Here is a 57671-nt window from a genome sequence, read left to right on the forward strand (position 1 = left end):
CGTTGTTCTGCTTCGGCGTCGTTTCGGGCGTCCTGCTCCTGTTGTCCTTCCCGGTCGCCCCCTTTTGCCGGGCCCGCTCCTGTTCGGCAGCCTTCTCCAGGGCGGCCAGCACGTCCGGGTCAAGGTGCATCCCGGCGGCGTCGTGGTGCGCCCGAGCGGTGGTGGAGTCCACGCTGACCAGGGATAAGTCCACCTCGCCGCGTTTGGCGGCTTCCGCGATCGCCCCGTCCAGTAGGGCTTCGAAGACGCCGGCATCCCTCCACTGCCGGAAGCGGTTGTGAACGGTCTGCCAGGCTCCGAACTCCTGCGGGATCTCCCGCCACTGCCCACCCGTCCGGAACCGCCAGATCACCCCCTCGAACTGCTGCCGCAGCCGCTCAGGGTACGGGCCGAACCTGCCGATCGGGAGATATGGCTTGATGAACTCCCATTCCTCATCCGTCAGCTGCGCACGCGTCACACACGCCGATCTACCGGATCAGGCCACGACGGACAGGCGAATCCCACAAATTGATCACAACCCGATACGCGCCCTAGGCGAACCCGAAGCCGGGTGGCGGCGGCTCCCACCGGAACAGGCCGGCGGGCACGGAGTCGGCGAGGGCCTGGTATCCAGCCGGGTTCAGGTGCAGGTGGTCGCCCACGTCGTACGCCGCGAGCAGGCGGCGGGGATCGGCCGGGTCGCGGACGGCGTGGTCGAAGTCGATCACCGCGTCGAACCGGCCGCCGGTGCGGATCCACTCGTTGACCACCCGCCGGGCCCGCTCACGCCGGCCCTGCGCGTCGTCGTAGCCGTCGTGGCCGCCGAACGGCGTCAGCGTCGCGCCGTACACGCGGATGCCCCGTGCGTGCGCCCGCGTGACGATCTGGTCGTAGGCGAAGACGAGGTCGTCGGCCACCTGCTTCTGCGCGGCCGGGCTCGCCTCGGCGGTGCCGATGTCGTTGACCCCCTCGAACAGGACCAGCCACGCCACGCCGCTCTGGGCGAGCACGTCACGGTCCAGCCGGGCCAGCGCGTTGGGGCCGAGGCCGTCGTTGAGCACCCGGTTGCCGCCAGCCGCCTGGTTGAGCACCGCGACGCCGTCCATGCCGTGCCGGGTCAGCAGGCGGTCGAGCAGCCGGTCGGGCCAGCGGTCGTTGCCGTTGGTGGTCGAGCCCCGGCCGTCGGACAGGGAGTCGCCCACCACCGCCACCGCGGCGACCGAGGGCTCGGCCCACACCTCCACGCCGCCGAGGAAGTACCAGTGGTCCACCGGGGTCGCGCCGGGCAGGTCGGCGGCGTCGGCGTGGTCTCCGGCCAGCAGGTGGGAGGTGGTCCGCGAGCCCGGATGCGAGGTGATGTGCGCCGAGCGCTGGCCCTCGGCCAGATAGACGGTCACGGCGAGGTTCGACCGGGGTGCCACCTCGATCTCCAGCGGGTCGGAGACCGCCTGCGCCCCTGCGGGGATCGTCACCGGCGCGCGCCCGCGGAAGGTCACCGGCCGCACCGTCCCCGGCTCGACCGCGCTCACCCCGGCCCGTCCCCCGGCCGGCAGCGCCACGGTGACCTTCGTGAGAGGCAGCGCCGAGCCGCCGAAGGCGTTCGACACCCGCAGGCGGATCCACCGCCCGCCCACCGAGACCCGTACGGTCTGCCGGAGCGTGGCATCGGCGAGGACACAGTCGTTGCGGGTGAACGGCGGAGGCGGCATGTTGTCGGGCTCGGTCAGCTGCGGCATCGCCGTCCAGGTGGGCACCCAGTGTCCGCCCGGAACAGCCCGGTGTCCGCCCGGAACAGCCCGATGTCCGCCCGGAACAGCACAGTGTCCGCCCGGAACAGCCCAATGTCCGCCCGGAACAGCACAGTGTCCGCCCGGAACAGCCCGATGTCCGCCCGGAACAGCCCGATGTCCGCCCGGAACAGAGTGCCCGTCCGCGGCAGGCGCCGTCATGGGATGCGCCGCCCGTGCGCGTCGGGGACGCCCGACTTGCGGAAGAAGTAGGCGTTGATCTGGTCGCGCCACTCCTCCGCGCAGCGGACCTGCTCGTCCAGGAGGTCCTTCACCCGGGTGTGCAGGGCCGGGTCGAACAACCCCACGGCCTCCTCCCATCGCCGTCCGGCCTCGGCCGCCTGCTCGGCGCCCGCGAAATGGGTGTCGTAGATGTGCTGGATGACCGTCGACCCGCTGCGCAGCACGTGCCCGTACGGGACGTGGTGGAAGAACAGCAGCAGCTCGTCGGGACAGTCGGCGAGCGACTCGTAGACCTCCGACCACGGCGGCGGATACTGGCCGGTGAAGCCGGTGCCGGTGGCGCGGGTGCGGTCGACGCCGACGCCGTCGCGGTCGGCGAAGTGGTAGGTGCCCCACGGCGTGTACTCGTATCCGTCCACGTCGGGCCCGTAGTGGTGGCCGGGACGGACCATGAACCCGACGCCCAGCGGGGCGGTGTAGCGCTCGTAGGTGCGCCAGGAGTCGTCCATGATCTCGTGCAGCGTGCGCCGCAGCCGCTCGGTGTCCCCCGTCGCCGCCGGGACGAAGGTGAGGTCGATCCACTCGTCGAGGATCGCCACCGGGTCCAGGCGCGGCTCCCAGGCCAGGCGTCCGAAGGCGTACAGGTTGGCCTGGGCGAGCGGGTGGCCGGTCCAGTAGGGGTCGTCGCCGACGTTGGAGACCGCCACCAGGTCGCCGCCGCCGACGAGATCGGCCACGTCGGAGCCGTCGGCGCCCCAGGGGCGGAAGCCGAGCACCTCGCGCCACATCGGCGCGAGATAGCAGACGTGCCGCTGCTGACCGGTGTACTCCTGCGTCACCTGGAGCTCCACCGCCACGCGGGTGGCGGGCATGGCCGCGATGACCGGCGACACCGGTTCGCGCGGCTGGAAGTCGATCGGGCCGTGCTTCACCTGGAGGATCACGTTGTCGCGGAACCGCCCGTCGAGCGGCGCGAAGTGGTCGTACGCGGCGCGGGCCCGGTCGGTGGAGCGGTCGCGCCAGTCCTGCCGGTGGTTGTACACGAAGGCCCGCCAGTGCACGACCCCGCCGTACGGCGCCAGCGCCTCGGCCAGCAGGTTCGCGCCGTCGGCGTGGTCGCGCCCGTACGCGAACGGGCCGGGCTGCCCCTCCGAATCTGCTTTCACGACATATCCGCCGAAGTCGGGGATCGTGTCGTAGACCCGGCCGGTGACGTCCGCCCACCACTTGCGCACGTCCTCGTCCAGCGGGTCGGAGGTCGGCAACCCTCCGACGACGACCGGCGAGGCGAAGCTCACCGACAGGTGCACCCTGATCCCGTACGGCCGGAACACGTCCGCGAGCGCGGCGACGTCGCCGAGCCGGTCCGTCAGCAGGTGGGCCTCGGTGGCGTGCACGTTCACGTTGTTCACGGAGATCGCGTTGATGCCGCACGCGGCCAGCAGCCGGGCGTAGGCGCGCACCCGCGCCAGGTCGCCGCGCGGGGCGCCGTCGCGCCAGAAGACGGACCCGCCCGCGTAGCCGCGTTCGACCTGGCCCATCACGGGATGCACGTCGACGTTGTCCCAGTGGTCGAGCATGCGCCGCCGCACCGCCGGCCGGTGATGCTCGGCCGGCCGCTCCCCCGCGAACGCCCGCTCCCCGAGCCGTACGACGTGGAACAGGCCGTAGAGCAGCCCGGCGGGCTCGTCGGCGAGCACCACGGTGACGCCGTCCCTGCGGGCGAGCACATAGCCCTCGTCGCCGATCGCGGAATCGGGGCGGACCACGCCCGCGACGCCCGGCAGGGCCTCGGCGGTCGTGAGCGCGAGCACGAGGTCGTACGGCCCGTCACCGGCCCGGCGGACGCTTCCGCCGTACCGGGCGGACGCCTGGGCCACCTCGTCGTGCACGGTCTCGGCGAGGAGCCCGTCGCCGAGCACGAGCGTGCGGCGCGAGCCGATCGCCCGGAACGCCTCCGGCGGCAGCCAGGCGGGATGGACGCGATCAGGAGTCGTCACGTGGCCCCTCCGGGGAATCGCCCTGAGCGGTCGCGCCTTGAACGGTGAACTTCTCCGTGACCTCGGCGATCAGCGGCCTGCTGTTCAGCAGCAGCGCCGCCGCGAACACCGAGCCGAGCAGCGTCAGCGCGGCCTCGGTGGCGACCAGCGTGACCCCGGCCGCGACGACGGCGAGGCAGGCGTTGCCGAGCGCGACGCGGGGCGTGGAGAACAGGAAGTAGACGGCCAGGCGGGCGACGTCCCTCGCGCGGAACGCGAACAGCGACGTGATCACGAGCGCGTTCGCGCCCCACAGGGCCGTCGCGAGCGCCACGACGGCGAGCAGGACCGCCCACCAGCCCGGCACGCCCGCCGCGCCGAAGTTGGCGAACGTCGTCCCGAGGACGGTCAGCCCCGCCAGCCACGGAACGTACAGCTTCAGCACGCCGCCGATGTTCATCCGGTAGCCGCGCCAGAACGCGGACGCCGGGTGGAGGTCGGCCAGGTCCAGCCTCCGCCGGTGCAGCGCGTACAGTGCGGCGGACAGCGCCGGACCGGCCGGAAGCGCGCACGCCACGGCCAGCGGGACGTTGGCGGCGTCGCGGTCGAGCAGGACGAGCCCGGCCAGGCCGGGCAGGGTGGTGGCCACGATCAGGAACTCGACCGTGAGCAGCGTGTAGACCAGCGCGGAGACACGGGAGAGCGGTCCCTGGCCGAACCGCCGGATCGTCGTCTCGGTCATCGGGGGTCTCCCTGGTCGTCCAGGCCCAGCAGGCGGCGGTGGTCCTGCCCTGCCGCCCAGGGCGGGGTCTCGTCGATCACCGGGGTGATCTCCAGCAGGGTGACCTCGTGGCGGTCGAGGATGACGTCCAGGTGGACGTGCCCGTCCTCGATGGGCAGCCCGCGGTGAGTGCGGACCGGCTCGGCCGCCTCCCTGAGCGCGTCGAGCTGCCGGGGCCGGGGCGAGGCCGGGCGGCCCATCTCGCACCACGCCCGCCAGGCGTTGCCCTTCTCCTCGCTCACCGACGAGCGCAGCAGGAAGGCCGAGCCCGCCGGGGAGCCGGACGGGGAGCCGATCGGAACCGACAGCCGCAGGCGGTGGCCGTCGACGGGCGGGCCTCCGGTGACGTCCACCGGCGCCCAGGCCAGCACGGTGACCCGGCCGGTGTCGTCGCGGGTGACCAGGTGGTCCTCGCCACGGGCCAGGATCTCCTCGCCCATGCGGGCCATGAAGGCGTACAGGTGATAGGTCGGCTTCTTGATCTGGCGGTGGGTCAGCAGGCCGAAGCCGCCGTGGAACAGCGACGCCGGCACGCCCACCTCCTCGAACACGTCGCTGAAGGTCCAGTAGGAGAAGGAGTCGGCCAGGTCTCCCCCGGTGGCCAGCACCGGCGCGAGGTACGCGGCGTTGAAGGCCGTGTCGTGGATCGGGTTGTCGGGCCGGTAGGAGGAGTTGAACTCGGTGATGTGCACGGGCAGGTCCGCCAGCGGGCCGCCCTTGAGCTGCTGCCGGGGCAGGGCGAACTGCTCCAGCAGCCGCGACGGCGGGCCCAGCGTCTGGTGCACGCCGAACGGCACATGCCGCGCCGGGCCGGAAGTGTAGGCGTGCCTGCTGACGAAGTCGATCGGCAGCGACCGTTCGACGACGAAGTCGGCGAAGCGCACCAGCCAGTCGTCGGAGCCGGGCGAGATGGCCGGCCCGCCCACCTGGAGCGAGGCGTCGACGTCCTTGATCGTGTTGACGGTCACCTCGTAGAGCCGCTGGTAGGCCGCCTCGTCGGCGTCGAGCCAGAACTCCTTGAGGTTGGGCTCGTTCCACACCTCGATCGGCCAGGTGCGCACCTGGTCGAGCCCGTACCGGTCGATGAGGTGCGTCACCGTGGCCCGCACCAGCGCGGCCCACTCGTGCCAGTCGCGGGGCGGGGTGATGTTGCCGTGCCACCAGAACACGGTCTGCTCTCCGGACGCGAGCCCGGAGGGCATGAAGCCCAGTTCGAGGAAGGGCGCGATCCCGAGGCCGAGGTAGGCGTCGATCACCTGGTCGACGTAGGTGAACACGTGCCGCACGTGCCGCCGGCCGCCGTGCTCGTACGGCCGATGGACGCCCACCCCGTCGCTCAGCAACCCGTGCCCCCGGATGTGCCGGAAGCCGATCTCCCGCTGCACCAGCGCCAGAGATTCCTGGTAGTCCCGGCGCAGGGCCAGGTCGAAGCGTCCGGTGCCGACGCAGAACCGCCAGGCGTCCGGCAGCCTGCTCGGGATCTCGTGGACATCAGGGACATCGGGGGCAGGGTCGCGCATCATCGTCCTTCGCTCGCCGTTCCGGAAAACACGTGCCGGCCGTGGGTCAGGCACGGCCGGCACGGGCCGGTCAGCCGTGCTCCTTCTTGTAGCGCTCGTACGCGCTGTTGACGAGGTTGACGTAGGACGTCATGTTCTTCGCCTCGAGTTCCTTGACGTAGGCGTCCCACTCGTCGAAGCTCCGCTTGCCGAGGATGAACTCGAGCGTGTTCTGGGTGGCGTGGTCCTTCAGCGGGGTCTGCCACAGCGCGGCCTGCTCGCGCTCCTCGTCGTTGAGCGGGCTCGGCGGCTTCGGCGGCAGCGCCTGCCTGGCGTTCATCGTCTTCTGCCATTCGATCTCCTCCTCGGAGAAGGTCGACTGGAGCAGTTCGGTGCTGCCGCCGTAGGCGAACACGCCGTTGGAGAAGCCGAAGTCCTTCTGCAGGTGCTTGGGCGCGCCGGGGTTGAGGCCGACGAAGTCGACGTCCTTCGCCAGCTGGTACTTGCCGGAGGCGTCCTTGGTGTAGGTGGTCCCCTCGATGCCCCACTTGGCGAACACCTGGCCCTCGTCGGAGTACCAGAGCCAGTCGATGAACTGCATCATCGCGACGAAGTTCTTGCTGTCGCGGGCCTTCTTGGAGATCATGATGCCGTTCTCCAGCCGGCTGTCGTTGGCGTCGGCCTTGACCGGCCCCTGCGGCCCGATGGGCACCGGGATCTTGATGAGCTTCGCCTTCGGGTTGGCCTTCTTCAGGGGCGGGCGATACTCGTTCACCAGCGTCTGGGCGTTGCCGCTGATCACGAAGGACTTGCCGGACGCCAGCTTCTGGATCGCCTGGTCGTCCTGCTGCGTGAAGCTCTCCGGGTCGAGCAGCTTCTCCTCCACCAGCGTGTGGAGGAACTGCAGCATCTGCTTGTACTGCTCCATGGCGCCGGTGAAGGCGAACTTCTGCGCGTTGGGGTCCCACGTGATGCCGGTCGTGAAGCCCCAGCCGCCGCGTGCGCCGCTGCCCAGACCGAAGACCTGGTTCAGCATGGCGCCGCCCGGCTTGGGGATGCCCCAACGGTCCGAGTAGGGATAGGAGTCGGGATACTCCGCCTTCATCGCCTTCAGCATGTTGTGCACGTCGTCCCAGGTCTGCGGGATCTCCAGCCCGAGCTTGTCGAGGATGTCGCTGCGCACCACGAGCGTGTAGTCCGTCCAGTAGTCCTCGTGGAGACCGGGGAGCAGGTAGAAACGGCCGTCCGCCTGCCGGAGCGTGTCAAGGTCGGCCTGCAGGTTCCACTTGGCGACCTTCTCCTTGAAGTTCGGCATCAGGTCGAGATAGTCGCTGACCGGCAGGACGCTGCCCGAGGCGACGAAGGGGGTCTCCTGGCCCGGGTAGGTCTTCGGGATGATCAGGGGAGCGTCGCCCGCGCCGATCATCAGGCTGCGCTTGTTCTCGTAGTCGCTCAGCGGCACCACGTTCGGCTCCAGCGTCACGTTGGTGCGCTTGGTCAGCTCCGACCAGAACAGCCAGTCGTTCTTGATCGGATAGAACGGGTGATTGTTGTAGAGGATGCTGAACGTGAGCGGGGCAGCGGCCTTGAACGTCTTGCCGACGCCGTAGTCGGCCATCGCGCCGTCCCGGTTCGCCGCGAAGTCGTCACCGCTCCGCTTGGCGCCGCCGGAGTCGCCGCCGTCGCCGTCGGTGCTGCAGGCGGCGAGAGCGAGGAAGGCTCCCACGGCGACCATCGCCTGACGCCGGTTGATCTCGTACATGAAAGGGGGGTCCTCTCCCTGGTGAAATGAGCTGGGGAAACGGGCTGAGTGAATGCGGAATGAGAGGTCCGGCGTGTTATCCCTTCACCGCGCCGAGCATGACGCCCTTGACGAAGTAGCGCTGGACGAACGGGTAGACCACCAGGATCGGGATGACCGTGAGCACCATCGTCACGGACTTGATGTTGGTGGCCACGGTCATGTCGGTGGCGTCGGCGCCGACGGACGTGCCCGTGGTGGCGCCGGCGATGAGGTTGCGCAGGTAGACGGTCACTGGGAACAGGTCGTTCTGGCTCATGTAGAGGAAGGCCGCGAACCACGAGTTCCAGAACGACACGGCGTAGAACAGCACCATCGTCGCGAGGACCGCCTTCGACAGCGGCAGCACGATCCGGAACAGGATGCCGTAGGTGCTCATGCCGTCGATCGCGGCGGCCTCCTCCAGCTCGACCGGCAGGCCCTCGAAGAACGCCTTCATCACCAGGAGGTTGAAGACGCTGATCGCGTTCGGCAGGACGATGGCCCAGATGCTGTCCTTCAGCCCGAGGCTGGAGATGAGGATGTAGTTGGGGATGAGCCCGCCGGTGAAGAACATCGTGAAGACCGCGATCCCGATGAGGACCGTGCGGCCCTTCAGGTGCTTCTTCGACAGCACGTACGCGTAGCACGTGGTCATCACCATCGCGATGGCCGTGGCGACGACCGTGTAGACCACCGTGTTGCGGTAGTTGGTCCAGAACGTGGGGTCGGAGGCCACGAACTCGTACGTACGGAAGGTGAACCCGACGGGAACGAGGTTGACCTTGCCGGCCCGGATGGCGAACTCGTCGCTGAACGACCGGGCGACGATGTTGACGAACGGATACAGGGTGACGAGCACGACCACGGTCAGGATGATCGTGTTCACGACCCGGAACACCCGGTAGCCCCGGGTCCTGTCGACGGTTACCACAGGCTCGTCCCCACCGTGCGCCGGGAGATCAGGTTCGCCGACATGACCAGGGCCAGCCCGATCACGGCCTCGAACAGGCCGATCGCCGCGGCGTAGCTGAAGCTGTTGGAGACGATGCCCATCCGGTAGAGGTACGTGGAGATCACATCGGCGGTGGGATACGTCAGCGGGTTGTAGAGCAGCAGGATCTTCTCGAAGCCCACGGCCATGAACGTGCCGATGTTGAGGATCAGCAGGGTCATCGCGGTCGGCCGGATGCCGGGGAGGGTCACGTGCCAGACCTGCCGCCAGCGGCTCGCGCCGTCGATCCTGGCGGCCTCGTACAACTGCTCGTCGATGGTCGTGAGCGCGGCGAGGTAGATGATCGTCCCCCAGCCGACCGTCTGCCACATCTCGGAGGAGACGTAGATCGTCCGGAACCACCCCGCCTCCTGCAGGAAAGCGATGGGCTCGCTGCCGGCCGCGCGCAGGAGCTGGTTGACCGGGCCGTCCACCGACAGCATCTCCATGACCAGCCCGGCCACGATCACCATCGACAGGAAGTGCGGCAGGTAGGACACCGACTGGACGAAGCGCTTGATCTTGCGGCCGCGCAGCTCGTTGATCAGCAGGGCGAGCACGATCGGCGTGGGGAAGCAGAACAGCAGGGTCAGCGCGCCGATGACCACGGTGTTGGTGAACACCTGCCAGAACGACGGGTCGTTCAGGAACATCTTCACGTAGCGAAGGCCGACCCATTCCTCGCCGAGCACGCTGCCGCCGGGCTGGAACTTCCGGAAGGCGATGACGTTCCCGATCATCGGCAGATACCGGAAGATCACGAAGAACAGCAGCGGAAGGATCGCCAGCGAGTAGAGCTGCCAATCACGGCGTAACGCCTGGCGCCAGGTGCGGCGCGGCGGGCGCCGCGCACGGGCGGGATCGGGCCTCGCCCGCCGGCGATCCCCGGTGTCCGGCGACGCGTCGATCGCCCTGGTGGTACTCATCCCGTGCCTCCGATGCCATCGGAACGGATCCACGGCGGCGCGTGCGGCCGCCGATTGGGGCGGCTTCGCGCACCCCGCCCCGAAAAGCGGCATGGCAGCGCGAACCGAAAGTTTCGAAAGTTGCCATTAATATTGCGGAAATATAGGACCCGGGCATGGGTGCGTCAAGAGGGCAGTCAATCCTCGGGATTCTGCCCATACCACCCCCAATGCCGCCTGGATCTCGGTGTATCCCAGCGCCTTCCGGTGGTAGAGTTTCGCGAAACTTTCGGATAAACGACGAGCGGACAGATGACCAGCGCCTCCCCCGCCCGCGATCCACGCCCTGCCACGATCGCGTCCATCGCCGAAGAGCTCGGCGTCTCGGTGACCACGGTCTCCAAGGTCCTCAACGGCCGGCCCGACGTCGCGCCCGACACCCGGGAACGCGTCGAGGCCGGCCTCGCGCGGCACCAGTACCGCCGCCGTTCGAAGCGGCGCACGCTCAAGGGGCAGATCGACCTCGTCTTCCACGAGTTGAACTCCATGTGGTCGATGGAGATCATCCAAGGCGTCGACGCCGTCGCCGCCGCCACGCGGATCGAGGTCGTCCTGTCCCAGCTCAACGGGGCGCACCTGCCACCGGATGAGTGGCTGGACGGCGTGCTCGACCATCGGCCTCTCGGCGTGCTGTTCGTCATGTCCCGGCCGTCCCAGTCGCAGCAGCGGAAGCTGCGGCGGGCGCAGGGCCCGTTCGTCGTCGTCGACACCGACGGTGAGATCGCCGAGTCCGTGCCCGTGGTCGGCTCGAACAACTGGGACGGCGGCCTGCTCGCCACCCGTCATCTGCTGGAGCTGGGCCACCGCCGCATCGCGGTCATCTCCGGCCCGAAGGACGTGATGTGCAGCAGGGCCCGGGTCGCCGGCTTCCGGGTCGCCCACGACGAGGCGGGGCTCACCATCGACCCCGACCTCGTCAGGTATGGCAACTTCTACGTCGACGCCGGATATGAGCACGCGATGGACCTGCTGTCGCGCCCCGACCGGCCGACCGCGATCTTCGCCGGGTCGGACCTGCAGGCCCTCGGCGTCCTGCGCGCGGCCCGGCGGCTCGGCCTCGACGTCCCCGGGGACCTGTCGGTGGTCGGCTACGACAACGTGCCCGTCGCCGGCTGGGTCGAGCCCGCCCTGACCACCGTGGGCCAGCCGCTGCGCGACATGGCGACGGTCGCCACCCAGATGCTGCTCGACCTGGCCCGCGGCGTGGAGCCGGCCACGAGCCGGATCGACCTCGCGAACGAGCTCGTGGTCCGCGAGAGCACCGCGCCGCCGGGGAGCCGGGCCGGGGTCAGGGCCGCCGCGCCCGGCGCATGACCACCGCTCCGAGGGGAGGCACGGTGACCTCCCCCGACGCCGGGAGGCCGGTGAGCAGGTCGGTGCCGTCGCCGTCCACCGGGACGGCGACGGACGCCTGCGCGTCGTGGTTGAGCAGGAAGAGGTATTCGTGCCGGTCGTCCTCGCGGACCGCGCACTCCAGGTGGGCGGGCAGGCCGTCGAAGCGGTTCTCCACGCCCGCCGCCCTCAGCTCGCCGAGCAGCACCCGGTCGAAGGCGTCCTGCTCCAGGAGGGTGGCGAAGTAGACGACCCGGCCGGCGCCGAAGTCGTTGGCGACGACCGCGGCGCGTCCCCTGAGCAGCCCGTCGGCGTACGTCGCCAGCGCCGTGCCGCCCTCCAGGTGGATGTCCTCGCGCCACCAGTCGGCCGTCGCCGTACGTCCGTCGGCGAAGTCGACGGTGAACCGTTCGCCGGGGCGCGCGGGCCAGTATTCGTCGATCTTCGCGCCGATGAGGCGGCGGAACGCGCCCGGGTAGCCGTCCGGGCGGACGCGGTTGCACGCGTCCACCACGCCCGAGAAGAACGACATGACGACGGTGCCGCCGCTCCGGGCGAACTCGGTGACGGCCGCGACGCCCTCGTCGTCCATCAGGTACGCGTTGGGCACGACCAGCACCTTGTATGACGACAGGTCGCTCCGGGTGGACACGACGTCGACCGCGTAGTGGTGCTCCCACAGCGGCCGGTAGTGCCGCATGACGGTGTCCACGTAGCTGAAGTCGTTGCGGGGCAGGCCCCACACCTCCTCCAGCCCCCACCAGCCGTTCCAGTCGAACAGCACGGCGACCTCGGCCCGCGTGGTCGTCCCCGCCACGGGCGCGAGCCGCCCGACCTCCCGGCCGAGCGCGGTGACCTCGCGGAACGTGCGCGAGTCCGGTCCGGAGTGCGGCAGCATCGCGGAGTGGAAGCGCTCGTGCCCGCCGCGACTGGCGCGCCACTGGAAGAACATGACCGAGTCGGCCCCGCGCGAGACCGCCTGGAGCGAGCCGAGCCGCATCCGGCCGGGCTCCTTGACCACGTTGAGCCTCCACTGGCTGACCGCGCTCGCCGCCTGCTCCATCAGCAGCCACGGCCGCCCGCCCTTGAGCGACCGGAACAGGTCGAACTGGAAGGCCGCCGACACGTGCGCATCCGGGTCGGCGGGGTCGGGGTAGATGTCCAGGGCCGCCGCGTCCTCCTCCGGGGCCCAGCGCCAGTAGTCGGCGTGCCGGTAGAAGCGCATGAAGTTGGTGACGACCGGGATGTCGTCGCGGAAGGAGCGGACGATGTCGCGCTCGGCGACGAAGCATTCGAGCAGGGCGTCGGAGGTGAAGCGCTTGAAGTCCAGGATGCGGCTGGGGTTCATCCAGGTGCGCGGGACGCCCGGCGCATCGACCTGCTCCCAGTCGGTGTAGACCTGCCCCCAGAAGCGGGTGGTCCACGCCTCGTTGAGGGTCGCCAGGTCGCCGTACCTGCGCTGGAGCCAGCGGCGGAACCCGGCCGAGGCGGCCTCGTTGTACGCCGTGGGGCCGTACTCGTTGCTGATGTGCCACATCGCCAAGGCCGGGTGGAAGGAGTAGCGCTCGGCCAGACGAGTGGTGATGTTCGCCGCGTACTCCCGGTAGACCGGCGACGAGGGGTCGTAGTGCAGACGGTTGCCGAAGCCGAACCGCTCGCCGTCGGCCATGACCGGGAGCACCTCGGGATGCCGCTGCGACAGCCAGGCCGGCGGCGCGGCGGTGGGGGTGGCCAGGTTGACCGCGATGCCGTTGTCGTGCAGCAGGTCCATGACCTCGTCGAGCCAGCCGAATTCGTACTTGCCCGGCTCGGGTTCGAGCGAGGCCCACGCGAAGACGCCGAGCGAGACGATGTTGACCCCCGCCTCGCGCATGAGCCGGACGTCCTCCCGCCACACACTCGGGTCCCACTGCTCGGGGTTGTAGTCCCCGCCGTACGCCAGTCCGCCGACACGGTCACGGAAGGCGCGCATGCGAGGGTCTGTCATCGAGGAGCTCCCGGGGGTGTGGCGGAGGGTGTGGCGGAGTGCGCGGGTCTCGCCGGCGGGATCAGGAGGCTGGATCAGGGGTTGGATCAGCTTACGCCGCCGGGTGTGGCCGCGCCGTCCCCGTTGGCGACGCACCCGGACGTCGTCGTGCCGCCGGCCGCGACGGTGCCGTCGCAGGGGGCGTTGCCGTCGCAGGGGGCGTTGCCGTCGCAGGGGGCGTTGCCGTCGCAGGGGGCGTTGCCGTCGCAGGGGGCGTTGCCGTCGCAGGGGGCGTTGCCGTCGCAGGGGGCGTTGCCGACGCTGACGGCGCCGCCGGTGCCGGTCAGTGCGCCACCGGGGCGGGGGCGCTCTCGTCGCGCGGGCGGACACCCGAGCGCAGCGGATAGAGGAGGAAGCAGCCGAAGGCCAGCGCCAGCACCACCAGGGGCACCGCGCCCATCATCAGCCGGACGCCGGTCTCGACGGAGGGCGGCTGCACCGCGGCCCCGTTGTGGTAGTTCGACCGTGCCAGCACGACGGTGATGACCACGGCCTGGAGGGACACCGCCCAGCGGACGATGAACCCGTTCATGCCGAAGTACATCCCCTCGCGACGGGTGCCCGTCCTGCGCTCGTCGTCGTCGATCACCTCGGCGAGCAGGATCTCAAGGAGCACCAGCATGCCCGCGATCCCGACGCCGATCGCGGCCCCGGTCACCGCCGTCAGGGCGAGGTTCCCGACGAGCAGGAACGGCACCTGTGCCGCGCCGTACACGACGATCGCGACGAGGACGGCGCGGCGCGGCCCGATCCGCGTGGTGACGCGGCTCCACACGTAGACCATCGGGATCGCGACGACGAACACCGCGCCCAGGATGACGCTGTTGGCGGAGTCGGCCTCGCCGAGGGCGTACTTGGTGAAGAACGGGATCCCCGCCTGCAGCAGGGCGAAGGTGAGCTGCAGCAGGAAGCTGCCCGTGACGTACGTGACGAACGCGCGGTTGGCGAGCGTGTAGCGGAGCGCGGCGAGGAACCCGAAGCGCTCGCGCTCCGCGTGCACCCGCTCGGCCGATCCGCGCAGCGACACCGCGAAGAAGGCCAGCGCCACGACGCCGAAGGACACGCCCATGGCCGCCCACCCGATCGCGCCGTACAGCAGGGGCGCGGCGGCGACGCCGACGATCATGCCGACGATGGCGAACATCTGCCGCCACGACGCGGCGGCGGCACGCTCGGCGATGGTCGTGAACATCTCGGGGAACAGCGACACGTAGTTCAGCACCACGACGACGAACAGCACGTCGTAGACGAGGACGACGACCAGGAAGTACCAGAACCGCGCGGTCCCGCCGTCCACGAGCGGGATCCAGATCATGGTGAAGGCCGCGGCCAGCGGCACCATGCCGATCGCGATGTACGGCACCCGCCTGCCCCAGCGCGTGCGGGTCCGGTCGGACAGGTGCCCCACGAGCGGGTTGAGCACCGCGTTGACGATGCCGTGGATCACCATGGCGACGCCGATGAGCGACGGGTCGACGCCCAGGTGGTCGACGTAGTAGAAGGTGGCGAAGGTCGCGAACGCCTGGCTGAGCAGGTTGACGGACAGGTTTCCCGAACCATAGGCCAGCATCTGCCCGCGCCGCACCGGGCTCACCGAGCCGGGCTCCCCCGGACCGTGCGTCACCGCGCTTGCCGGGCCGGGCTCCACCGGGCCCGCGGAGCCGGGGCCCTCCTGACGGCGCTTCATCCGGCCCTCCGGGCGGCGCTTCATCGGGCCCTCTGGGCCGTGCGCAGGTCCGACCAGCCGATGAGGCGGACGCCCTCTTCCGCGATGGCGCGGCGGACCTCCGGATCGGTGAACAGCCGCAGCTCCATGCCGCGTTTGGCGTGCTGCGGCATGATCTGCCGGAGCTCGCCGTCATCAACGAACGGATGGATGTAGATCTCGGTCACGCCGGGCCGCAGCGCCCGGATCAGCCCGATCATGTCGCTTCTGACGCTCTCGTACGTCTCCCCTTCGGCCAGCTCGAAGGGCAGCGTCCACAGCCGGTCGAGGATCACCACGCCCGCCGCGTCCGCGGCCTCCGCCCTCGCCTGCGCGAACGGCTCCAGCTCCGCCGGCAGGCCCATGCCGTCGAGCGTCCTGGGCAGCCGGAACGGCAGGCCGTGCTCCGCGCACGCCTTGAAGACGACGTCGAGGAAGTCACGGCCGGTCTCCAGGCCGTACAGGCTGCCCATGTGGTTGTCGGCGTGCGACGGGTCGAGACCGAGGGCGACGGCCCTGCGGATCTGCGCGTCGATCTCCGCGCCGACCTCCTCGGGGTCGGCCCGCTCCTCCACCGTGCGCGAGTCGGCGGGGAAATAACCGGCCTCGTCCACGAGCGAGGACACCGCGCGGTCGCGGGTCACCGGCCCCCAGCGGTATCCCTCCCACTCGCTGGTGAACGTCAGATGGACGCCCACGTCGTAGCCGCCCGCGACGGCCGTACGGACCGCGTCGGGGGCCCACGGGCACGGCGTCATGACGGTCGCCGAGCTGATCGCGCCCGCCGCGAGCAGTGAGGTGATTCCGGTGTTGGCCGCCCGGCACATGCCGTAGTCGTCGGCGTTCACGATCAGCAGCCGGTCGTCCGGCCCGGCGCCGAGCCGTCTCGCGAGGTTCACGTGATGTTCCCTTTCCCTGACCCGGCGGGGTCCGTGCCGTACGGCCCTCCGGTGGTCATGTCGTGCGGCCGCCCACGACGGCGGCGAAGGCGCGTTCGCGCGCGCGATGGCGGGCGAGCCAGGACGCGCCGCGCAGCACCGCGTCCCCTTGGACGCCGCTCGCGATGATCCTGATCGGGAGCGGCGCGGCGTCCCTCGCCAGATGGCGGCGGATGCGGCCGAGCAGCAGGTCGGCGCTGGCGCCGAACGCGCCGCCGAGCACGAACAGCTCCGGCTCGATCACGAGGGCGACGGACGCCGCGACGTGGGCGATCCTGCGGGCGGTCGCATCGACCACGGCGAGCGCCCTCTCGTCGCCGCCCCTGGCGCTCTCGAAGATCTCGCGCGGGGACGGGCTGCCCTCGATGCCGGCCTGCCTGGCCTGTTCGGCGATGCGGCGCGCGCCGAGCACCTCGGTGCCGGGCTCGGTCGCGGGGTGGGGCAGGAACGCGACCTCGCCCGCTCCCCCGGCGAAGCCCCGGTGCAGCCGGCCGCCCAGCACGATCCCCGCGCCGATGCCGACACCGACGCCGAGCAGGACGAAGTCGGCGACGTCGGCGCACGCGCCGAACCGCTGCTCGGCGACGGCGGCGAGGTTGACGTCGTTCTCCAGCAGCAGGGGCACGGGCAGGTGGCTCTCGATCGCCTCGGCCAGGCCGCGGCCCCCCTGCGGCAGCCCGTCCGCCCGCCTGACGGTGTGGCCGTCGCCCGCCACGATCGCGGGGACGCCGACGACGGCCTGGCCGATGGCGCCCGGCTCGGTCCCGGCATGTCCGGCGCACTCGGCGGCGAGCGCGGCCACCGCCGCCGCCGTGTCGGCCACCCTGCGGCGTGGCGCCCGGGTCTCCGCCTGGGCGAGCGTCTCCCCCATCGCGTCCACGAGGACGGCGCGGATGCGCAGGTGACCGATGTCGACGCCGAGCGCGAGCGCGCAGCGGGGCGCGATCCGATAGAGGGTCGCGGCGGGCCCGCGACGCGTGGTGTCGGCGCCCGCCTCCTCCACGGCCCCGCGGGCGATGAGCTCGCGCAGCGCCTGGGCGACGGTGGTCTTGGACAGGCCGGTGGCCCTGGTGATCTCCGGCCGGCCCAGCGGCCCCTCACGGTCGATGACGTCGAGCACCGCGCGGGCGTTGATCGACCAGAGCAGGCCCTGCGGCCCGGCCAGATAGTCGCCGCTCACGCTTCACCTCGCGTCCCGGCCCGAGTAGGTCGGAAACTTTCCTACTCGAGGTGAGCCGTTTCTATCCGAGCGGCGGGCCCCGCCACAAGACCGCTACGGTTCATTGGAAGCAGGAAAGGGGATCATCGTGAGCAATGCCGAAACGGGTGACGTCCCGTTCGGGGCACGGGTGCGCGGCTGCCTGCTCGGCGGGGCCGTCGGCGACGCCCTCGGCGCGCCCGTGGAGTTCGACTCGATCGCCGCCATCCGCCGCGACCACGGCGAGGCGGGGCTGACCGACCCCGCGCCCGACTGGAGCGGCAGGACCGGCCTGGTCACCGACGACACGCAGATGACGCTGTTCACGGTCGAAGGGCTGATCCGCGCCGACGTACGCGTCAGGGAGAAGGGCATCGGCGGCGGTGAGGTGCACGTGGTGCGCCACGCCTACCTGCGCTGGCTCGACACCCAGGAGCACCGCCAGCCGCCGCCCGCCGACGGCCTCGTCCGCACCGGCCGGCTCCGCGAGCAGACCTGGCTCTACTCCCGCCGCGCCCCCGGCAACGCCTGCGTGTCCGGGCTGCGCGCCGGCCTCGGTTCACTCGCCGCCCCCGGCATGCCCGGTCCGGTCAACCCCGGCTCGAAGGGCTGCGGCACCGTCATGCGCTCCGCCCCCTTCGGGCTGGCCGTACGCGATCCCCGGGCCGCCTTCACGCTCGCGGCCGGCTGCGCCCAGATCACGCACGGGCACCCCACCGGTTATCTCGCGGCCGGCGCCTTCGCCGCGCTGATCCGCCTCCTGGCCCAGGGCGCGCCGCTGCCTGCGGCCGTACGGGACACGCTCGGCCTGCTCGCCGAGCAGCCCGCGCACGAGGAGACCACCGCCGCGATCGAGGCGGCGGTCGCCCTGGCCGATGCGGCGGAGCCGGCGCCCGAGGCGGTGGAGACGCTCGGCGGCGGGTGGGTGGCCGAGGAGGCCCTCGCCATCGCGGTCTACTGCGCGCTGGTGAGCGGCGACGACATCGAGCGGGCCCTGCTGCTGGCGGTCAACCACTCCGGCGACAGCGACTCCACCGGCTCCCTCTGCGGCAACATCCTCGGCACCGTGTACGGCGACACCGCCCTTCCCGAGCGCTGGGTGTCGCGGCTGGAGGGCAGGGACACCATCGTCGAGCTCGCCGACGACTTCACCACCCAGTTCACCGGCGGCCGCCTCGACCACGCCGAATACCCCGGCTGCTGAGCCCTGCTTGCCACCCGATCCGCCCCGAACGGCATCAGACGCACGCATCACCTGATCTTGTCGCATGGAACGGTGTAATCTTCCGCGCGTACTGGTGATGCGGCCCGACGGGCTTCCGTTCTCTCACCCGGGAACGGACATGCCCCCATACCGCACGAGTCTTTCGTGCTGCCTGGGGGTAAGTCCGTGGCCGTCGTCCGGCATTCCGCGGAAGGTCTGCTTCAGCTCGCGTCGGTGCCGGAAAGGCTGCTCAGCGAGGTGATCGCCGAACAGCTTCGCATCACCCAGGGCCTCAATCCCGGCCGGGGCGAGCGGAGGTCGTGGGACCGCAGCCTGCCCGTCCTCGCCCGCGACCTCGTCGACGCCGGGCTCGGCGGCGTCGAGATGCTGCTGGAGTACCAGTTACCGCTCACCAGCAAGCGGGCCGACGTGATCCTCGCCGGCGTCGACCGGCACACCGGCGACGACGCGTACGTCGTCGTGGAGCTCAAGCAGTGGAGCCGCGCCGAGCTGTACGAGGACGACGCCGACCTCGTACTCGTCCCCGGCATGGGCGACCGCCCCAAGCTTCACCCGGTCGTGCAGGTGCACGGCTACTGCGACTACCTCGCCGACTTCGTCGGCGCCCTGGAGCACCGCCGTCACGCCGTGCGCGGCGTCGCCTATCTGCACAACGCGAACGACCTGGACATCCACGACCTCTACGACCGCGTGGAGGACGAGCGGACCCGCCTGTTCAGCCAGAGCCGTCGTGGCCGGTTCCTCGACTACCTGCGGGCGCAGTTCGCACCCGCGCCCGGTGCGCGCGCCGCAGACCGGCTGCTGGCGTCGGCGATCCGGCCGTCCAAGCAACTGCTGAAGGTGGCCGCGGCCGAGATCAAGCACCGGGACCAGTTCGTCCTGCTCGACCAGCAGCGCCTGGCGTACGAGATCGTGCTGCACGCGGTGGAGAAGGCCAGGGCGTCCGACTCCAAGGAAGTCGTCATCGTCACCGGCGGGCCCGGGTCGGGCAAGAGCGTCATCGCCCTGTCCCTGCTCGGCGAGCTCGCCGAACGCGGCTATGCCGCACACCACGCCACCGGATCGCGGTCCTTCACCGAGACCATGCGCCGCCACGTCGCCCGGGGATCCACGCGCACGAAGGCGATGTTCAAATACTTCAACAACTTCATGACCGCCACGCCCAACGACCTCGACGTGCTGATCTGCGACGAGGCGCACCGGATCCGCGAGACGTCGGCCAACCGCTTCACCAGGGCCGACCAGCGGACCGGCCGGTCCCAGCTCGACGAGCTGATAAGCGCCGCCCGCGTCCCCGTCTTCCTCCTCGACGAACACCAGGTGGTGCGGCCGGGCGAGACCGGGACCGTCGCCGACATCAGGGCGCACGCGCAGGCCCGCGGCCTGTCCGTGCAGCAGGTGGATCTCGACGCCCAGTTCCGCTGCGGCGGCAGCCGCGCGTACGAGGAGTGGGTGCTGCGGCTGCTCGGCCTCAACGGCGAGGATCCCGAGCCGTGGACCGGCGACCCGAACTTCGAGGTCACCCTCGCCGACTCGCCGTACGATCTGGAGGGGCTGCTGCGGGGAAAGCTGAACGACGGTTACTCGGCCCGGATGACGGCGGGTTACTGCTGGCGGTGGAGCGACCCCGACGGCGACCGCCTGGTGCCCGACGTGCGGGTCGACGGCTGGTCCAAGCCGTGGAACGTCAAGGGCGACCGCGCCGTCGGCGACGCTCCTCCGAGCGCGCTGTGGGCCACCCTGCCGGGTGGCTTCGAGCAGGTCGGCTGCGTCTACACCGCCCAGGGCTTCGAGTACGACTGGAACGGCGTCATCTTCGGCCCCGACCTCGTCTACCGGGACGGCCGCCTGGTCACCGTACGCACGGCCAGCGAGGACCCGGCGCTGAAGAAGAAGACCGTGACGGACGAGCAGGCCGACCGGCTGATCCGCAACACCTACAAGGTGCTGCTCACCCGCGGCATGATCGGCACGGTCGTCTGCTCCGTCGACGCCCGGACGCAGGACTTCCTCACCACCCTGCTCGACCGATAGGGTGTCGCGGCGCGCATCCCCCTGCGCGGTTCGACGGTCCGGAAGCCGCCTGCCGAGAACGAGCTCATGACCCTCTGCACCCGCATCGACGTCGCCAAGCCTGACGTACCTGCCCTGCCCCGGCAGGCGTCGGACGCATGAGCGAGGAGCGGCGTCTTCCCGGCGGGAACACGAATGGCGCGGTCCGGGTCGGTGACACGGTACGCCGTGTCCCCGGTCCGTGGACGCCTGCCGTACACGCGCTGCTCCGGCATCTGGAGGAGGCCGGCTTCGACAGGGCCCCGCGTGCCCTGGGGTTCGACGAGCAGGGCCGGGAGGTCCTCTCGTACCTGCCGGGAGAGGTGGTCGGGACCGCGCGGCCGTGGCCCGCGTGGGTGCACGGTGACGACGCGCTCCGTCAGGTGGCCGGCTGGCTGCGTGACTTCCACGCCGCGGTGGCGGACTTCGTCCCCCCGCCGGACGCGGTCTGGCGCGAGGGAGGGACCTGGCGGCCCGGCCTGGTCGTCGGCCACAACGACGCGGCGCCGTACAACGCCGCGTGGGCCGGCGGGCGCCTCACCGGCTTCTTCGACTGGGACTTCGCCGGTCCGGTCACCCGGGAGTGGGACCTCGCCTTCACCGCCTTCTCCTGGGTGCCGCTCCACGCCCGCCACGTCGTGGCCGCGGATGGGTTCACCGCGTTCGCCGACCGGCCCCGGCGGCTGCGGCTGTTCCTCAGCGCGTACGGCTGGGACGGCCCGGCCGGCCGGTTCGTCGAAACCGTCCGCCGGCGCGTCGGCGCCTCCGCGGACGGCATCCGGCGTCTCGCGGCGGCCGGCGACCCGGCGTACCGGAAGTTGGTCGACCAGGGGGTCGACAGGTCATTGGACACGGCGGTCGAGGAACTCGCCGGCTTCGACGCCGAGTGAGGCAGGCGCCTGCGATTCCACTGCATGGGTAATCGCCGATGGGGACGGGGCCAAGCCGTCGACACGGCGTTCCACCTGGAGACGGCTCGTCTCCGACGTACAGGTCCCCCGCTCGTCCAGGCCGTCGAACATGCTGCCAAGACAACGAGGTGGTGCCGCCTCGCCTAGCGGTCTCTGGACGACGCGTCATGTCCTCCCGGGGTGCGCACGTCGCGTTAGCGCCCTGCACCGCACCTTCACGGGGTCATTCGAGAATCCGGTCGGCTGTCGTCCAGCCGGGGGCTCGATCACAGCGCACCACGATGTGCTCCTTGAGCTCGATGCGTTCCCCGTTCTGTCGGATGACCCGGTTGTCCGCCAGCTCATGCAGCAGACCGCGGACCCGGATCGGCGGCAACGGTTCCAGTCCGGAACGCCGTCTTTCCTTGTTCACCACTTTGATCACCGTCGCGGCATCTGTCGTGCTGCCCGCGGCCAAGGCGACGAGTAGCCCCCAGAGCACGGTGGCCTGGTCCTCTCCGAGTTCGCGCCGCACCGATCCGTACAGCAGATGCACGACCGACCACACGGCGAAGGCGACTGTGAGCGGATTGGGGCCGGTGACTGCGGTCATGACCGCGCCCATCACCACGTTGACAAGCCTGTCGGGCACGATCCGGAAGTTGGCCAGTTTCCTGCTTGTCCCGCCGCCCAGGCCGCCAGGCCGCAGGGTGACGGTCCTCTCGTCGCTGCCGCCGTCCAACGGGTCGAGCACGAAGGCGTCACCAAGGACCTGCGCCAGCCAGTCGTGCCGCCGCTGAGAAGAGTCCGGCCGGTCCTCCTCCGACTGCCGGATCTCCTCCAGTACGGCATCGACAAGGAGATGCGGGGGGCCCGGGTCGGCCATGCGCTCACGCTGACGTAGCAACTCGGCGCGCAGCAGTCCCCGCAATCGGGGATGTCCTTCGACGATGTCGAGTATTCGCCAGGCTGCCGCCGCGCGTTCCTCAGGGTTCTTCGCAGCGCGTGCGGCGATCAACTCGCTCTGCAATTCGGCCGACTCGGTCTGGTCCAGTTCCTCGCTCATCTGACCGAACAGGAGCTGGACGGCCTGCATGACGGCCTCAGGGCGGGTTAGTTGTTCATTCACAGGCGTGCTCCCGAGTTCCGTGGATTCCGGTGAAGGTGAAAGCGGCCCAGTGCCGCAGACCGTTGTACGGCCGGTTGTCGCTCCAGTTCCAACGGACCTCTCGCGCGGCCTCTCGAAACGCAGCAGCCTCGGCCGTCGGCAGGCGGGCGCCGATTTCGTCGAGAAGCGTGGCGAGGTCGTCGCAGGACGCGTCGCGTAGCCATATCTGCGCGCGGCGAAGTGCTCGCGCCATGGGCAGTTCCGCCACGGTGAACAGTTCGTACAGCTTCGCCATGAGAAGCAGCGCCGCCGAGTCCGAGACGGCCCACTGCGAGGACACGACACCCGACACGCCGATGTGCAGCAGGCCTACCGCGAGGCTGACCGCCTCGTCCGGGAGTCTCTCCCCCGGCACCCCCGTCTCACAGGCCGACAGGACCGCGAGTTCGCAGCGTGTGGAGCCGTCGACCTCCAGGATCTCCTTGAGGGACAGCGGGCCTGTGGCAAGGAGAAGGTGGCTGTCGACAGGGCGGTACGGATCGCTCCGCCCGTGGACGGCGAGATGGACGACGCGATCCGACCGCAGGCGCGTGAGCACCTCTGTCCTGCCGGGGTCGGCCGCCACCGTGCAGTGCTCCGGCAGTCGCTGTGCGACAAGGTGCGCTTCGGCCGGGGAGAACGTGAGTCCGTCGCAGGTGTTGTACGCCGCGAGGGCCGTCGCCGAGGGCGGCTCCGACCACTCCGCGCGGCGTAGGGACCTGGCGTTGGGGGCATAGCTGAAGCCGCTGACGTGGTCCAGCACGTGGCCGGTGTGCCCGCCTCCCACGCCCTGCGCGGGGCCTTCCCGGTCTTCCACGAGCGCGGCGTGAAGCGGCAGCGAACTCAGGAGGCCCTGCGGCACGAGCATCACCTCGGGTGCCCGTTCCCAGTGACTCGCCACGGTCGTCAGCGCCTTCACCACTGGTCCCATGACCATCGCTCCCAATCGGCTCGTGACGGTTTCCAAGGTGTGGTCCCAGCCTGCCCTGTCGACCAGCCGCCTGCCGTTGGCCCGGGAGAAGTCGCGGTAGACGCCCTCCACCTGTTCTTCCGTGAGGGAGTCCAGCCAGATCACGAACGGCTCGCCGTCGGCGGCGATGATCACCGCTAGACCTCCCACGTGAGTGGCGCCCAGGTAGACGAGCACCCTGCCGGGATCGGCGCGGGCGATCGGGGCGATGGTGCCCTCGAAGGTGGGCGGCTGGAGGAAGTCCTGGAAGCCGTCCACGTCGGCGATCTGGGCGGCCACGTCCATGAGTTCGTCACGCAGTTCGCGCAGGTGTCCGGCGTCGGAGCCGGCGGCGCCGAACAGGCGGTTGCGAGCGATCAGGAAGCGGTGTCGGAGTTCGCCGTGTCCCAGCGTTTCGAGCCGGTCCAGCTCCACCTCGACCAGGGCCATCTTCTCCGAGAGGGCGAAGGCGCGTCCGTGCTCCAACCGAGCGGCGGCTTTCCGGAGGTCACCGGCACGGGCGGCGGCGTACGCGGAGCGGGCGTGCAGACCGACGGCCCTGGCCAGCCAGGATTCCCGGTAGGACGGGCTGATTTGCGCGCGCCACAGTGCGTCGACCGCCTTTACCGCATAGTCGTACGCGACGTCGGCCTCGGCCCAGCGCTCCTTCGCCAAAGCGGCGTCACCCCAGCCCCGGCCCGCCTGCAGAGCCATCGCGGGGTCGGCGATCAAACCGGTCCGGCAGGAGTTCCCGAACGCGCGTACCGCTTCCAACCAGTCGCCCTCGTCTGCGGTGACGAGGTGGCGCTCGTAATGGATCCGGCCGAGATCGGCGCACCTCCCCGAGTACTTCGGATGCTCCTCCCCGGTCCCCGCCACGACCTCTTTCATGAGGAAGAGGGCGTCCTGGAGCTGCCCGGCATCGCCGGTGAGGTGATACGTGGCCATGAGACAGGTAGCCAGGTTGCGCTCGACGCCCAGCCGTTTCCCGGGATTGCCGGCGAACCACTCGATCACCTCGCGATAGTGGGCGAGCGCCCTCTCCAGCAGGGCACGGTCGCCGGTCACCGATGCGAGCGTCTCCAGCCGCCCTGCTAAGACGTTCAAGGTGTCGACGTACTCGGGATCATTTCGCTCCGTGTCCCGCAGCGCCTGCTCGATCAGGTCGTACGACCGCTCCAGATCCAACGGATCCTCACTGTGCCGGAAGCGGTCCATCAGACACATCGACAGGTTGTGCCGTATCTTGGCGCTGCCCTCGCGTTTCCTCTCCTGACGCAGCGCGCTCTCCAGCAGCTTCACGGACTCCTCGATATCCGCAAGATCGCCCGTGAGCCGATATCGGGTCTGGTACCGAAGAGCAAGAGTGGATGCATGGCGTGGCATATCCGGAGAACCGGGCGAGGTGATCTCCACAGCACGCTCGGCATGGCGGACGGACTCCTCGAAGAACCTCCGTTCCCCGGTGACTCCGAAAAGAGTGTCGAGCGCCAGACCGAGATTGTTGTGGAAGTTCGCCTGATAGTCCGTCCTCCGCAGTTTCGTGGAGATGTCGAGAGCCTCGCGCCACAAAGTGATGGCCTTGTCGAGGTCATCCGCTCTGCCGTGCACGACGAAGAGAATCCGCCGAGACTCCGCGATCACGTTCAGGCCGCCGATGAGCTGCCGCACCGGCATCGCCTTGAACCCCGGATCACGGATCAACTCCTCCAGTCCTGCGGCACTACTCTCAAACTCCTTCCAGTCGTTTCGCCCCAGGGCGGCGACACGCTGAACCTCGAGATTCTGCAGGCGTTTCTGCATGCGGAACAGGTGCCGGAAGCCGACCATGTTCACCCGGCTCCCGGAGTTCTCCGTGGCAAGGCTTCACCTCATCCCTTGGGGCGATCCAAATGCTGTTGCATCCGCTTCTCGATCTTCTGGATGTAGGACCGAACAGATTTCCCGTTGAAGCGGGGGTACGGAACGTGTTTGCCCGGGCCCACCAGGACAGAGCGGCTGCCGTAAACGAGGACCAGTTCCTCGATCCGATACCTGGAGGCACCGGGCAGCCGCGATTCCGAGCCGATGACCGTCAGGTCGAGCCGGCCGGTTCGTTCGGGAGCATCCTCAGCCCACAGGCAGGCGTGCAGCCTTGACGATCCCCCATCCGGGAAGAGGTGCCATTCGGCCCTCAGCCGGATGGTGTCGCGGTCGGCGAACTCCACCGTGACGTCCGCGTCGAGTGCGCTCAGTCGTCGGCAGGCGCGCCCGTTCTTATCAGCCGATAGATCACCCATGCCAGCAGACCTGCGGCAATCACGACAGCGGCCACCCTGACCACCTGCTGCCTGATCGTCCCCGACAGATCTTTTGGGTCGTCCGTTCGCCGCTCCCCTCCCGGGTCGCGGAACGTGAGGGACCGGATGGGGGCGGTCGCGTCGCCTATGCCGGAGCCCTCTATGAGGACGGCGAGCCGCGGGGACTGCAACCCGACGACGTCCTCCCCCTCCGCGACCATGTTGAGCACGTGCGCCTCGCCCGGCTCGCCGTCGAGGATGCGGCGGATTCGGTCGAGGTAGCCTTCCGCCGCCCCAGGACACCGCACGCCGCCGATCCAGCGAGCGGGAAGACCCTCAGGGAGCCGCGCGATCATTGACGCTTCCGGTAATTTCCCGCTGACCTCAAGTACCCGGCCTGCGACCTCCCGCTCCACGTCCTGGGCCGCCTCCCCCTTCTCCGTCAGCCATTTCTCCACGTCCTCGCGGGGGAACGCCTCATCCAGGGCCGCCGTGAGCGCTTCGGCTCCGGGCCTGCCGGCGATGGCGGAAACCCAGGTGGCGACCAACCGAAGGACCGAGTCCCGATCCTCCGACGCGGAACGGGCATCGCCTTCGACCACCAAACTGTAAACGATCATGGTGCCCACGCTGTCGACGCGGCCGGAGGGGATCCCGCCCAGGTAGAGCCGCCAGTCGGCGCCATCGCCGACGGCGAGCACGCAGGGGCGCTCAAAGGCGTTGACGTCGCCGAACTCACGCCACCAGGCACGAGACGGCGCCGCTCCCAGGAAGTGGTAGTCGAGATGACGCAGTTCGCCGCGGGTCCGCAGATAGATCCTCATCATTGTCCTCACGAGTCAGGTCAGGTAGGTCAGGCGAGGCCCCTCCGGACGCGCAGAAAGGGCGGACAGCACCTCGAACAGGCTCGCGCTCTGCGCCACGCTCATGCGGTACTCCTCCTCACTCGCATCGGCTCGCCGGACGCGCTCGGCACGCCGACCGCTCCAGCTGAGCCAGAGGTCTCGGAAGAAGCCCTCTCGGAGCTCGGCGTACTGCCGGAGGTGCTCTGACCTGACGCGGTTCATCTGGGCTGTCAACTCGCTGTGCGACTGAGCGGCGGTGACGAGCTGCCTGCACAGCAGCATCATCAGGTCGTCCAGTCCCATCCGGCTGATGATCCCGTCGCCGCGGACGCGATACCGGGGCAGGCACTTGTAGCCACCGAGGGCACCGGCGTCCTCTGCCCACTTGACGGACTTGAGTTCCACGCAACCGAACGTGTCGATGGGCAGGTAACGCAGGACGGCGTGCTGTGCCTCCTCCCGGACGACCTGGGCGACGCCCGCGTACTCGCGGCTGACGCGCCGTCGCAACTCGGCGCCCAGGTCCTGGGTGCCGCCGTTGTCGCACAGGTAGCTCTCGCACTTGACCGGACAGAACACCACGAGCGCCGGCTCGTGGGAGTTGTGACGACGGTCCTTGGCCCAGATGCGCACGAGCTGTTCCATCTGGGGGATGGCGAGCTGGCTCGGCAGGACCCGTTCATACCGGTCCTCCGCCTCCATAAGAAGCACCGAGTCAATGGGAATCAGGAGCACGGTGCTGTCGGACAGGAACGTCTGGCAGGCTTCCCAAGCGGCGGCGTTGCGCTCGCCGCCGCTGTCCTCGAGCCACCCGCCGGGGTAGTCGAGGATCTCGAAGAGAATCGGCGTCTCCGTGGTGCGCGGCTTGAGCCTGAGCCTGAAGTAGCTGGGGTCGCTGGTGCTCGGCACGCGCTCCGGTTCGAAGTCCTTGCTGCGGAGCGCGCCGCGGATCACGCCCTCGGTGAGGGTGATCCGCTTGGCGGTCGGAGAGTCGGCCGCGCTCATGCTCACCTGCGAGTTGACCAGCAGCCGCTGCCCCTCGTGCAGCAGGCTCGCGATCAGCGTCGTCTTCCCCACCCGGCTCGGCGCCAGTAATCCGATCTTGTAAGTGAATTCCGACTCGCTCACGCTGCTCCCTGGAGTTCCTTGTCGATCGCGGCGATCGCCCGGGTGACCCGGGCATACCGGGCGTTGGCCTCATCGATTCCGCGGAACTCGTCGGGCCACAACTCGTTCCGGTACGACCGCACGAAGCGCCGGAATTCCTGGACCGACGCCCCGGATCTGATCAGCGCATCCTCGAACTGCTCCACCACCGCCTGGATGACGACGGACGGGGTGACGCGCTCCCCGAGCAGCGACTTCCGCGTCCGGTAGGCCGCCTGCTCGGCCAGTCCGCTGATGATGCGATACAGGTCCTCCGCGCCCTCCTCCGTCAACTCGACGGCGATCTGCTGGATCTGCTCCCCCGCCTGCGGATGCCGCACCTGCAGGTTCAGCCCGCCGAGGTCGGCTCGCACCCTTGGGTAGAGCAGGGTCCGATACTCCAGCCGCACGTCGAGAAGTGCGTCGACGCTCCGTGCGAGCGTCGGGCAAGGCTGGGCCGACTCCGAGAAGGCCTTCGTCAGATGTTCCAGCGACTCCTTGCCGTCACCGTCGCCGAGAAGTGCCCCACAATGCTCCCGGAAAATCGCCGCCACCCTGTCCCACATGTCGCTGAGCTTTGCGCTGAAGAAGTCGTCCAGCGCGCCGAACCGCTTGCTTATCTCCAGCCGGATGCGGTTGAGCTCCGGGCCGGCGAACGCGGCGGCGTTCCGCTCGGTGATCAACACGTCGAGGGCGCGGTGCCGCCACTCGTCCGTGCCGAGGCCGAAACCGTCGGCGGCCCACTTGAGCACGTCCTCGTAGGCGGTCTCGACCGCCGTGATGAAACTCTCGTCCGGCGCGTCGTCGTAGAGCCCGGCCGTCAGTTCCCCGACCAGCCTGCTCAGCCTGCGGGCCAGCGCGCTGCGCAGGTGATCGGCCTTGGCCTCAAGCACCTCCTCGGGAACGCCGTTGGGATCACGCACGGTCTTGAGCAGTCCGCTGAGGTCACGCAGCGCCGCGCTGATCCCGCTGCTGACGGCGCGTGCCTGCTCGCCGGCCCATGCCAGTCCCTCGGCGTCCATCTTCGGCAGGCCGGTCGCCAGGCGCCGCAGCAACGGGCCGAGGACCTCCGCCCGCACCCGCAGTCGGTCACGGACATCGGTTTCGAAGACGGTGACGTGACGGCCGTCCCGCCCTCCGTTGACGTTGCGCAGTATGTCGCCGCGCAGGTCCTCATCCAGCTTCGGGCGCAGGTCGTTGCGGTTGACCACGATGAAGGCGAACTCGCCTTCGCTCCGGATGAAGCCGCGCACTGTGTCGAGCAGCTTCATCGCCTTGACGTCCGCTTTCCCCCAGAACGAGGAGGTCTCCGCAGCGCGTTTCACCAGCAGCACGGCATCGACCTCGTTCCGCAGGCCGTCGACGTGCCGGCCTTCCGCGTCCGGAGACAGGTCGCCGAGGCCGGGCAGGTCGATCACCGCGAGGTTGGCGACATCCTCGTGGGGGAACGGGCAATCGATGCGCGCCTCGCGGACCGCGAGATAGGGGCGGGCGACACGCCCACCGTGTCGCTCCTGCTCCTCCGACGTCGGGTAGGCGACGTACTGCCGCAGCTCGCTGAACTCGACGTCGCGGGTGCCGCCGGTCAGCAGATCCTCATAGGACGGCAGGGAAGTCTGGCATTCGCGCAGCCGGACGAGCACCGACCGGATCTCGCTGTCGCTCTCCTCGTCGGCGGGCGGGTAGCGCCACGAACGGAACTCCTCGATGGTCCGGGGCACCTGCGGGATCGCGGCCTCTGCGTGATGGGGCGCGATCACCTCGGACAGGAACGAGTCAGGCGTGTGCATCCGCAGTTCCGCTCGCCGCACCGTGGAGTGGAAAATCCTGCTCCGCACCGCGGTTACGGGAATCCCGTCTCCGGCGGGAATCTGGTCGTCGCCGAGACCGGAGATCGCCTGCAGCAGCGTGCTCTTGCCCATGCGTGCTGCACCGCTCACGCCGATGTTGATCGTGCCACGCGCGAAGCGGGCGCCGAGCACCCGGTATGTCTCGATGATCTGCGCGATTCGGAGGCGGAGCTCGGCCAGCCGGGGTACGGCCAGCTCGTGTGCCGCCTCGCTCTCCAGGTAGGCATACGCCTTGAGCTCGGTTACAGCGTTCTGCAGCTCGTCCAAATGGTCGTCGATCGCCTGCCAGCGAGCAACTTCCTGTTGCACGAGGGGCAGGTTCCTGCCACGGATCTCGATAAGCCGCTCGAGAGCAGCCGCCGTCTCAGACATGAGACCTCCCGGACCGGTCCAACGGACGCATTCAGGGAGTATAGGAAGGCCAACGATAATGCACCATCATTTGGCCGGAAACTGCATCAGAAACATCGGCAATCGCGACAGAAGGCCGCAAGCTTGACACGGAAATATGACAACAGTCGGCACGGCACCCTATTCCGTGACGCGAGAGTGGCGATTTCGTTACTTCCACAGAGAGAACGTTTTCGATGACCGCGAAGGCGATGTCACTCCCACTCCCCCACCTGGCCGAACAGGCCGATAAGGCCTCTTATCGGCCGATGGACAGAATTCGGACCAGGCGTAATCAGGTTTACTGCCGAAGCACCCATTCCGCCATATCAAGGCAGCAGAGGGAGGCTCGGTGGACAATATGATCACCTGGACCCATTGACCGAAGCCCGCGCCACTTCGAGGCGCACATCAGCCAATTGAGTCCAGGCAGGTCACGACCTTGGGCATCGACGCAAGGAATCTGCGGACCCCGCCGCCACCCCGCACGAGAGAGGGGACACCAGGCCGACGGCAAGGTCGGCCCGCCGCTCAGGGACGGGGCCAGGGCCGTCCGGCGAGGTGCTCGATGTCGGTGTTGAAGCGTCTCAGGTAGGCGGCGAAAGTCACGACTTCCTCGGCGGTCCAGTCGGCCAGCACCTTCTCCAGGCCGCGGACGTTCTTCTCGCGCTCCTCACCGAGCCACCGCTCGCCCGCCTCGGTCAGGCGGAACTTGCGGGCGATGCCGCCCTCGGGGTCGGGGATGCGTTCCACCAGCCCGGCGCGCAGCAGGGCCGAGGTGTGCCGGTTGAGGGTGGACACGTCCAGCCCGAAGGCGTCGTTGAGCTGGCCGATGGACATGGGGCCGGTGACGTGGATGCGGCTGAGCAGCAGGTAGGCGCTGCGGTCGACATGCCGGTGCCGCCCGAGGAGCATGGTCTCGAACTCGATGAGATGCGTGGGCTTGTCCATGCCGGTTTCCTTCGCGTACAGATATGTGCACACTACACGAATTGTGTATATAACACATGATGTGTATGGTGCACATCGTTTTGACCGTTTAATTTGAGGGAGAACCCACGTGGGAGGCTCCGCGCCCGCCGCTCGCCCCGGCGGCATCGTCAGCGTGATGGCGGTGGCCGGCATCGTCGCCTCGCTGATGCAGACCCTGGTGGTGCCGCTGATCGGCGAGCTGCCGAACCTGCTGCACACCAGCGCGTCGAACGCCTCATGGGTGATCACCGTCACGTTGCTCGCGGGAGCGGTGACGACCCCGGTCACCGGGCGGCTCGGCGACCTGTACGGCAAGCGCCGCATGATGCTGGTCTGCTCGGTGCCGTTGATCGCGGGGTGTGCCGTCTGCGCGATGGCCGGCTCCCTGACCCCGATGATCGTCGGAAGAGGCCTGCAGGGCATGGGCATGGGCATGATCCCGCTGGGCATCAGCGCCCTGCGCGACCTGCTGCCGCCCGAGCGGCTCGGACCCTCCATCGCGCTGCTGAGCTCGTCGATGGGGATCGGCGGCGCGCTCGGCCTGCCGGTCGCGGCGGCGGTCGCCGAGTATGCGAGCTGGCGGATGCTGTTCTGGGGCTCGGCGGTGCTGAGCGTGCTGGTCGCGGTGCTGATCTGGCTCCTGGTGCCGGCCGCGGCCACGCGGACGTCCGGCAGGATCGACGTCGCCGGCGTGCTCGGTCTGGGCACCGGGCTGACGTGCCTGCTGCTGGGCGTCTCCAAGGGCGCCGACTGGGGCTGGGCGAGCGGCACCACGCTCGGCCTGCTCGCCGCCGCGCTGGTCGTGTTGCTGCTGTGGGGCTGGTGGGAGCTGCGCGTCAGCGCCCCGCTGGTCGATCTGCGCGTCACCGCGCGGCGGCAGGTGCTGCTGACCAACCTGGCCTCGATCGTGGTCGGGTTCTCGATGTACGCCCAGGCGCTGATCGTCATGCAGATCCTGCAGCTCCCCGAGGCCACCGGCTACGGCCTGGGCCAGTCGATGCTGGCGGCCGGCCTGTGGAGCGCCCCGTCCGGACTGGTGATGATGGCCGTCTCGCCGCTGGGCGCGCGCCTGTCGGCCGCCCGCGGCCCCAAGGTCACCCTGATCGCCGGCAGCCTGGTCATGGCGCTCGGGTACGGCTCGTCGACGGTCCTGCTGGGCTCCACCTGGGGCCTGCTGGTCGTCACCTGCGTGTGCAGCATGGGCGTCGGCCTGGCCTACGGGGCGATGCCCGCCCTCATCATGGGCGCGGTCCCCCGTTCCGAGACCGCCGCCGCCAACAGCTTCAACACGCTGATGCGCTCCATCGGCACCACGGTCTGCGCCGCGGTGGTCGGCGTCGTCCTGTCGCAGATGACCATCCGGCTGGGCGGGCACGTCCTGCCGTCGGAGGGCGGTTTCCGCGCCGGAATGCTGATCGGCTGCGCCGCCGCCCTCGTCGCCGCCGCCGTGACCATGGCGCTCCCCGCACGAGCGGCGGGCCGTACGGCCGGGCAGGACGCCCCCGCCGAGCCCGTCACCGTCACGAAGCCCTGACCCGTCACCGACCGGCCGCGCCGGGCGTGTCGCCGAAACGGCGCGTGGCCACGAGCGCGGCCAGGTCCGGCGCGAGGCGGAGCTCGGCCGCGTCCAGCCCCGGGTGGCCGAGCCAGTGCATCCGCGCCTGGTCGACGGCGCCGCCGAACCGCGGCGGCCAGTGCCGGGCCGGGGTCAGGTCGTCGATGACCAGCGTGCCTCCCGGCGTCAGCAGCCGGTGCGGGTCGGCCGGCCGCTCGCCGCTCTTGCCCTGGCCGCCGCCGTCGAGCACGAGCAGGTCGTACGGCCCGTCGCGACAGATCTCCCGCCAGTCACCGTGGATCACCGAGACCTGCGGGTGATCGGCGAAGACCTGGGCGGCCAGGGACGCCAGGCGTTCGTCCCGTTCGACGCTGACCAGCCGGGCCCCGGGCCCGGCGCCCGAGGCCAGCCATGCCAGGCCCACTCCGCATCCGGTGCCGGTCTCCCCGATCGTCTCGGCGCCGCCCGCCAGGGCGTACAGCAGCCGCCCCTGCTCCGGGCGGCAGGAAGGCGCGAAGCCCGCCTGCCGGGCCACCCGGACCGCGCGCTCCACCAGCGGAGGCAACCCCGTGAGGCCGGCGTACGCCGCCGTACCGTCGATCGACATCTCCCAAGCCTAGTGACGCGCCTGCCAGGTCTCGACGGCATCGACTATGCTCATCGTGTTCGCAAAATGAACCGATGTTCGCATAGCGAACAAGAAGGGAACGTCATGGGTTCGGCCTTCCTCTATGCCGCGGCGCGCACGCCGTTCGGCAGGTTCAACGGCGCGCTCGCGGACGTCCGCCCGGACGACCTGGCGGCCACCGCGTTGCGCGGCGTCCTGGCGAAGCTCCCCCGGCTGGATCCGGCGGAGATCGGTGACGTGGTGTGGGGCAACGCCAACGGCGCGGGTGAGGACAACCGCAACGTGGGCCGGATGGCCGTGTTGCTGGCCGGGCTGCCGGTGACCGTCCCGGCCACCACGGTGAACCGGCTGTGCGGATCGAGCCTGGACGCCGCCATGATCGGCTCGCGGACCGTCGAGAGCGGCGACGCCGACGTCGTCGTCATCGGCGGCGTGGAGTCGATGACCCGGGCGCCGTGGGTGCTCCCCAAGCCCTCCCGGGCCTTCCCCGCCGGGGACGTGACCGCGGTCTCCACCACGCTCGGCTGGCGGCTGGTGAACCCGCGCATGCCCAAGGAGTGGACGGTCTCCCTCGGCGAGGCCAACGAGCAGCTCGGCGAGAGGTTCGGCGTCTCCCGCGAGCGGCAGGACGCCTTCGCCGCGCGATCCCACGCACTGGCCGACGCGGCCTGGAACGACGGCTTCTACGACGACCTGGTCATCCCGGTCGAGGGCGCGGACCTCACCCGCGACGAGGGCATCCGGCCCGGCACGACGCCGGAGATCCTCGCCGGGCTGAAGCCGGCCTTCCGCCCCGGCGGCGCCATCACGGCCGGCAACGCCTCGCCGCTGAACGACGGCGCCTCCGCGGTCGTGCTCGGCTCGCAGGCCGCCGCCGACCGGATCGGCGCCGACCCGATCGCCCGCGTCGCCGGTCGCGGAGCCTGCGCGCTCGAACCCCAGATGTTCGGGTACGCGCCGGTCGAGGCGGCCAACCAGGCGCTGCGCCGGGCCGGCATCGGCTGGGACGACGTCGGCGCCGTCGAACTGAACGAGGCCTTCGCCGTGCAGTCGCTCGTCTGCCTCGACGCGTGGAAGGTCGATCCCGCCATCGTCAACACCAGGGGCGGCGCCATCGCCATCGGCCACCCGCTGGGCGCCTCGGGCGGGCGCGTCCTCGGCACGCTCGCCCACGTGCTGCGCGAACGGCGGCAGCGGTGGGGTGTGGCCGCGATCTGCATCGGCGTCGGCCAGGGCCTGGCCGTCGTGCTCGAGAACGTGAGCGCGGCATGACCGCCGTCTTCACCGACCCCGAAGAGGCGGTCGCCGGCATCGCGGACGGCTCCACCGTCCTGATCGGCGGCTTCGGGATGGCCGGCATGCCCGTACAGCTCATCGACGCGCTGATCCGGCAGGGCGCGACCGATCTGACCGTGGTCAGCAACAACGCGGGCAACGGCGACACCGGCCTGGCGGCGCTGCTCGCCGCCGGGCGGGTACGCAAGATGATCTGCTCGTTCCCGCGCCAGAGCGACTCGTGGGTCTTCGACGGCCTCTACCGTGCGGGGAAGATCGAGCTGGAGGTCGTCCCGCAGGGCACCCTCGCCGAGCGCATGCGCGCGGCCGGGGCCGGCATCGGCGCGTTCTACTGCCCCACCGGGGTCGGCACGCCGCTGGCCGAGGGCAAGGAGACGCGCACCATCGACGGCCGCGACCACGTGCTGGAATACCCGATCAAGGGTGATGTCGCCCTCATCGGCGCACACGTCGGCGACCGGATGGGCAACCTCGTCTACCGCAAGACCGCGCGCAACTTCGGGCCCGTCATGGCGACCGCCGCGAAGCTGACGATCGCGCAGGTGCACCATGTCGTCGAGACCGGCGAGCTGGACCCCGAGACCGTGGTCACCCCCTGCATCTACGTCGACCGCATCCTGGACCTGAGTGCGGCGGAGGGAAGCCTGTGACCAGCACCGTGGAGCATCTCGACCGGGGCCCGCTCGGCCGCGACGAACTCGCCGCCCTCGTCGCCCGGGACATCCCGCCCGGGTCCTTCGTCAACCTCGGCATCGGCCAGCCGACGACGGTCGCCGACCATCTCCCGGCCGGCTCCGGGGTCGTCCTGCACACCGAGAACGGCATGCTCGGCATGGGGCCCGCCGCGCACGGCGACGAGATCGACCCCGACCTGATCAACGCCGGCAAGATCCCCGTCACCGAGCTGCCGGGCGCCTCCTACTTCCACCACGCCGACTCCTTCGCGATGATGCGCGGCGGTCACCTCGACGTGTGCGTGCTCGGCGCCTTCCAGGTCTCCGAACGCGGCGACCTGGCCAACTGGCACACCGGCGCCCCCGACGCCATCCCCGCCGTCGGCGGCGCGATGGACCTGGCCACCGGCGCCAAGCAGGTGTTCGTCATGATGACGCTGTTCACCAAGGACGGCACGCCCAAGCTCGTCCCCGAATGCACCTACCCCCTCACCGGGCTGGCCTGTGTGAGCCGCGTCTACACCGACCTCGCCGTCTTCCACATCGGCCCCGGAGGCGTCACCGTGGCCGAGACGTACGGCACCAGCGTGGCCGACCTCGCCTCCCGCCTGGAGGTCGCCGTACGCCCCCTGGGCCAGGAGCCATGACGGGACGTACGCTCCTGGGCCGGGAGCCATGATGGGACGAAAGGGACGATAGTCTCACCCCGTGAGTAAGCGAGCAGTCCTTGTCACCGGCGCCTCGCGCGGGATCGGACGGGCGATCGCGATGGCCTTCGCCGCCGCCGGCGACCGCGTCGCGATCCACCACCGCGGCTCTCCCGACCTGGCAGAACGGCTCCGGGCCGAGCTGCCGGGAGAGGGTCACGCCGTCGTCCAGGCCGACGTCTCCGATCCCGCCGAGGCGCGGCGCATGGTCGAGGAGGCCGCCGACTCCCTCGGGACCATCGACGTGCTGGTCAACAACGCGGGGGTCTTCCTGCACCACCCGGTCACGGAGACCTCCTACGAGGAGTGGCAGGCGGCATGGCGCGAGACGCTGGCCGTCAACCTCGTCGGACCGGCCAACGTCATCTGGAACGCCGTACGGCACATGGGTCAGGGCGGCAGGATCGTCAACGTCTCGTCGCGCGGCGCCTTCCGCGGGGAGCCGAACAGCCCCGCCTACGGCGCCAGCAAGGCGGGCCTGAACGCCCTGGGCCAGTCGCTCGCCATCGCCCTCGCGCCGCTCGGCATCGCCGTGGCGACGGTGGCGCCCGGCTTCGTCGAGACCGACATGACCAACGAGCATCTCAAGCCGCCGCGAGGCGACGAGATCCGCGCCCAGAGCCCGTTCGGGAGAGTGGCGCGGACCGAGGAGATCGCGGCCGCCGTCCTCTATCTGGCGTCGCCGGACGCCGAGTGGGCCAGCGGCGCGATCGTCGACCTGAACGGCGCCTCCTACCTGCGCAGCTGAGCCGCGATGCTCAGTTGGGCGTCCCGTGCTTGACCAGGACCTTCTCCAGCCTGCTCACGACCGGTCGCCAGGTCTGAGGCAGGCTGTAGCGGGTCGCCCGGTGACCCTTGTAGGCCAGCCGGTAGGCGATGAAGTCGGCCCCCGGCGGCCGGGCCTGCGAGCGCCCGAGCCGCAGGTGCTTCAGCGAGCCGCGCAGGCCGCGCCATTCCGCCGCGGTCAGGCACTTGCGGACCGTGGGGCCGGTGCGGCGGCTCAGCACCGCGCAACCGTCCGTGTAGACGGCGACCCGGTTGCGCAGCCCGGCGAATCCGCCCTCCTCCCGCAACTCCACGAGCAGCTTCCTGTGCGCCGTGTCTGTGTGCGCCGTGTCTCTGTGCGCCGTGGCCGCCTCGGCGGGAGCGGTGACGGCCAGCACGGACAGGGCCGCCAGCGGCAGCAGCACGGTACGCGACATCCTCATGCCCTCTATGACGGATCACGGCGCCCTCCGGCTCACCGAACACGCCGGCGTGCAGCGCGGCCGATGCCGGGCGGACGGAATGGTGGACAGCGCACTACACGCGCTGGAGGCGGCGGACTCCCTGGCCGGGGCGCCAGAGGTCCATGACCATGACGGACCCCTCTATCCGCGTCAGCACGACCTCCCGGATGTCGGCGATGAAGAAATGCGACTCGCTGAAGGCGTCGGGACCGAGGCCGCGCGCGGCCAGCATGGGCGCGATCCGGTCTCGATCGGCGACCTCGACCGCATAGCCGGACAGCTTCGTGTCCCCGCCCGGCGAACCGGCGGAACCGGCGGAACCGGCGGAACCGGCGGAACCGGTGGCATCGGCGGCATCGGCGGCATCGGTGGCATCGGTGGCATCGGCGCCGTCGAGGAGCACCGGAGGGCCGTGCAGTGCGAAGCGCGGATCACGCCGCAGGTCGCGCGCCTTCAGCGCACCGGGCATCGACCCGAACCACAGCTCGTCGCCGACGACGTACGCCTCGATGCCGCTGACCCGTGGCGAGCCGTCCTTGCGCAGTGTCGCGATGGTCTTGTGCTTGTGCGACTCGAACGACTCCCGGACCCGGGCGGCGAACTCCGGCGCGGATTCGGCGACTTCACGCCATCTGGCCATGTGGTGCGGCACCTCCATGCGATCGCGGATCAGCGATCAGCCTGCCAGGCGGCACCGACAAAACCGCCAGGGGAGTTTGCGTACAAACGGGCTTCGGCGCGACCGGCCTTCACACTTGCCGGGGCATACGTGATGAACGCCGTCCTTCCGTTCCGGAGAGTGCACGACGGCGACCATCGCTAAGAGGAGATGCCGGATGAGTGTGAACGAGCAGGTCCTGAGCTACCCGATCCCCAGCGACGCGGCGCTGGATCCGCCCGCGGAGTGGGCCGAGCTGCGCGGCAAGTGCCCGGTGGCCCATGTCACGCCGCCCAGCGGCGACCGGGCGACGCTGCTGACCCGCTACGAGGACGTCAAGCGGGTGCTGGCCGACCCGCGCTTCACCCGTCAGCTCAACGCGCCCGACGCGGCCCGGCTGTCGGCGGACGGCGGCGGGGTGTTCAGCAGCGAGATGGCGGCGATCATCCCCGACAGCGGCGAGGAGCACCAGCGCTGGCGGCGCCTGGTCGGCAGGTGGTTCACCGCCAAGCGCATGAACGCCATGCGGCCCGCCATGGTCCAGATCGCCGAGGATCTCATCGACGACATGGTCAAGCGCGGCTCGCCGGGCGACCTCAGGGCGGGCCTCGGCTTCCCGCTGCCGGTCTACGTGATCTGCGACATGCTCGGCGTGCCGGCCGCCGACCGCGACCGGTTCTCCTACTGGTCCGACACGCTGCTCAACCTGACCCGGTATGGCAAGGCCGAGACCGATGCCGCCCAGGGCGAGTTCTTCCAGTACATGTCCGGCCTCGTCGCCGCCAAGCGCGCCGCCCTCGGCGACGACATGCTGAGCGAGCTCATCACGGCCGGCGGCCCCGAGGACGGCGGGCTGTCCGACATCCAGATCCTGGTCACCGGAATGGCGCTGCTGGTCGCAGGGCACGAGACCACCGCCAACATGATCGGCAAGATGATCGCCATGCTGCTGACCGACCGCTCCCGGTGGGAGCGGCTGCTGGCCGATCCGTCGCTGGTCCGCACCGCGGTGGAGGAGTCGCTGCGCTTCGACGCCAACGCCGGGGTCGGCCTGCCCCGCTATCTCAACGCGGAGACCGAGGTCGGCGGCACGATCCTGCCGCGCGGCACGACCGTGGTGTGCAGCATGGCCGCCGCCAACCGCGACGAGACCGCGTTCGAGAACGCCGGCGAGATGGACCTGACCCGCAGCCCGAACCCCCACCTGGCCTTCGGCTCCGGCGCGCACTCCTGCCTGGGGCAGGCGCTGGCCCGCACCGAGCTGCAGGTCGCCCTGGAGGTGCTGCTGCGCAGGCTGCCGACGCTGGAGCCGGCCGTACGGGTGGAGGAGCTGGAACGCGTGGAGGGGCTGGCCGTCGGCGGCCTGCGCGAGGTCCCGGTCCGCTGGTGACCCCGGTCACGGCACTCGATCGCCATGGAGGAATGGACATGAAGGTCATCGTCGACGAGACGAAGTGCTGCGGCGCCGGGCAGTGCGCGCTGATCGCCCCGGAGGTGTTCGACCAGCGCGACGAGGACGGCATCGTCGTCCTGCTGGAGCCCGAGCCCGCCGAGGACCGGCACCCCGCGGTCCGCGAGGCCGCCGCCGTCTGCCCCGCCGGGGCCGTTCACGTGGACGAGGACGCCTGAGCCGTACGTCACGGGGCGTGCCCGCCGGGAGACGGGCACGCTCCCCTGTGGTGGCCGGCCGGGAAGTCCGCACGCCGCCGGCGCAAGAACCGCATATATCCGAACATTTCGATATTCAGACTTGTTACTTCGTAGTAGGCACGTACGGCGTCCGCCATGAGGCCAAAATGCATGCATCACGGATGCGGAGGACATGGTGGCGGGCAGGATCACCCCGGCGGCGGGCCGGTATGGCGGAAGGTCGGCGGCCGAACGGCAGGCCGAACGCCGCGGGCGTTTCTTGAAAGCGGGCCTGGACCTGTTCGGCGCCGGCCCCGGCTACCGCGCCACGAGGATCGCCGACGTGTGCCGCGCCGCGGGCCTGTCCAGCCGCCAGTTCTACGAGGAGTTCCGCAGCCTGGAGGACCTGCTGGCCGAGCTGCACCTGTACATCAACGACGTCGCGCAGCGGGCCGTCCTCGACGCCCTCCCCCAGGTGCGCCACCTGGAGCCCATCGACCGCTGCACCCGGCTGTTCCGCGCGTACGCCACGGGGGCCACCGCCGACCCCCGCCACACCCGCATCGCCTTCGTGGAGGTCATCGGGGTCAGCCCCCGGCTCGACCGCCAGCGCCTGGACCGCCGCGCCCGCTGGATCGACTTCATGTGCGAGCAGCTCGACGACGCCGCCGCCCGCGGCGAGATTCCCCCGCGCGACTTCCGCGTCACTGCCGCCGCGTTCGTCGGGGCGGTCAACGGGCTCATGCACGACTGGGCCGTCGGCTGGGTCGACGCCACCCGCGACCAGATCGTGGACGAGCTCCTGCTCATGCTCCTGGGCCGCCTCCAAGCCCCCGACGAGCACATCTGAAAAGGGCCGGCCTCGGGATAAACGGTGGCGGCCACTCCCCCGTGGCGTGAGATCCTGCATCACCCACCGCACCCCCCGGACGACCACGCGGACGACCACGCGGACGACCACGCGGCGGGAGTCTGAGGAGAGACCGGCATGAGCGACAGGACCGCGCTCGGCGACCGCATGAAGGCGTACGAGCGGGCCACCAGGAGTGTGCTGCCGCGCCGGGCGTACACGATCCTGCGGGTGGACGGGCGGGCGTTCCACACCTTCCTCCGGGACGCCCGGCGGCCGTTCGACCCCGCGGTCATGGACGCCATGAACGAGGTGGGCAGGGCGCTGTGCGAGGAGATCACCGGCAGTGTGTTCGCCTACGTGCAGTCCGACGAGTGCAGCGTCCTCGCGACCCCGGACGGGAAAGGCGGAGACCGTCCTCGCCGAGCGGTCGTGGTGGGAGGCGCGGGCGGCGCCCCACTTCACCGCGGACCCCGCCGGATGGCTCGCCGCCGTCATCCCCGTCATGCCGTCGCCGACCGCGGGAAGGACCTCATGACCGCGGGGAGGCGCTCATGAGCGCCGGAAGGACCTCATGACGCGGCGTCCCGTCCGCCGGCGCGCGGCGGCGCCGTGCTCTCGCGGACGACCAGCCGGGTGGGGACCAGCTCGGTGCCGGGCCGGGACGTGCCGCCCTCGCGGATCTGCCGCAGGACCCCCTGGACGCACCGCCGCCCCACCTCGGCGAAGTCCTGGTGGACGGTCGTCAGCGGAGGCACGAAGCAGGAGGCGTCGGGGATGTCGTCGAAGCCGACCACGCTGACGTCGGCGGGCACCGCCAGCCCCCGCTCGTGGAAGGCGCGCAGCAGGCCGAGGGCCATCTGGTCGTTGGAGGCGAACACCGCCGTGCAGCTCGGCTCGGCGGCCAGCTCCAGCCCGGCCTCGTAGCCCGACTCCGCCGACCAGTCGCCGTGCAGCGGCGGGGGCACGGGCCGCCCGGCCTCCCGCAGGGCCACGCGCCAGGCCTGCTCGCGGCGCTGGCTGGCGAAGGACGTCTGGGGGCCGGTGACGTGCCAGACCGTCTCATGCCCCAGGTCGAGGAGGTGGCGTACGGCGAGCCGGGCGCCTTCCGCCTGGTCGGTGTCGACGACGCTGTAGCGGTCTCCGGCGTCGGAGTCCACGACGACGACGTGGACTCCGGGAGGAAGCGTCACCGTGCCGGCGTCGAGCAGGTGGATCTCGATGATGACGATGACGGCGTCGACCGCCAGCTCGCCCATCCTGGTGAACGCGCCCAGCACGTTGTCCTGGGTGGGGATGCCGATGGGGATCAGCGTGATCGCGTAGCCCTCGGCCGCGGCGTGGGTGGCGATGGCCTCCACAGTGCGGCTGTTGCCGGTCGAGGCCAGCCCGAAAAGGATCACGCCGATCGTGTTGAACTGGCCGTAGCGCAGCGCCCGGGCGGCGCTGTTGGGGCGGTATCCCAGCTCCCGCATCGCCGCGAGCACCTGTTCGCGGGTCGCGCCGACGACGCCGGGGTGGCCGTTGGCGACCCGCGAGACCGTCTGGGACGAGACACCCGCGAGCTTGGCCACGTCGGCCATGGAGACCCGCTGCTTGCGACGCCCGCCCGGGATGCCCGAGCCGCCCCGCTGTGCGCCGCCGACCGCCGCCGGCGCCTGCCGGGCCGGGCCGTCCGGATTCATTCCTGTGTCGCTCCCGCCTGCTCGCCCTCGTCGCCGGAGATCGTACGCCGTGATCCACCGGGGTGTGACCTGGGGAGCCTCTTGACCTCTCGTGGGACGAGTGCCACCATACCGCAGCAGAAGTTTACGTAAACATAACCTCGGCGACTCAGGAAATCACCCTCTGTCACAACTGGGCGGGACTCGTTCGATCATGATGTTTACGTAAACATGCTCGCGATGTTCACGTAAACAGGAGAGTCACGGCCGGTAACCACGCCGCGGAGAGGAGCGAGCCGGTGGTCTCGGAAGGGTATTCGAACGTCCGGGGAGGGTTGGCCGGCAGAGGCCGATCATGGATCGGCTGGCAGTTCGTCGGGCCGTTCATGGCGGTCTTCGCGCTGGTGTTCCTGGCTCCGATCGCCTACTCGATCTACCTGAGCCTGTTCCGCACCCGGCTGATCGGCGGGACGTCCTTCGTCGGGGCCGACAACTACCTCGACGTCCTGCAGGACCCGCAGTTCTGGTCGGCGTTCGGGCGCGTCGCGCTCTTCCTGGTCGTCCAGGTGCCGATCATGCTGTTCCTCGCGCTGCTGGTCGCGCTCGCGATCGACAGCGGCAGGCTGTACGGCACGGCGTTCTTCCGGATCTCGGTGTTCCTGCCGTACGCGGTGCCCGCGGTCGTCGCCACGCTGATGTGGGGCTTCATGTACGGCGCCAGGTTCGGCCTGATCGGCAACATCAACGAGGCGTTCGGGCTCTCACTGCCCGACCCGCTGTCGCCCGACCTGGTCCTGGCGTCCATCGGCAACATCGTGACCTGGGAGTTCGTGGGTTACAACATGCTGATCCTCTATTCGGCGCTCAAGGTGGTGAACCCCTCGCTGTACGAGGCCGCCGCGCTCGACGGGGCGGGCCAGCTCCGGATCATCTGGGCGATCAAGCTGCCCGCGCTGCGCGGCGCGCTGGTGATCGCCACGATCTTCTCGATCATCGGCAGCTTCCAGCTGTTCAACGAGCCGAGCATCCTCAAGACGATCGCGCCGAACTCGGTCACCACCTACTTCACGCCGAACTTCTACGCCTACTCGCTGTCCTTCGCGGGCCAGCAGTTCAACTACTCGGCGACGGTCGCCATCGTCATGGGGATCATCACGATGATCGTCGCCTACATCGTCCAGCTGCGCGGCATGCGGAAGGCGGTCTGAGCCATGGCGACCTCCACTCCCAGGGCAGGCCGGGCGTCCCGGCCGGCGGCGGCCACGGGCCGCGGCCCTCTGGTCATCCGGCGGCGCCGATCCTCGCAGGGCCGCCGCAGCGCGACGCTGACCGTGCTGACCGCGCTCATGCTCGTCTACACGCTCCTCCCCCTGGCGTGGCTGGTGATCAACGCCACCAAGACCCAGGAAAAGCTGCTGGGCTCCTTCGGCCTGTGGTTCAGCGGCGACTTCGCCCTGTTCGACAACATCCGCACGACCTTCACGTACAACGACGGGATCTTCGTCCGCTGGCTGCTCAACACCCTGCTGTACGTGGTCGCCGGGGCGGGCGGCGCGACCCTGCTGGCGACGCTTGCGGGCTACGGGCTGGCGAAGTTCGACTTCCCCGGCAAGAAGGCGGTGTTCGCCGTGGTCATCGGGGCGGTGGCGGTGCCCGGCACCGCGCTCGCCGTGCCCACGTTCCTGATGTTCGCGAAGATGGGCCTGACCGACACCCCGTGGTCGATCATCATCCCGTCGCTGGTCTCGCCGTTCGGCCTCTATCTGATGTGGACCTTCGCCAACGACGCCGTGCCCAAGGAGATCCTGGAGTCGGCGCGGGTGGACGGCTCGGGCGAGTTCCGCACCTTCTTCCGCATCAGCCTGCCGCTGCTGGCGCCCGGCCTGGTCACGGTCCTGCTGTTCAACGTGGTCGCGACCTGGAACAACTACTTCCTGCCACTGATCATGCTGAAGAACCCCGACTGGTATCCGCTCACGGTCGGCCTGAAGGAATGGAACCAGCAGGCCCTCACGGCGGGCGGCGAGGCCGTCTTCAACCTCGTGATCACCGGTTCGCTGATCACCATCATCCCGCTGATCGCGGCGTTCCTGCTGCTGCAGCGCTACTGGCAGTCGGGCCTGGCCGCCGGAAGCGTCAAGGAATGACGGGCGGCGCACGGCACCGCCCCTTCGACGTCTGTCTCCTCGGATAACCCAGAAAGGCACATCCCATGGCGATGAACCGCCGTCACGCCCTGCTGCTGGGCGCGGCCCTGACCGTGTCGCTCACCGCCGCCGCCTGCGGCTCCGGCGACGACGGCTCCTCCTCGGGCGCCGGCGCGGCCGCCCCCGCGGCGTCCGCGGCCGTCTCCGACGCCGACATCCAGAAGGCCCTCGACACCGGCGGCTCCATCACCGTCTGGGCGTGGGAGCCGACGCTCAAGCAGGTCGTCGCGGACTTCCAGGCCAAGTATCCGAAGGTCAAGGTCAACCTCGTCAACGCGGGCACCGGCAACGACCAGTACACCGCCCTCCAGAACGCGATCAAGGCCGGCTCGGGAGTCCCGGACGTCGCCCAGGTGGAGTACTACGCCCTGCCGCAGTTCGCCCTCGCCAAGTCGGTCACCGACCTCGCCACCCTGGGCGCGGGCAAGCTCGACGGCACCTTCACCCCCGGCCCGTGGAGCTCCGTCCACGTCGGCAACGGCATCTACGGCCTGCCCATGGACTCCGGCCCGATGGCGCTGTTCTACAACAAGGACGTCTTCGACAAGTACGACCTCAAGGTGCCCACCACCTGGGACGAGTACCTGGCGGACGCCGAGAAGCTGCACCAGGCCAACCCGAAGGCGTACATCACCAACGACACCGGTGACGCGGGCTTCACCACCAGCATGATCTGGCAGGCGGGCGGCAAGCCGTACACGGTCGACGGCACCACGGTCGGGATCGACTTCGCCGAGCCGGGCACGCAGAAGTTCACCGGCCTCTGGCAGAAGCTGATCGACGGCAAGCTGGTCGCGCCGACCAGCAGCTGGAGCGACGCCTGGTATCAGGGCCTGGGCGACGGCACCATCGCCACCCTGGTCATCGGCGCCTGGATGCCCGCCAACCTCGAGTCCGGCGTCAAGGCCGGGGCAGGCAAGTGGCGGGTCGCGCCCATGCCGCAGTGGGAGGCCGGTGGCAGGGCCACCTCCGAGAACGGCGGCAGCTCGCTCGCGATCCCCGAGGCCAGCGCCAACAAGAACCTCGCCTACGCCTTCCTCAAGTACGCGAACGTCGACGAAGGGGTGCAGACCCGGGTGGACGGCGGCGCCTTCCCCGCCACCACCGCCCAGCTCCAGGACCAGAAGTTCCAGGACAAGGAGTTCCCCTACTTCGGCGGCCAGAAGGTCAACCAGGTGCTCGCCGAGTCGGCCTCCCAGGTCGTGAGCGGCTGGTCCTACCTGCCGTTCCAGGTCTACGCCAACAGCATCTTCAACGACACGGTCGGCAAGGCGTACACCTCCTCCACCCCGCTGCGGGACGGCCTGAAGGCCTGGCAGGACGCCTCGCTGAAGTACGGCGAGGAGCAGGGCTTCACCATCAAGTAGCGGTCGCCGAGGTCACCGGCCCGTCGCCGCCGCCGTTCCGCGGGGGAGCACAGCGACAGCGACGGGCCGGGGCGAGCTTCAAGGCGGTGCCCTCACGGCGGTGCCCCCAACGTCATGGCCCCGGAGGCATGGCCCCGCAGCCATGGCCCCGCAGCCATGGGCCCGGAGTCATGAGCCCGGAGTCATGGGCCCGGAGTCATGGCCCGAGGCCGCTCCCGGCCGACGCGTCCCTCGCACCGCCCACCGCCCGCGCCCACCGCCCGCGCCCACCGCCCGCGCCCACCCTCGCAACCTCACAACGCGCCATCGCGACCGAAGCGTCGCAACCGCAAGGCCGCGACCGCAAGGCCACAACCGCAAGGGCGCAGTCGCACGCCACCACCACACGACCGCATCACCGCATATGTACTTCCGCGGCGCCGCCGACCGGCGGCGCCGTCCCGGCCACCGGCAGCCGATCCCCGGGCCGCCGGTCCTCCCCCCGCGAAAGGAAGCACCATGCACGCCCACCCCCGCAACAACCTCGGAACGCGCTCCCATCGCCGTCCACTCCCCTGCGCGCTCACAGCACTGGCCGTCGTCTCCGCGGGCGTACTCACCGATGCGACGCCGGCCCGGTCCGGCATGCGCCTGGACGCCGGCCAGGCCCGCACCTCCGACGGCACCCCGGCCGTCCTGTGGGCCCGCGACGGCGGCGCCGACCGGCAATGGAAGACCACGTAACCATCATTCGAAGGAGTCGCTGTGAACGCTGACCGGCACCGTTGGGTGCGCTGGCCGTCCGACCCCGGACGGGCCCGCCTGGGGTTCGGGGCCGACTACAACCCCGAGCAGTGGCCCCGGGAGGTCTGGGACGAGGACATGCGCGCGATGCGGGCGGCCGGGGTGAACATCGTCTCCTTGGCGATCTTCTCGTGGGCGCGGATCCAGCCGAGCGAGGACGTCTGGGACTTCGACTGGCTCGACGACGCGATGGACCTGCTGCACGCCCACGGCATCGCCGTCGACCTGGCCACCGCGACGGCCTCGCCGCCGCCGTGGCTGACGGCCAAGCATCCGGAGATCCTCCCCGTGGACCGGCACGGCCGCACGCTGTGGCCGGGTGCGCGGCAGCACTGGCGGCCGACCTCCCCCGTCTTCCGGGAGCACGCGCTGCGGCTGACCCGGGCCCTCGCGGAGCGCTACGCCGGTCACCCCACCCTCGCCGCCTGGCACGTCTCCAACGAGCTCGGCTGCCACAACGTCTACGACTTCTCCGACGACGCCGCGGCCGCCTTCCGCGCGTGGCTGCGGGCCCGGTACGGCACGCTCGACGAGCTGAACCGCGCCTGGGCGACCTCGTTCTGGTCCCAGCGCTACAGCGACTGGTCGCAGATCCTGCCGCCGCGCCTGGCCGCCTCCTACCCCAACCCCACCCAGCAGCTCGACTTCGCGCGGTTCTCCTCCGACGCGCTGAAAGACCACCTGCGCGCGGAGCGGGACATCCTGCGCGAGCTGACCCCGGACGTCCCCGTGACCACGAACTTCATGGTCATGGGCGAGACCAAGGGCATGGACTACGCCGACTGGGCCCGGGAGGTCGACTTCGTCTCCAACGACCACTACGTGCTGACCGGCCCCCAGGCTCAGGACGAGCTGTCCTTCTCGGCCAACCTCACCGGCTCGCTCGCCGGCGGCCGGCCGTGGTTCCTGATGGAGCACTCCACCAGCGCGGTCAACTGGCAGCCGGTCAACCTGGCGAAGCGGCCCGGCGGCATGGCCCGCGACTCGCTCACCCACGTCGGCTACGGCGCCGACGCGGTCTGCTTCTTCCAGTGGCGGCAGTCGGCGGGCGGGGCCGAGAAGTACCACTCGGCGATGGTGCCCCACGCCGGCACCGACAGCGAGGTGTTCCGTTCGGTCGCCGACCTGGGCGCCACGCTGGCCGCCCTCGCGCCGGTCGCGGGCACCCGGCGGCGGCGCGCCCCCGTGGCGATCGCGTTCGACTGGGACTCGTGGTGGGCCAGCGAGCTGGACTCCCACCCCACCTCGCTGCTGCGCTACCGCCAGGAGGCCCTCGACTGGTACACCGCGTTCCTCGACGCGGGCGTCCGCGCGGACGTGGTCGGCGTGGACGACGACCTCAGCGGCTATCGGCTGCTCGTGGCCCCGATCCTGCACGTCGTGCCCGCCGCCCTGGCCCGGCGGCTGGAGGGCTACGTCGCCTCCGGCGGCCACCTCGTCACCACGTACTTCTCCGGCATCGTCGACGAGAACGACCACGTGTGGCTCGGCGGCTACCCCGGCGCCCTGCGCGACCTGCTCGGCATCAGGATCGAGGAGTTCGGCCCCCTGCTGGACGGCGAGTCCGTCGAGCTCGACCTCGGCGTGTCCGGCACGCTGTGGACCGACCGGATCGACATCACCGACCCGGACGCCGAGGTCGTGGCGACGTACAAGACCGGCGACCACGCGGGCCGCCCCGCCGTCACGACGCGCCGTACGGGAGCGGGCTCGGCGTCGTACGTCTCCACCCGCCTGGGCCCGGAGGGCCTGGGGGTCGTCCTTCCTCACCTGCTGGACGTCGCGGGGGTCTCCTCGGAGCTGCCGCCCGAGGCCCGCGGGCTCGTGGACGTCGCCGTCCGCACCGACGGGACGGACGACTACTGGTTCGTGATCAACCGCACCGACCGGCACGTCGACGTGTCCGCGATCCCCGGCGACCCCCTCCGCGGCCCGGCCCTGGCTCAGGACGCGACCCTGGCTCCCCGGCAGGTCCGCATCCTGCGGCGGCCCCGCGCGTAGCCACCGGCCTCCCCCGGCGAGGCGGCTCGCCGGGGGCGCGATCAGCGGGGCGCGATCAGCAGGGCACGATCAGTGGGGGGCGATCAGCAGGGGGCGATCAGCGGGACGGGATCAGCGGGGCGCGTCGAGGACGACGACGTACACGCCGCGGGCCTCGGTCTCGTCGTGCAGCCGCCAGCCGGCCGTGACGTGACCCCGGGTTCTCCCGGCGTCCGCTTCGCCGGGCCGCATGACGCGGGTGAAGCGCAGGGTCAGCCGTCCGCCGCCGTCGCCGTCCACGACGATGTCGGTGGCGTGCGGCCCGTCGGCCACGCCGGTCAGCCGGACAGGGCCCGGCACCGGGGCTCCCGTGAGGCTCGCGACGACCGAGGGGTCGGGGGTGTCGCTCACGCTCTGGTGCTGCGGCTCGGCGTCGCCGTGGAGCAGGGCGTGGAGCTGCGCGACGAGGACCGGGTCGTGGGTGCCGTCGTAGACCCACCGCGGTCCCAGCACGCCGTGCTCCGCCGTACCGATGAGGGCGTGGGCGGTGTCCTCCAGCGGCGCCCCTCGATAGGTGAGCGGCACGTGATAGGAGACCGACCGGTCGCCGGACACGTCGGTGACCACCATGAAGTCGATGCCGACCTCGCCCTTCGGGTCGTCGAGCCGGAAGCCGCCGCCCTTCAGCAGCTCCGGCCGCCCCTCGCCTTCGTACCAGGGCCGGGTGGGAAGCCAGGACGTGAGCAGCTCCAGCTTGGTGGGCGTCAAGGTGGTGCGATGGATGACTGCCATAGCGTGAAGCCCCTTCGTCGACGTCCTGTGTCTCGTGCTCCCCGGCGTCACGGCCGGGGGCGGATCATCGTCTCACACGCCCCTCGGCGGCTCTCCATGTGCTCCCCGACCAGTACGGACCCGCGCGGGGGCGGGGTCGGGTGACCCACGCCCCCAGGCGGCCTTGCATGGTGCTATCCGGCGAAGTCCGCGACGTGGTCGCGGACCCAGGTGGCGAAGGTGCGGGGAGCGCGGCCGGTGACCTGTTCGACGGTGCCGGTCAGGTGTACGGGCCTGCCGTCTTTGGCCTGCCAGTAGTCCAGCAGGGCGTCCGCGTAGGGAGCGGGGATGTAGTCGGCCATCTCCCGCTTCCAGTCCTCCCGGGTGACGTGGCGGACGGCGATCGGCCGGCCGGTGATCTCGGCGAGCCGCTCGATCTGTTCGGTGAACGTGAGGCTCTCCGGGCCGGTCAGGTGGAGATGCCGGCCCCGGTGGCGTGGGTCGGCGAGCACGGTGAAGGCCACTTCGGCGAGATCCCGTTCGTGGATGGGGTCGGTGTGGGCGCCCGGGTAGGGCAGGCTCACCGGGCGTCCGGCCCTGATGGGCCAGGCCCAGGCGCCCGCGTTCCCGGCGAAGGAGCCGGGGCGCAGGATCGTGGTGGTGAGCGGTGCCGCGAGCAGCGCGGTCTCGACGTCGAGATGCGACGTGGCCAGCGGGTCGCCGGCCGCGCCGGGCTCCAGCACGCCGGAGGACGACAGCAGCACGACATGCTCGACCCCCGCCGTGACGGCGATGTCGGCGAACTCCGCGATGTGCGAGGGCTCGGCGTACAGGAAGACCTCGGTGACGCCGTCGAGAGCGGCCGGGAAGGTCGCGGGATCGCGGAGGTCGCAGGTGACGGCCGTGACGCCGTCGGGGACCCGCAGCCGCTCGGGGTCGCGGGAGGCCACCCGCACGGGGCGGCCGGCCTCGACCAGCAGGGTCAGCAGGTGGGTGGCGACCGCGCCGCGGCCTCCGGTGACGAGAATCATGGAAATACTCCGGTGATCGGTACGGATTCGACTGCGGCCGCCTTCCGGAAGCGTGGAAGGCGCGGTGGGCCTGCGGTCATGCCGGTCGTCGCCGAGGGCGGGATGCCGCTCGGCCTCGCCGCGAGCCTCGACCGGACCGATCTCCAGACGGCCGCCGACGGTCACGAGGTCCGATGCGCGTGAGGACAAGGACGCGGGCATGGCAGGGCACACTCTCCGCTGAGAGATCCAGACAGCCCGTGCTGAGGCTGTCGTGCCGGCCGGATGTCCCGACACGCTCGCGAACGAGCGCTGCACCTTACGATCAGGAAATTAGCACGAATCGCCGCATGATCAGTCCGCGCGTTCGCTGATGGTGACGTCTCCGGCGGCCCAGTGGGTGGCCGGGACCTCGCGGACGATGACGCGTACGGAGGCCGGTGGAACGTCGAGGGCGCGGACGGCGGCCTCGTGGAGTTCGTGGATGAGGGCCCGGATGGTCTCGGGCGAGCGGCCCTCGACCAGGGATATCTCGATCAGCGGCATGTCAGGGCTCCGTCGTGAGGCAGACGGTGCCGAGGGTAGTGAAGGCGGCTCGGACGCGGGTGCCGGGCGTCAGCCGGACGGCGTCCAGCAGCCCGCCGGGGCCAAGGCGGCCTCCGGCGTGCCGCTGCCCGCCCAGACCGTGCTCCGGGCCGCGTACGAGCCGGCCAGAGGGCAGATCTGGGGAAACCAGCCGGCGACGCGGCTCAGTCGCCGTCGCGGACCTTGTCGTACAGCAGGCACAGCGCCCCGCTCGCGGCCTGCGTGGCGGAGACGAGCCGCCAGCCGGTGGCGGGAAGGCCGTCGGCGAACAGGCGGGGCCCGTCGCCGACCAGCTCGGGCGCGAGCGTGATGCTCAGCCGGTCGAGCTCTCCGGCCCGCAGCAGGGCCTGGATGACGCTGGTGCTGGCCGGCACGACGATGTCGCCGCCGTCCTGCTGCCGCAGCTCCTTCACGACCTCGGCGGGGCCGGCGGCGGCGATGCGGGAGTTCTGCCATGGCGCCTCGGTGAGCGTGGTGGAGAAGACGATCTTCTCGACGGTGTTCAGCCACCGGGAGAAGGCCCGGTCGCGGGGGTCGGCCGACTCGTCGTCGGCCACGGCGGGCCAGAAGCCGCCGAAGCCCTGGTAGTTCCTGCGGCCCAGCAGCGCGGTGGTGGCCCCGGAGGTCACCTTCACCATGTGGTCGCGGGCCGCGTCGCTGACGGCGTGGGGGACGATCCAGCCCATGTCGTACTCGCCGCCGGGGCCGTGGATCCGGCCGTCGAGCGAGAGGGTGATGTTGCCGATTACGGTGCGGTTCGCTGTCATGAGGCGAGTCTCGCCGGGGCGGCAGTGGCTAACATCGGCCAGATGGCCGATATGCCCGACGCGAACCTGGCCGACGACGGCGCTCCGCCGCCGGAGCTGACCTCGTTCGTCGGCCGCCGGGCCGAGCTGCACGTGATCGGGAAGGCCCTGGGCGAGTCGCGGCTGGTCACCCTGACCGGCGCGGGCGGCTGCGGCAAGACCCGGCTGGCGGCCCGGCTCGCCGCGCGGCCGGCGCGCCCGCCGCGCGACGGCGTGTGGTGGGCGGACCTCGCGCAGGAGACCGACCCGGCGGCGGTGCCGCGCCTCGTCGCGACGGTCCTGCGGGTGCTCCTGGCCGGCGACTCCGACGAGACCGCCGCGCTGTCCAGGCAGCTGCGCGAGCGCGAGCTGCTCCTGGTGCTCGACAACTGCGAGCACCTGCTGGACGGCGTCGCCGGGGTGGTGGCGGGCCTGCTGCGCCACTGCCCGCACGTCACCGTCCTGGCGACCAGCCGGGAGCCGCTCGGCCTGCCCGGCGAGCTGGTCTGGCGGGTCCCGCCCCTGGACGCCCACGACGCGGTCGCCCTCTTCCTCGACCGCGGCCACGACGTTCCGCGCACCGAGGAGGCCCTTGCCGCGGTGCGCGACATCTGCGCCCGCTTGGACGGCATCCCTCTCGCGCTGGAGCTGGCCGCCGCCTGGACCGGCACGCTGACGCCCCAGGAGATTCACGCCGAGCTAAACGACCGGTTCTCGATCCTGGTCGCCGCTCACCAGGGGGCGCCGCCGCGGCACCGTACGCTGGCGGCGTCCATGGCCTGGAGCCACGACCTGCTTGAGGAGCGCGACCAGGTGCTGTTCCGGCGGCTGGGCGTGTTCGAGCCGGGCTTCACCCTCGCCGCCGCCGAGGGCGTGCTGGACGGCCATGACCGAGTGGAGGTGCTCACCGGACTGCGCCGGCTGATCGACAAGTCGCTGCTGCTGGCCGAGACCCGCATGGGCGTCACCCGCTATCGGATGCTGTCCTCGGTCAGACGGTACGCGTGGGAGCGGCTCGCCGAGGCGGGCGAGCTCGACACCGTACGCGACCGGCACGTGACCGTCTGCCTGGCCCTGGTGCGGGAGGCCGCCCCGCTGCTGGACGGCGACAAGGACACCTGGCGGGCCAGGATGCGCGAGGACTATCCCAACCTGCGCGCGGCGATCGAATGGGGCCTGTCCGGCGACCGTCCCGAGCAGGCTCGTCATCTGGCGGCCGGGCTGGCCTGGCTGTGGCACCTGGAAGGGCGGCTCGTGGAGGGCCTGGGGCTGCTCCGGCTGGCGGCCGAGCGGAGCGCCGGCGAGCACAGCGCACTGCAGGCCCGCGTGCTCACCGGCCTGGCGCTCGTCGCCGACACCACGCACCCGGCCGGGCTGGAGTTCGACGCGGCCGACGCCGCCCGGGCCATGGCGCTCGACCACGGCGACCTGCGGACCGCCTGCCTGGCGGGGTCCCTCGGCGCCATCGGCATGCTGTTCACCTCTCCGGACGAGGCGCGGGTGCGGGCCGCCGCCGTACGCGAGGAGGCCGTCGCGGCCGGCGACGCCTTCGTGGCCGACGCCGCGCAGGTCCTCGCCGGGCTGGTCCACCACATGAGGGAGGAGCATCGCCAGGCGCTGGCGGCGATGGAAACGCCGGTCCGCGGCCTGCTGCGGCGCGGCGACCGCGGCGTGGCGGCGCTGGCGCTCGGCCTGATGGCCCTCGGCAGCGCCTTTCTCGGCGAGCTGCACCGGGCCAGGGCGCTGGCGGAGCAGGCGGTCGAGGTCGCCGCCCCGCTCGCCGACTACCACCGCGCCGGTACGGCTCGCGCGATCCTCGCCCGCGTGTGCCACCTGCAGGGGGACGACAAGGCAGCCGGGCTCGCCCTCGACCCGGTCATCCGGCTGGTGGACCAGGCGCCCTCGGCGCCCTTCGTGCCGGGGCTCGCGTTGACGATCGGGCGGCTCTGCCTGAGCAGGGGCGAACCGGTGCGGGCGGCCGAGTGGTTCAGGAGCGAGACGGCCTGGCGCGGCGCCGAGCAGCCCGACGAGCTGCTGACCCCGGAGACCCGCATCGCCCTGGCGGCGGCGCTGCGTCAGGCCGGCGACCCGGAGGGCGCAGCCCGTGCCTGCGCGGCCGGCCTCGACGCCGCCGAGGCCCTGGGGATGCCGCGCCTGATCGCCGACGCCCTGGAGCAGCAGGCGTTCCTCAATGAGGCGCGCGCCGTCGCGCTGCATCTGGAGGCCCTGCGCCTGCGCGCCGCCAACGACCTCCGGCCGGCCTGCATCGACAGCCTGGAGGCCCTGGCGGCGCTGGCCGACGCCACCACCGGGGCCCGGATCATGGGCGCGTGCGACCGGGCCAGGGAGGAGCTCGGCTACCCCCGGCCGCACCGGCCGGGCGTCGTGTCCGATCCGGAGGGCCGCCGGATGGAGCTGGAGGAGGCCGTCGCCTTCACCCGCCGCGCGCACGGCGGACGCCGCCGTCCGGCCACCGGCTGGGCCGCCCTCACCCCCGCGGAGCAGGAGGTCGTACGGCTGGCCGCGGCGGGCCTGTCCAACCCCGAGATCGGCGGCCGGTTGTTCATGAGCCGCAGCACGGTCAAGACCCACCTGGCGCACGTTTACGCGAAGCTCGGCGTGGCCAACCGCACCGAGCTGGCCGCGCTGCACCGCGAGCACGACCGCTGAGACACCGGACCACCGAGACACCGGACCACCGAGACACCGGCCGGCGCGGGCCCGGGAAACGGCGGCACAGCGATCCGGCGACGCGGGGGCGCGGGATGCCGGGGTACAGAGGCGCGGAGGCGCAAGGGTGCGGGGGCCGCAGAGCGCGGGGGTGCCGGGGGCCGCGGGGCGTGAAGCGCGGAGGCGCGACCACAGCGGTCCCGGCGGGGCCGCTCCCCGGTGACCCAACGTGAGTGCCCGCTTGCCGTGACAGGAACTCCGCGGCGGAGGTCTGGTACGCCGACGCACATTGTGTGCACCAAAGTGTCAATTTGTCTGATCTGCTGCTCGCATATTACTTATGTGCGCTTTATGTCGAGAAGATGACTAGACCTCCTTATTGGGCGAAAAGATTTCGTTGACAGGGGTGGACTGTAAACGTTTAATGTTGGCGATCTTGCGGATTTCGTACGGGAGATAACTCATGTTTAGGCTTCCCGGACTGCGGAGGTGGCGTGCGCTCACCGCCGTGGTGGTGGCGGGTGTACTGGTGGGAACCGGGGCGCCCCCGGCCGCGATGGCGGCACAGGAGGAAGGTCGGACGGGATCCGACGCGGCCCCGCTCGACGGCTGGCAGCAGGCGCTGAAACGCGCGGCCGAGATCCGGGAGCCGGTCGAGGTGACCGAGGCCAGGACCGAGTTCACCACCACGTATGCCAATCCGGACGGCGAGTCGTTCCGGCTGGAGCAGTCGACCACCCCCGTCCGGGTCAAGGGGCCGGACGGCGCGTGGGTGTCCCCCGACGCGACGCTCGCCCGGCGCGCCGACGGAAGCGTGGGGCCGGTCGCCGCCGCCGTGGGCATCTCCTTCTCCGGAGGCGGCGACGGCGGGAACCTCGTCACGATGCACCGGGACGGCCGCACCCTCACGCTGGGCTGGCCGGGAACCCTGCCCGAACCGGTGCTGGACGGCCCGAACGCCACCTATCCGAACGTGCTGCCCGACGTCGACCTCAGGATGACCGCGACGACAGAGGGCTTCCGCCAGGTCCTGATCGTGAAGACTCCGCAGGCCGCGGCCAACCCCGCGCTCGCGAAGATCCGGTATGCCGTGAAGTCGTCCGGGCTCAAGGTGGAGGAGACCGCGGACGGCGGCATGTCCGCGACCGACGGCAACGCCACCGAGGTCTTCACCTCGCCTCCCGCCGCGATGTGGGACTCCACCGGGGACCCCACCGCCGGGAAGGCCGGGGCGGGCGAGGCCGCCCCGGCCGACGCCAACCCCTCCGACGCAGGCCCCTCCGACGCCGCACCCTCCGGCTCCCCACCCTCCGACGCCGCACCCTCCGGCTCCGCACCCTCCGCAAAGGGCGCCACGCCCCAGGGCGCTCCCCAGGGCGCGCCCGCGGACGGCTCGCCCGAGCCGGCCTCACCGGCGACATCACCGGCGACATCACCGGCGACGCCGCAGCCCTCGGAAGGCGCTCCGGACGAGGGGCCGGCCGCCGACGGCCCCGCTCCCGGAGCGGGGCACGCCGAGCTGCCGATCGAGGTCGGCGAGGACTCGATCACCCTCGTGCCCGACGCCGACCTGCTGCGGCAGAAGGACGAGTCGGCCTACCCCGTCTACATCGACCCGACCGTGACCTGGGGAGAGACCGACAGGACGCTGCTGCGCTCGGACGGCTACAAGTCGTACAACTGGGGCAACGGCGACGACAACGAGGGTAAGGGCGTCGGCCACTGCGGCACCTGGAGCGGCTACTACTGCGGGCCCGGATACACCCAGCGGCTGTACTTCCAGTTCTCCCCCGCGAGCCTCAAGGGCAAGCAGGTGCTGAGCGCCGCGTTCCGCGTCACCGAGTCGTGGTCGTTCCAGTGCAGCCCCCGATGGGTCGACCTGGAGCGGACCAACAACTTCACCTCGTCAACCACCTGGTCGAGCCGGCCCAAGGAGCTCGACCTGATGGTCGACCGGAACGTGTCGGCGGGCCGCGGCTCGGCCTGCAGCCCCAGCCAGCCGGCCGCGGTGATCCAGTTCAAGGACAACCCGGACGAGACCAACGAGAACCTGACCCCGACCGTGAAGGACTTCGCGGCGGGCAAGTTCTCCAAGCTCACGCTGGAGCTGCGGGCGCACGACGAGGGCGACACCTCCGCCTGGAAGCGGTTCAGGAACGACGCCGTGCTCGTCGTCGACTACGTCGGACTGCCGGCGCTGCCGACCGGCATCGGCATCGTCACCGGATCGGGCACCGTGTGCGAGACGAAGGAGTCGGCGCCCGCGATCGTCTCCAGCCCCACGCCCACTCTCGCGTCCACGCCGCAGACCGAGCCGGGCGGCGAGTCGGGCGCGATGCTCCGGGCGGCGATGGACGTCGACAAGAAGAACTCCGACGGCACCTGGACCGACGCCTTCGCCACGATGGAGCGGCCCACGACCGGGCACGTCGGCGACAACGTGAAGGTCACCGCCACCACACCGACGCTGTCGGAAGGGGTGCTGTACCGCTACCGCTCGTGGACACGCTCCTACTACAGCAACTACACCAAGCAGCTGCCGGGGCCGTCCAACGGCTCGACCACCGGATGGTGCTACTTCAAGGTCGACCCGACCGCGCCCAAGGCGCCCGTGGTCGCGCTCGGCGCGCCCTATACGCCGTGCACGACCACGAGCTGCACGCCGGCCGGCGGACCCGGGCAGAGCACCACCGTCACCTTCGGCCCGGCGTCCGGCGACACCAACAACGTCGCCTACCAATACCGCGCGTCCACCAGCTCGGCCTGGTCGTCCGACATCACCGGGGCCACCGCCAAGGTGGTGATCACCCCACCGGCCGCCGGGACGTACAGCCTGTACGTGCGGGCCAAGGACAACGTCGGCAGATACGGCGCGACCACGGTCGTCGACTTCCTGGTCGCCGCGGGCGCGGGCCCGGTCGGCAGGTGGCACTTCGACGAGGACTCCGGCGTCGCCGTCGACAAGGGCAGCGGGCACCACGACGCCACGCTCTACGGCGGCGCCGTACGGGACGCCCGGGGACGCCGCGGCGAGGTCTGGTATGACGACGCCGGCAACGCACTGGCCACCCCCAAGGTCGACAAGGGGCTGGGCCTGAACGGCACGTCGGCGTACGCCGCGACGTCCGGGCCCGTGCTGGAGACCAGGTCGGCCTACACGGTCGCCGCCTGGGTGCGGCTCGACAAGGTGAGCGACGACGGCATCGTCCTGTCGCAGGACGGCTCGGGCTACAGCCCCTTCCTGCTCTTCCACGAGAAGGACTACGGCGCCTTCTGCTTCGGCGTGAAGGAGAAGGACGAGGCGACGGGTGGGGCCTACCCCTCGGTCTGTGGCAAGAACGGCACCTCCCGGGTGAACGTCTGGACCCACCTCGCCGGCACCTACGACCCGGCGACGCAGCAGCTGAGCTTCTACATCAACGGCGTGCCGCAGGGCAGCAAGACCGCGCCGGCCCTGTGGTCGGCCCCCGGACCGTTCGAGATCGGCCGCTACAAGTGGGCCAACATCTTCCAGCACTACTTCCCCGGTTCGATCGACGAGGTCGCCGCCTGGCAGCGCGTCCTGACCCCGGAGGAGGTGGCGGCGGAGGCGCGGTCGGAGTCGCCGGCGTCCGGCCGCAACGACGTGGAGCTGGTGGCCGACTGGGACCCGGCGGGCGCCGCCGGGACGCAGCTGCCCGACTCGCTGTCGGGGTACGGCCGGGCGCTGGCGCTGGCCGGCGGGGCGTC

46 protein-coding genes and 1 pseudogene (1 of these 47 running past the window's edge) are annotated in these 57671 nt (G+C 70.7%); 20 read left to right on the forward strand and 27 right to left on the reverse strand.

The window, feature by feature from the left end; translation table 11 throughout:
• The 8 genes from FLV34_RS25265 to FLV34_RS25300 form a co-directional block, all read right to left on the reverse strand.
• Positions 1–460: transposase (locus FLV34_RS25265; RefSeq protein WP_261985891.1), on the reverse strand; the 460-nt coding region annotated here is incomplete at its 3' end.
• Positions 461–533: 73 nt separating this feature from the next.
• On the reverse strand, positions 534–1736 hold the full coding sequence (locus FLV34_RS25270; RefSeq protein ID WP_261985892.1) for an SGNH/GDSL hydrolase family protein: 1203 nt from the start codon (positions 1734–1736) through the stop codon (positions 534–536).
• A gap of 191 nt (positions 1737–1927) precedes the next feature.
• Positions 1928–3952, reverse strand: coding sequence for an alpha-glucuronidase family glycosyl hydrolase (locus FLV34_RS25275; RefSeq protein WP_261985893.1), 2025 nt, complete (start codon positions 3950–3952; stop codon positions 1928–1930).
• Complete coding sequence (locus FLV34_RS25280; RefSeq protein WP_147944264.1) at positions 3939–4673, reverse strand: hypothetical protein; 735 nt, start codon at positions 4671–4673, stop codon at positions 3939–3941. Before FLV34_RS25280 ends, FLV34_RS25275 begins: the two co-directional genes overlap by 14 nt.
• Positions 4670–6235: a hypothetical protein gene (locus tag FLV34_RS25285; RefSeq protein ID WP_222709617.1), complete on the reverse strand. Its 1566-nt coding sequence runs from the start codon at positions 6233–6235 to the stop codon at positions 4670–4672. Before FLV34_RS25285 ends, FLV34_RS25280 begins: the two co-directional genes overlap by 4 nt.
• Before the next feature lie 67 nt (positions 6236–6302).
• Entirely contained in the window at positions 6303–7973 is a 1671-nt protein-coding gene (locus tag FLV34_RS25290; RefSeq protein WP_147944265.1) for an extracellular solute-binding protein, read from the reverse strand.
• Positions 7974–8049: 76 nt separating this feature from the next.
• Positions 8050–8925, reverse strand: a complete 876-nt coding sequence (locus FLV34_RS25295) for a carbohydrate ABC transporter permease (RefSeq protein WP_142649651.1) — start codon at positions 8923–8925, stop codon at positions 8050–8052.
• Entirely contained in the window at positions 8919–9911 is a 993-nt protein-coding gene (locus tag FLV34_RS25300; protein ID WP_142649652.1) for a sugar ABC transporter permease, read from the reverse strand. Before FLV34_RS25300 ends, FLV34_RS25295 begins: the two co-directional genes overlap by 7 nt.
• Positions 9912–10202: 291 nt before the next feature.
• Here FLV34_RS25300 and FLV34_RS25305 point away from each other — a divergent pair, with 291 nt between their 5' ends.
• Positions 10203–11264 (forward strand): LacI family DNA-binding transcriptional regulator, encoded by a 1062-nt coding sequence (locus tag FLV34_RS25305; RefSeq protein WP_147944266.1) that lies wholly within the window; start codon positions 10203–10205, stop codon positions 11262–11264.
• On the opposite strand, the gene FLV34_RS25310 is transcribed toward FLV34_RS25305, so the two are convergent.
• The 4 genes from FLV34_RS25310 to FLV34_RS25325 form a co-directional block, all read right to left on the reverse strand.
• The gene (locus FLV34_RS25310) at positions 11239–13269 is read right to left on the reverse strand and encodes a beta-galactosidase (protein ID WP_261985894.1); all 2031 of its coding nucleotides are present in this window, start codon (positions 13267–13269) and stop codon (positions 11239–11241) included. The genes FLV34_RS25305 and FLV34_RS25310 overlap by 26 nt on opposite strands.
• 322 nt (positions 13270–13591) lie before the next feature.
• Positions 13592–14995 carry an MFS transporter gene (locus tag FLV34_RS25315; RefSeq protein ID WP_142649654.1) on the reverse strand — a complete coding sequence of 468 codons (1404 nt, stop codon included), beginning with the start codon at positions 14993–14995 and terminating at the stop codon, positions 13592–13594.
• Between the two features lie 20 nt (positions 14996–15015).
• Entirely contained in the window at positions 15016–15912 is an 897-nt protein-coding gene (locus FLV34_RS25320; protein WP_142649655.1) for a polysaccharide deacetylase family protein, read from the reverse strand.
• A 55-nt stretch (positions 15913–15967) separates the two neighbouring features.
• Positions 15968–17131 (reverse strand): ROK family transcriptional regulator, encoded by a 1164-nt coding sequence (locus FLV34_RS25325; protein WP_147944267.1) that lies wholly within the window; start codon positions 17129–17131, stop codon positions 15968–15970.
• 127 nt (positions 17132–17258) lie between these two features.
• On the opposite strand from FLV34_RS25325, the gene FLV34_RS25330 reads away from it, so the two are divergent.
• The 3 genes from FLV34_RS25330 (at position 17259) to FLV34_RS25340 (ending at position 21316) form a co-directional block, all read left to right on the forward strand.
• Positions 17259–18353: an ADP-ribosylglycohydrolase family protein gene (locus tag FLV34_RS25330; protein ID WP_222709618.1), complete on the forward strand. Its 1095-nt coding sequence runs from the start codon at positions 17259–17261 to the stop codon at positions 18351–18353.
• Positions 18354–18587: 234 nt separating this feature from the next.
• Entirely contained in the window at positions 18588–20408 is a 1821-nt protein-coding gene (locus FLV34_RS25335) for a DUF2075 domain-containing protein (protein WP_260617387.1), read from the forward strand.
• A 137-nt stretch (positions 20409–20545) separates the two neighbouring features.
• Complete coding sequence (locus tag FLV34_RS25340; RefSeq protein WP_142649658.1) at positions 20546–21316, forward strand: phosphotransferase; 771 nt, start codon at positions 20546–20548, stop codon at positions 21314–21316.
• A 244-nt stretch (positions 21317–21560) separates the two neighbouring features.
• On the opposite strand, the gene FLV34_RS25345 is transcribed toward FLV34_RS25340, so the two are convergent.
• The 7 genes from FLV34_RS25345 to FLV34_RS25375 form a co-directional block, all read right to left on the reverse strand.
• Positions 21561–22412 (reverse strand): hypothetical protein, encoded by an 852-nt coding sequence (locus FLV34_RS25345; RefSeq protein WP_147944268.1) that lies wholly within the window; start codon positions 22410–22412, stop codon positions 21561–21563.
• Positions 22413–22437: 25 nt separating this feature from the next.
• Positions 22438–25242, reverse strand: coding sequence for a CHAT domain-containing protein (locus tag FLV34_RS25350; RefSeq protein WP_261985899.1), 2805 nt, complete (start codon positions 25240–25242; stop codon positions 22438–22440).
• Between the two features lie 41 nt (positions 25243–25283).
• On the reverse strand, positions 25284–25691 hold the full coding sequence (locus FLV34_RS25355) for a hypothetical protein (protein WP_147944270.1): 408 nt from the start codon (positions 25689–25691) through the stop codon (positions 25284–25286).
• On the reverse strand, positions 25643–26515 hold the full coding sequence (locus FLV34_RS25360) for a hypothetical protein (protein WP_147944271.1): 873 nt from the start codon (positions 26513–26515) through the stop codon (positions 25643–25645). Before FLV34_RS25360 ends, FLV34_RS25355 begins: the two co-directional genes overlap by 49 nt.
• Before the next feature lie 15 nt (positions 26516–26530).
• Positions 26531–27664, reverse strand: a complete 1134-nt coding sequence (locus FLV34_RS25365) for a hypothetical protein (protein WP_147944272.1) — start codon at positions 27662–27664, stop codon at positions 26531–26533.
• Entirely contained in the window at positions 27661–29841 is a 2181-nt protein-coding gene (locus tag FLV34_RS25370) for a hypothetical protein (protein WP_147944273.1), read from the reverse strand. Before FLV34_RS25370 ends, FLV34_RS25365 begins: the two co-directional genes overlap by 4 nt.
• A 612-nt stretch (positions 29842–30453) precedes the next feature.
• Entirely contained in the window at positions 30454–30873 is a 420-nt protein-coding gene (locus FLV34_RS25375; protein WP_147944274.1) for a MarR family winged helix-turn-helix transcriptional regulator, read from the reverse strand.
• A 109-nt stretch (positions 30874–30982) separates the two neighbouring features.
• On the opposite strand from FLV34_RS25375, the gene FLV34_RS25380 reads away from it, so the two are divergent.
• Positions 30983–32428 carry an MFS transporter gene (locus FLV34_RS25380; protein WP_261985895.1) on the forward strand — a complete coding sequence of 482 codons (1446 nt, stop codon included), beginning with the start codon at positions 30983–30985 and terminating at the stop codon, positions 32426–32428.
• A 4-nt stretch (positions 32429–32432) separates the two neighbouring features.
• Here FLV34_RS25380 and FLV34_RS25385 read toward each other — a convergent pair whose 3' ends face one another.
• Complete coding sequence (locus FLV34_RS25385; protein WP_142649666.1) at positions 32433–33056, reverse strand: O-methyltransferase; 624 nt, start codon at positions 33054–33056, stop codon at positions 32433–32435.
• 105 nt (positions 33057–33161) lie between these two features.
• On the opposite strand from FLV34_RS25385, the gene FLV34_RS25390 reads away from it, so the two are divergent.
• The 4 genes from FLV34_RS25390 (at position 33162) to FLV34_RS25405 (ending at position 36502) form a co-directional block, all read left to right on the forward strand.
• On the forward strand, positions 33162–34349 hold the full coding sequence (locus FLV34_RS25390) for a thiolase family protein (RefSeq protein WP_142649667.1): 1188 nt from the start codon (positions 33162–33164) through the stop codon (positions 34347–34349).
• Positions 34346–35023, forward strand: a complete 678-nt coding sequence (locus FLV34_RS25395) for a 3-oxoacid CoA-transferase subunit A (RefSeq protein WP_142649668.1) — start codon at positions 34346–34348, stop codon at positions 35021–35023. The genes FLV34_RS25390 and FLV34_RS25395 overlap by 4 nt, the downstream gene beginning before the upstream one ends.
• Positions 35020–35694, forward strand: a complete 675-nt coding sequence (locus FLV34_RS25400) for a 3-oxoacid CoA-transferase subunit B (protein ID WP_142649669.1) — start codon at positions 35020–35022, stop codon at positions 35692–35694. The genes FLV34_RS25395 and FLV34_RS25400 overlap by 4 nt, the downstream gene beginning before the upstream one ends.
• A gap of 61 nt (positions 35695–35755) precedes the next feature.
• Positions 35756–36502: an SDR family NAD(P)-dependent oxidoreductase gene (locus tag FLV34_RS25405; protein ID WP_142649670.1), complete on the forward strand. Its 747-nt coding sequence runs from the start codon at positions 35756–35758 to the stop codon at positions 36500–36502.
• A gap of 10 nt (positions 36503–36512) precedes the next feature.
• Here FLV34_RS25405 and FLV34_RS25410 read toward each other — a convergent pair whose 3' ends face one another.
• Complete coding sequence (locus tag FLV34_RS25410) at positions 36513–36962, reverse strand: hypothetical protein (RefSeq protein WP_142649671.1); 450 nt, start codon at positions 36960–36962, stop codon at positions 36513–36515.
• Positions 36963–37056: 94 nt separating this feature from the next.
• Positions 37057–37623 (reverse strand): pyridoxamine 5'-phosphate oxidase family protein, encoded by a 567-nt coding sequence (locus tag FLV34_RS25415; RefSeq protein WP_147944275.1) that lies wholly within the window; start codon positions 37621–37623, stop codon positions 37057–37059.
• 196 nt (positions 37624–37819) lie between these two features.
• On the opposite strand from FLV34_RS25415, the gene FLV34_RS25420 reads away from it, so the two are divergent.
• The 4 genes from FLV34_RS25420 to FLV34_RS25435 all read left to right on the forward strand — a co-directional run bounded on the left by FLV34_RS25420 (position 37820) and on the right by FLV34_RS25435 (position 40678).
• Positions 37820–39031, forward strand: coding sequence for a cytochrome P450 (locus FLV34_RS25420; protein WP_147944276.1), 1212 nt, complete (start codon positions 37820–37822; stop codon positions 39029–39031).
• A gap of 38 nt (positions 39032–39069) precedes the next feature.
• Positions 39070–39270, forward strand: coding sequence for a ferredoxin (locus FLV34_RS25425; RefSeq protein ID WP_147944277.1), 201 nt, complete (start codon positions 39070–39072; stop codon positions 39268–39270).
• Positions 39271–39463: 193 nt separating this feature from the next.
• Entirely contained in the window at positions 39464–40120 is a 657-nt protein-coding gene (locus tag FLV34_RS25430) for a TetR/AcrR family transcriptional regulator (protein WP_142649675.1), read from the forward strand.
• Positions 40121–40258: 138 nt separating this feature from the next.
• Positions 40259–40678, forward strand: coding sequence for a tRNA(His) guanylyltransferase Thg1 family protein (locus tag FLV34_RS25435; protein WP_142649676.1), 420 nt, complete (start codon positions 40259–40261; stop codon positions 40676–40678).
• Positions 40679–40692: 14 nt separating this feature from the next.
• On the opposite strand, the gene FLV34_RS25440 is transcribed toward FLV34_RS25435, so the two are convergent.
• The gene (locus tag FLV34_RS25440; RefSeq protein ID WP_205830648.1) at positions 40693–41805 is read right to left on the reverse strand and encodes a LacI family DNA-binding transcriptional regulator; all 1113 of its coding nucleotides are present in this window, start codon (positions 41803–41805) and stop codon (positions 40693–40695) included.
• Positions 41806–42083: 278 nt separating this feature from the next.
• Here FLV34_RS25440 and FLV34_RS25445 point away from each other — a divergent pair, with 278 nt between their 5' ends.
• The 5 genes from FLV34_RS25445 to FLV34_RS25465 all read left to right on the forward strand — a co-directional run bounded on the left by FLV34_RS25445 (position 42084) and on the right by FLV34_RS25465 (position 48142).
• Positions 42084–42992, forward strand: a complete 909-nt coding sequence (locus FLV34_RS25445) for a carbohydrate ABC transporter permease (RefSeq protein WP_260617389.1) — start codon at positions 42084–42086, stop codon at positions 42990–42992.
• Between the two features lie 3 nt (positions 42993–42995).
• The gene (locus tag FLV34_RS25450; protein WP_142649677.1) at positions 42996–43931 is read left to right on the forward strand and encodes a carbohydrate ABC transporter permease; all 936 of its coding nucleotides are present in this window, start codon (positions 42996–42998) and stop codon (positions 43929–43931) included.
• A 71-nt stretch (positions 43932–44002) separates the two neighbouring features.
• Complete coding sequence (locus FLV34_RS25455; RefSeq protein ID WP_261985896.1) at positions 44003–45358, forward strand: sugar ABC transporter substrate-binding protein; 1356 nt, start codon at positions 44003–44005, stop codon at positions 45356–45358.
• Between the two features lie 498 nt (positions 45359–45856).
• Complete coding sequence (locus tag FLV34_RS25460) at positions 45857–46081, forward strand: RICIN domain-containing protein (protein WP_147944279.1); 225 nt, start codon at positions 45857–45859, stop codon at positions 46079–46081.
• Positions 46082–46102: 21 nt separating this feature from the next.
• The gene (locus FLV34_RS25465) at positions 46103–48142 is read left to right on the forward strand and encodes a beta-galactosidase (protein ID WP_222709619.1); all 2040 of its coding nucleotides are present in this window, start codon (positions 46103–46105) and stop codon (positions 48140–48142) included.
• 111 nt (positions 48143–48253) lie between these two features.
• Here FLV34_RS25465 and FLV34_RS25470 read toward each other — a convergent pair whose 3' ends face one another.
• From FLV34_RS25470 to FLV34_RS25485, 4 genes and pseudogenes are all read right to left on the reverse strand, one after another.
• Positions 48254–48913 carry a 1,4-alpha-glucan branching protein gene (locus tag FLV34_RS25470; RefSeq protein ID WP_147944280.1) on the reverse strand — a complete coding sequence of 220 codons (660 nt, stop codon included), beginning with the start codon at positions 48911–48913 and terminating at the stop codon, positions 48254–48256.
• Positions 48914–49086: 173 nt separating this feature from the next.
• Positions 49087–49923: an SDR family oxidoreductase gene (locus FLV34_RS25475; protein ID WP_147944281.1), complete on the reverse strand. Its 837-nt coding sequence runs from the start codon at positions 49921–49923 to the stop codon at positions 49087–49089.
• A gap of 333 nt (positions 49924–50256) precedes the next feature.
• Positions 50257–50451 (reverse strand): annotated as a pseudogene (locus tag FLV34_RS25480) (4-oxalocrotonate tautomerase family protein); the annotation flags it as partial.
• A gap of 200 nt (positions 50452–50651) precedes the next feature.
• Positions 50652–51254, reverse strand: a complete 603-nt coding sequence (locus FLV34_RS25485) for a dihydrofolate reductase family protein (RefSeq protein ID WP_142649683.1) — start codon at positions 51252–51254, stop codon at positions 50652–50654.
• A gap of 42 nt (positions 51255–51296) precedes the next feature.
• Here FLV34_RS25485 and FLV34_RS25490 point away from each other — a divergent pair, with 42 nt between their 5' ends.
• On the forward strand, positions 51297–53942 hold the full coding sequence (locus FLV34_RS25490) for a LuxR C-terminal-related transcriptional regulator (protein WP_147944283.1): 2646 nt from the start codon (positions 51297–51299) through the stop codon (positions 53940–53942).
• Between the two features lie 463 nt (positions 53943–54405).
• Positions 54406–57671: the 5' portion of a LamG-like jellyroll fold domain-containing protein gene (locus FLV34_RS25495; protein WP_222709620.1), read on the forward strand. Its footprint extends 595 nt past the window's final position; only the first 3266 of its 3861 coding nucleotides appear in the window; it begins with the start codon at positions 54406–54408; its stop codon lies beyond the right edge, outside the window.

The sequence above is a fragment of the Microbispora sp. CSR-4 genome (assembly GCF_008033685.1).
Classification (GTDB): Bacteria; Actinomycetota; Actinomycetes; order Streptosporangiales; family Streptosporangiaceae; genus Microbispora.

Excerpts from the sequence above, each read along its gene's own strand:
- FLV34_RS25280 (WP_147944264.1), bottom strand. The coding sequence starts at position 4,673 with ATGACCGAGACGACGATCCGGCGGTTCGGCCAGGGACCGCTCTCCCGT.
- FLV34_RS25285 (WP_222709617.1), bottom strand. The coding sequence starts at position 6,235 with ATGATGCGCGACCCTGCCCCCGATGTCCCTGATGTCCACGAGATCCCG.
- FLV34_RS25290 (WP_147944265.1), bottom strand. The coding sequence starts at position 7,973 with ATGTACGAGATCAACCGGCGTCAGGCGATGGTCGCCGTGGGAGCCTTC.
- FLV34_RS25300 (WP_142649652.1), bottom strand. The coding sequence starts at position 9,911 with ATGAGTACCACCAGGGCGATCGACGCGTCGCCGGACACCGGGGATCGC.
- FLV34_RS25305 (WP_147944266.1), top strand. The coding sequence starts at position 10,203 with ATGACCAGCGCCTCCCCCGCCCGCGATCCACGCCCTGCCACGATCGCG.
- FLV34_RS25310 (WP_261985894.1), bottom strand. The coding sequence starts at position 13,269 with ATGACAGACCCTCGCATGCGCGCCTTCCGTGACCGTGTCGGCGGACTG.
- FLV34_RS25315 (WP_142649654.1), bottom strand. The coding sequence starts at position 14,995 with ATGAAGCGCCGTCAGGAGGGCCCCGGCTCCGCGGGCCCGGTGGAGCCC.
- FLV34_RS25340 (WP_142649658.1), top strand. The coding sequence starts at position 20,546 with ATGAGCGAGGAGCGGCGTCTTCCCGGCGGGAACACGAATGGCGCGGTC.
- FLV34_RS25345 (WP_147944268.1), bottom strand. The coding sequence starts at position 22,412 with ATGCAGGCCGTCCAGCTCCTGTTCGGTCAGATGAGCGAGGAACTGGAC.
- FLV34_RS25350 (WP_261985899.1), bottom strand. The coding sequence starts at position 25,242 with ATGGTCGGCTTCCGGCACCTGTTCCGCATGCAGAAACGCCTGCAGAAT.
- FLV34_RS25355 (WP_147944270.1), bottom strand. The coding sequence starts at position 25,691 with ATGGGTGATCTATCGGCTGATAAGAACGGGCGCGCCTGCCGACGACTG.
- FLV34_RS25360 (WP_147944271.1), bottom strand. The coding sequence starts at position 26,515 with ATGAGGATCTATCTGCGGACCCGCGGCGAACTGCGTCATCTCGACTAC.
- FLV34_RS25375 (WP_147944274.1), bottom strand. The coding sequence starts at position 30,873 with ATGGACAAGCCCACGCATCTCATCGAGTTCGAGACCATGCTCCTCGGG.
- FLV34_RS25385 (WP_142649666.1), bottom strand. The coding sequence starts at position 33,056 with ATGTCGATCGACGGTACGGCGGCGTACGCCGGCCTCACGGGGTTGCCT.
- FLV34_RS25390 (WP_142649667.1), top strand. The coding sequence starts at position 33,162 with ATGGGTTCGGCCTTCCTCTATGCCGCGGCGCGCACGCCGTTCGGCAGG.
- FLV34_RS25395 (WP_142649668.1), top strand. The coding sequence starts at position 34,346 with ATGACCGCCGTCTTCACCGACCCCGAAGAGGCGGTCGCCGGCATCGCG.
- FLV34_RS25410 (WP_142649671.1), bottom strand. The coding sequence starts at position 36,962 with ATGAGGATGTCGCGTACCGTGCTGCTGCCGCTGGCGGCCCTGTCCGTG.
- FLV34_RS25415 (WP_147944275.1), bottom strand. The coding sequence starts at position 37,623 with ATGGCCAGATGGCGTGAAGTCGCCGAATCCGCGCCGGAGTTCGCCGCC.
- FLV34_RS25420 (WP_147944276.1), top strand. The coding sequence starts at position 37,820 with ATGAGTGTGAACGAGCAGGTCCTGAGCTACCCGATCCCCAGCGACGCG.
- FLV34_RS25425 (WP_147944277.1), top strand. The coding sequence starts at position 39,070 with ATGAAGGTCATCGTCGACGAGACGAAGTGCTGCGGCGCCGGGCAGTGC.
- FLV34_RS25430 (WP_142649675.1), top strand. The coding sequence starts at position 39,464 with ATGGTGGCGGGCAGGATCACCCCGGCGGCGGGCCGGTATGGCGGAAGG.
- FLV34_RS25435 (WP_142649676.1), top strand. The coding sequence starts at position 40,259 with ATGAGCGACAGGACCGCGCTCGGCGACCGCATGAAGGCGTACGAGCGG.
- FLV34_RS25440 (WP_205830648.1), bottom strand. The coding sequence starts at position 41,805 with ATGAATCCGGACGGCCCGGCCCGGCAGGCGCCGGCGGCGGTCGGCGGC.
- FLV34_RS25450 (WP_142649677.1), top strand. The coding sequence starts at position 42,996 with ATGGCGACCTCCACTCCCAGGGCAGGCCGGGCGTCCCGGCCGGCGGCG.
- FLV34_RS25455 (WP_261985896.1), top strand. The coding sequence starts at position 44,003 with ATGAACCGCCGTCACGCCCTGCTGCTGGGCGCGGCCCTGACCGTGTCG.
- FLV34_RS25460 (WP_147944279.1), top strand. The coding sequence starts at position 45,857 with ATGCACGCCCACCCCCGCAACAACCTCGGAACGCGCTCCCATCGCCGT.
- FLV34_RS25470 (WP_147944280.1), bottom strand. The coding sequence starts at position 48,913 with ATGGCAGTCATCCATCGCACCACCTTGACGCCCACCAAGCTGGAGCTG.
- FLV34_RS25475 (WP_147944281.1), bottom strand. The coding sequence starts at position 49,923 with ATGATTCTCGTCACCGGAGGCCGCGGCGCGGTCGCCACCCACCTGCTG.
- FLV34_RS25485 (WP_142649683.1), bottom strand. The coding sequence starts at position 51,254 with ATGACAGCGAACCGCACCGTAATCGGCAACATCACCCTCTCGCTCGAC.
- FLV34_RS25490 (WP_147944283.1), top strand. The coding sequence starts at position 51,297 with ATGGCCGATATGCCCGACGCGAACCTGGCCGACGACGGCGCTCCGCCG.